This window comes from Microcoleus sp. CAWBG58, from assembly GCF_020883045.1.
Taxonomy (GTDB): Bacteria; Cyanobacteriota; Cyanobacteriia; order Cyanobacteriales; family Microcoleaceae; genus Microcoleus.
On record NZ_JAHRFA010000031.1, the window covers coordinates 1 to 57671 of the forward strand.

Sequence of the window (57671 nt, forward strand, 5' to 3'; positions counted from 1 at the left end):
GCAAAAAGTCTTCAAGATTAGCTATTTAATCTTCTACTTTTTGAGTTTTTGAGCAACTGCTTGCCTGAGCTTCAAAGGTGGCTACTTTTAGCTGCGCTCATTTTTTAGTCTAAACTACAGTTAATATACAGACCCTCCATGCGATCGCTATTATCAGTCTCCTTCAAACACCGCTCTTCATCTAATCCCAATTCCCGACACTGCCAGCGCAACCGCTCCAAATGCCCCGGTTGAATAAAATTAGATTTCTCCATAAACTGCATCATGTGCTTGGGCGATTTTACCACTCCCGAAAACAGAACCGGAACTGACACTAACGGCACTTCGTTTAACAACTGACGGCGGGCTTCTGTACTCAAAAACTGACTTGTTTCCAAGTCCAGCACGTCGTATTCCATGAAATAGTGAGGCAGAAAATCATAAAAAACAGTGTGTTTGGCATAAAGCCATTCGCCGTAAAGAATATAACGATTTCGCAGCACTTCTCCTAAAACTCCGCTGAGACTGAAAGCCCATTGTTTGAACAAGTTAAAATGTTTTTCTCGCGGGCCGCCGGTGAGATAGTGGCCGCGACTTTGCAGCAGCATTTGCCCGTCTGGCGCGAAGCTGATGCCTGTATTGGCGCCGTCTACCTTTTCTTCGATAATTAAAGGGCGATCGGCAATAGCGCTAAACGGCACGCTGTTGAGGTCTTCATCACCCGGCTGGAAACGCGAACCTTCGATGTGATAAGTTCTAGGATATTTAACAATTGCGACCATCGCTGTTACCTTTTTTATCTATCATAACAATTGTATTTGAGTTGTTAGTTGTATTTTTTTACGAACCGCGAAGACGCAAAGAGCGCGAAGTCAGATCGAAGAGAGGTTTGCGAATCATTTAGGAGTGCTATATAATAGATGTATCACAAAGGAGCGTATATTTTGAAAAGTCAAAGTTTCCAGAGCGTAACGTCAGCGATCGCTGGAATTCTATTAGTAGTCGCGCTACTCCTGGGCTTCAACTCTTTTGTTGTCATCAATCCAGGTGAAGCAGGGGTTGTTAGTATTTTAGGAAAAGCCACAGATGGAGCATTGTTAGAGGGATTTCACTTCAGACCCCCGCTGATATCCAAGGTTGATGTGTACGATGTCACAGTGCAAAAATTTGAAGTTCCCGCCCAGAGTGCTACTAAAGATCTTCAGGATTTAAATGCTAGTTTTGCGATCAATTTTCGCCTCGATCCAGCAAAAGTAGTCGATGTCAGAAGGACTCAAGGAACCTTGGAGAATATAGTTTCTAAAATTATTGCTCCGCAGACGCAAGAAGCATTTAAAACAGCGGCTGCCCTGAGAACCGCCGAACAATCTATTACTCAAAGAAGCGAACTGAAACGAGACTTTGATACTGCACTTAAAGAACGGCTATCAAAGTACGATGTAATTGTTCTTGACACGAGCGTTGTCAACATTCGATTTTCCACAGATTTTGCGAAAGCAGTTGAGGAAAAACAGGTAGCCGAACAGCGGGCGCAAAGGGCTGTTTATGTTGCTCAAGAAGCTGAACAACAAGCTCAAGCTGATATTAACCGCGCTCAAGGTAGGGCTGAAGCTCAAAGACTTTTGGCGGAAACTCTGAAGGCTCAAGGCGGCGATTTGGTGCTGCAAAAAGAGGCGATCGAAGCTTGGAGAAGCGGGGGCGCTCAGATGCCAAAGGTATTGGTTATGGGTAGCAATTCGAGTCGGGTTCCTTTCATTTTTAATATGAACGATATGCAGGAAGAACCCGATCGCCCAAAAGCGATCGACAATTAAAATAGCACTTACCCTCTGAACCCTTGTTTCTGGGAAAATGTTGGCTTTGCTAACCACAAATCTCGCCAGAAACCGGGTTTGCTCAGAAAGCCTGCCCAAGTCCTATGAGATTTGCCGGAGTATGCTACACTTCTGAAAGCCAAAATATAGCGACAGCTTAAAACCTTTCGCTATTAAACCAAAGTCCGCAATTAAGACGCAGACAGCACACTCATTTTAGGAAGCAAGGAGAAATTATGACCCGCGCTATTATGGAAACCGACAAAGGTACAATCAATTTAGAACTGTTCGATGCGGATGCGCCGAATACAGTGAAAAATTTTGTTGACTTGGCGGAAAAAGGTTTTTACGACGGACTATCGTTTCACAGAGTCATTCCTAACTTTATGATTCAAGGTGGCTGCCCCAAAGGCACTGGAACAGGCGGGCCCGGCTACAAAATCAAGTGTGAAATCAACTCGAACAAACATTTGGCAGGCACTTTATCGATGGCTCACGCAGGCCGCGATACTGGTGGAAGCCAATTCTTTATTTGCCATTCTCCCCAGTCTCATTTAGACGGAGTTCACACAACTTTTGGCAAAACTGAAGATATGTCTGTGGTGAATGCGATCCGCCAAGGCGACAAGATTATTTCGCTCAAAATCGAGCATTAATTTTCAGTAATGAGTGACGTTTGTAGTAAGGACTTTAGTCCTTATTGCAAACATAAATTACTCATAATTGTGTTTTACAACTCCTCAATACAGTTCATACTTGAGCAAAGTACAGGGAATCGAGCCATTGAAAACCGGAATTCGCTTCGATGTTCTGAGTCCCACCTGTTTGCCCAACTCCTTATTCCCAGTCAAAATAAACGCATTCCAACCTTTAAAACGCTGTTTGAAAATATCGCCCAACATCTTGTACAAATCTCCCAATTCGCTAGCATCTCCCAGGCGTTCTCCGTAGGGAGGATTGCAAATCAAAATACCTCTATCTGTCGGTGCTTCCAACTCGGATAACTCGGTACGAGCAAACTTGATTTTACCGGAAATACCTGCTTGTTGGGCGTTGGTGCGAGCTTGATCTAACATATCAGAATCGCGATCGCACCCGGCGATGATTTCTTTAAGTTCCGGCAATTCGCTGTTTTCAGCTTCGGCCCACAATTTATCCCACAAAGGTTCGTCAAAATCCGGCCACGTCATAAATCCAAACTTTTCTCGAAACAATCCAGGGGCAATGTTCAAGCCCTTTAAAGTCGCTTCCAGGGGCAAAGTTCCGGAACCGCACATCGGATCTAAAAATGGTAAATCTGGCGTCCATTCTGCCATCTCTAACAGGGCCGCAGCGAGGGTTTCTTTGAGCGGAGCCAGCCCCATTGCGGGGCGGTATCCCCGGCGGTGCAAACTGCCGCCGGAACTGTCTAAGCTCAAGATAGCGCGATCGCGATGGATGTGCAGGTTAATGAGTAAGTCGGGATTTTCGACATCAACATTAGAACGTTTGTTAAATTGCAGGCGCTGTTGGTCGGCGATCGCATTTTTGACCTGCAATGCTGTAAAGTGAGTGTGGTTCAACTTATCGTTGCCGCCGGTACAGTTCACGGCTAAGGTATTGTGAGGCTCTAGGTATTCGTCCCAAGGAATTTTCTGGACTTCGCGGTAGAGCTTATCTGAGTCGTAACACCGGAATTCGGCTATGGGAACTAGCACTCGAAAAATTGTTCTCGACCACAGATTCACGCGGTACAATAAAGCGCGATCGCCCGCGAAGTAAACTCCTGTAAAATCAGGCTTGATATCTTGCGCCCCTAAACTTTCTAATTCTTGGGCGGCAATGGTTTCTAAACCGCGCGCAACTGTAGCAAAATATTGATTCATTGATGATTACGAAGGAAGTTCGGCAGCGGATTTTGTAACGGATGTAACGGATGTAACGGATGTAACGGATGTAGCAGGGAAGAAACAGCTATGTCTGTATTCGTGACTTCTGGATCGTGAAGACAGGTGGTTGGGGATTGAGAATGGGTTTTTGTCGATCGCCCAAATTAGATAGTAGCTCGTTTTAATCCTAAGTCTCACAAACAACACTCTACCTTAAGGTAGATGTCTCTGTTCAAAAAGACTGATATTTTTACAACCTATTCTCAAGAGTGGATTGTCGGTTTAGCAGTACGTGCGCAAGGGCGATCGGGCTAGCCCGCGACCGCTAAATGTCTGAAATCAATAGCTAGACAGGGTTTATGCTTAATTCTCAACTGGGTTAGCAAGGGTTCTGAATTGCGATCGCCGACTACTTATTGAAAAGTATTACTAATTACTTGCGTGATTTATTGACTTCGTGCTAGGCTTCTACTCGAAGCTGAAAATGCAAGCCCTAACGTCAAAGTCTGGGAATCTTTCAGCGAAATGGGTTTCATATAACGATCGGAGGCAATTATGTCAAAGGTAATCAACGGATCTGCTCTCAAACTGTCCCGCGCTAGCAAAATCCAAGTAGAAGTCAAGGAAATTGCCAAGCACGCCACAGCTAAAAACATCTCTTCTGCACTTAATGTTGATGCCGATGGCAGCGATGTTACCAACGAGTAATAGCAGGTTTTTCGGTTAGACTTCGCATCCCCAAGCAAGAAGTAGTAGATTTTACTGTTGTCTGTCGGGAAATGTGGACTAATTGAGGGCAAGCATAAAGCATTGTCCTCAATTATTTAATTGTTCAAAATTTATTGAGAAGTTTTATCAATAGAATTTATGCGATCGATCGCGAATCTACTCAAACCATACAATCTCGAAGATTTTCTCAATAACAACTGGACAAACAAAGCAGTTGTCATTCCCAGCGAAGGGAAAAAAGACTTTACACATTTATTTTCCTGGGAAAAACTCAACTACCTGCTCAACTTTCACGAATTAAAATATCCCGACATTCGCTTAGCAGTAGCAGGAAAAGTTCTCGACGCCAGCGAAAACGTCAATCTCATAAAACAGTGCCAGTCGGGAGCAACTTTAATCATCAATCAAGTTCACAAACTCATTCCAGAAATAGCTGAATTTGCGGCAGAAATAAAAGCAGATTTAGGTTATCCAAACCAAGTAAATGCCTATTGTTCTTGGCCAGAAAAACAGGGGTTTTCTTCCCACTACGACACCCACGAAGTTTTCATATTGCAAACTGACGGAATTAAGCAGTGGTATGTATTTGCCGACACAATTAAATACCCGCTGATTGACCAAAAATCCTCCGCATTTTCGCCGCCAGAAACTCCACCATATTTAACCTGCACTTTGCATCCCGGAGATGTGCTTTACATACCGCGCGGACATTGGCATTATGCAGTTGCTTCAGATGAACCGTCGCTGCATTTAACATTAGGAATTCACGGCAAAACCGGAATTGACGTTTTAGAATGGTTGTTGGGTGAATTGCGACAACAAGAAGAGTGGCGTCAAAGTTTACCGCTGCGAATAAAATCAGATTCCATTGATGTCAGTGTAAATAATTTAATCGCTGAATTGCACCGCTACGCAAACAGTAAAAAGCTTGGAGAAGAGTACAGCAGCTACCTTGACAGTTTAGCAAAACCTGTGGCGAAATACTCTCTGCCTTATCAAGCAGGGTTCAACATTTTTCCCTACGGGATTCAAACTAAGTTTAGGATTCCCAAATTTCTGCGGGTGAGAATTAGCGAATTACCTGAGGGGTGCGGATACAAAGTTGTTGTTGGAGGTAAAGAAGTATCTCTGAAAGGAGTAACGGAGAAATTTATGGACAATCTATTCAGTACAGAATTTTTTACAGGAGAAGATGTGATGGATTGGTTGCCAGATTATGATTGGGAAATTGATGTAGTGCCACTTTTGTCTAAGTTGGTAGTTGACGGAATTATTTTTGTTGGCTAAAACTAGAGAAGGGTACTAGGTGTAATTAATGGGTTGTTTAAAAAGTAATTTATGACACATAACGAGGTAGAAAATGCCGGAGAATTTTTTTTGCGCCGATGCTTCTAAATGCGTTGAAGAGGATATTATTGGGAGTGGTACTAATTACCAAACCTATATATTGATTGAATGTTGTTTGCCTTGGGAATCAGAAGCTTTTGATTCCAAACAAGTACCCCAGAATCTCAGGGATTTGGTGGAGGAAGTAGAGCATTCTCAGCAAAAAATTAGATTTTTGTTGATAAATAGCGACCAAACTAAATGTGCTGACAAGCGCAAAGTCTTGATTTATGACAACAAAAGTCAAGGACTTTTTGATGGTTACGAAAAGCACGAATTTAACGCGAGTAATATTGAGCAAGTAGCGGGAATTGTCAAAAGCTATTTAGCTGGAGAAGTGCCGGATTGCGAAGTTGAGAATAACCCAAGTAGAGATATTTTGGTTTGTACTCACGGGAGTCATGATAGATGTTGCGCGAGATATGGCAATCCTTTTTATGCCCAAGCAACAACTTTGGTTTCGGAGTTAGGATTAAGTGATATTCGTGTTTGGAAATCTAGTCATTTTGGCGGACATCGGATGGCGCCGACTGCGATCGATTTGCGTGATGGCAGATATTACGGAAATCTCGATCGCATTTCATTTCAGTCAATCTTAACACGGACTGGCGATATTGAATGTTTGAATCAGGTTTATCGGGGTTGGGGGATTTTGCCGAACCAAATTCAGGTTTTGGAACGAGAATTCATCATCCGCTACGGGTGGGATTGGTTCAACTACAAAGTCTCAGGCTGTATTGTAGAGAAAAATCCTGAAAATGATGATTTTGTGGCTGAATTAACTTTTGAAAACGTTGATGGTACTTATGTCTATCGGGCTGAGTTGGCTAAAGATGAAGCTAAAACAGTTAGGTTGAAAGGTTCCTGCGGTGCTAAAAAAGAATCAGAGTTTGTCAAATATTTGGTGAAGTCTTCTTACTTTTACTCGAAAAAAGATGACTCAAAGTTTGTGATTTATCCGGGAATTCCGCAGCCGACATTTGTCGAGATGAGGTGAGATTGAATCTAAATCTTAGGTTGGTAGTGAGGATTGAATGTTTCGCATTTATGAGGACTGAAGTCCTCACTACGAACCTCAATCAAGAAGGACTAAAGTCCTCACTACGAACCTTATATTATGACATAAATTACAATTCTAACTGCATGAATATGTGTGGGATTCCCAGGTATTCAAAGGGATTGTCTTTTTCGACAAATCCGAGATTTTTGTAAAATTTAACGGCGTTTATCCGAGACATCAGTCTCAGCATTGTAAGATTATTTTTCTTAGCTTGTGCGATCAGTCTTTCCATCAGTTTAGTGCCGATTCCCTGGTTTTGAAATTCAGGAAGTACAGCAATATAAGAGATGCTTCCCAATTCTGGGGATAATTCTCGGAGTCTGCCCGATCCGATAATTGTGCGATCGCCCGTTGCTGCTATAATATGACAAGCACCGTTCTCGTGACTGTCCCTTTCGCTGCCTCTTTCCATGCCCAGGGGCGATCGCAAAACCAACCACCGCTGGTAAAACATATCCTCTAATTCTTGTGCGCTTTTAACTAGACGTATATCTATATTTGACATTTTTTTAAATAAATTACTGTAGGTTCGTAGTGAGGACTTTAGTCCTTCTTATTATGGAAAGAACTAAACTCCTCACGACAAATATTCGTTAGGTTCGTAGTGAGGACTTTAGTCCTTCTTATTATGGAAAGGACTAAACTCCTCACTAAAAACATTGGTTAGGTTCGTAGTAAGGACTTTAGTCCTTCTTATTATTATGGAAAGGACTAAAGTCCTCACTACAAACATTCGTTAACTGCCGGAGTCAGGCGATAATAGCAAGTTACAAGCTATCAGTAACACTGGTGAAATTAAAAGCTTTCACCCGCACTCCGGGTACTACGTTGCCACCGTAACGTTTCGCCTCGCTAACTGCATCGACATCGCGCAACATATCAGGCAAAACCTGATTGAAACGGAAATTTTTAATCGGATAAACAATCTTACCATTTTCAATCCAGAAAGTACCGTCGCGAGTCATGCCGGTTACTTCCGATGTTTTCGGATTCACGTAGTTGACATACCAAGCTCGACTGACGAAAATTCCGCGCTCGGTTTGAGCGATTAAATCTGATATACTTTGGTTGGAACCTGTCATCGCGATCGGGTAATAAGCACCTTTCGCTTCTTTGCCTTTTTGTGCCGCCCAGTAGCGGGAATAAGATAGACTTTGAGGTACGCCATTTTTGATGATTTCCAAATAGCTATTACTCAATCCGTCACCGAAGAAATTATTCGATCGCAATAAAGGATGATTCGGATCGCGCTGTACCTGCACCATAGGGCTAAAAAGTTGTTCCCCAGCGCGGTTTCCAGCGGGTTTTCCGGCTGCATCGGCGATCGACATAAACGATCGCCCTTCATCCGCCGCCCGCGCATCCATCCCCCAAACAATCCACGGTAGCAAATCCGCAAACGCAGCGCCATCAAAGATTACAGGATACACGCCCGGAGCGATGGGGCGGGGATTGCGGGATGCGATCGCGCGATCGACAACTTGTGCTGCTAATGCCGATACTGGTAGTTCATTAATACCCCAAGCCGTGCTTTCCGTCCAGCTAGAACCGTCTCCGATCCGGGCAGTATAGCCGAAATTCGCCTCTGTAGAATGGTTGCAGGCGCGGAGTCCGGTTGACGAGGCGATCGCGTATAATGACGCCTCCGTGCTCAAAGTACCGGAAGCATCAGCACCTGCCTGAGATGCGATCGCGCAAGCTTGTCGCACCAATTCTGCGCGGGCTAGAGGCGATACAGAGGCCGTTGCTTCATCAAACGCGGGCGCGGGTAAATCGTAGGTTTGAGGGGGCAGCAAGGGCATCCATTCGGGGTCTGCGGGGGCAATTCGAGCTAGTTCTTGCGATCGTTTGACGGTTTGGGCGATCGTATCTTCATCAAATTCAGTAACAGATGCAGAAGCGCTTTTATTACCGAAATAGCTAGTAACGTTGAGGCTAAAAACAGTCTTGCTAATATTTTGGCTGATTTGATTTTCCGAGAATCGGGAAAGAGATTCTTCACCAGTATAGAGACTGACAAATACTTCCTCAGCTTCCGATTGTTTGACTGCTTTTTCTACCAAAGATAAAGCTCGATCCTCACTTAAAATTGCAGGCGATGTCGTTACTATCATAAATCTCTCTTGTCTCTCTCTGTGTTCTCTGCGCCCTCTGCGGTTAAATCATTCCGAATTAAACCCTTCCCCCAATTTGAATATCTCTCACCCGCACCGGCGAACAAGCATGAGTCATTTAAATCATCCATCTCTGAATTCTCTCTCTGTGTTCTCTGCGCCCTCTGCGGTTAAATCAATCCGAATTAAACCCTGCCCCCAATTTGAATATCCCTAACCCGCACCGGTACACAAGCGTGAGTCATTTGAGCAACCTGCATCGGTTCACCTTTGCCGCACATATTAGTACCGCATTGAACCCGTTCCGAAGCAGGCCCGATCGCATCTACTTGATTCCAGAAATCAGTGCTCATCGAATGATAAGTAACATCCTTCAACATTCCCACAACCTTACCCTTTTCCACCTTCCAGAAAGCATCGCCGCCGAATTGGAAATTGCGCCGCTGTTGGTCGATCGAAAAACTACCAACACCGTCAATTAAAATCCCATCTTCCGTATCAGCAATCATGTGATCCAAAGTAGCAGTATGACTGCCACCATCCGGGCCCGGTTCCAGTCCCAAATTAGGAATTCTCACCATCGGCACGCTAGACCAACTGTCAGCGCAGGCAGAACCGTTGCTGCTGCTACGTCCGAGGCGATAAGCCGTCTCTCTATCTGTCAGATAATCAACTAAAATCCCATCCTTGACAACGTACCAATCCTGGGATTTTACGCCCTCATCATCGTAACCCATTGTACCGCGGCCGGCCGGTTGAGTGCGATCGCACTTAAAGTTCACCCAAGGCGCAGCGTATTGCAGCTTATTCAACTTATCAGTAGTAGCAAAACTCGTGCCAGCAAAGTTAGACTCATATCCGTAAACTCTGTCTAATTCCGTGGGATGTCCGACGGATTCGTGGATTGTCAGAAACAAATTTGTCGGCTTGAGAATCAGGGATTTGCAAATACCAGCCGGAACCTTCGGTGCAGCAACTTTCTCAATCGCTTCCGCCGCAACTCTGTCTATTTGACTGAGCAAATCATCGGGCTTAATGTGTTCGTAACCGATATTTAGGGGCGGGCGTTCGTAACTGCGACTTTGGGCATCGCCGCCCGCAATTGCCGTACAGCCAAAACCCGGATAGCTGCGATAGATTGTTTGTTCAATTAGCGAACCTTCTGTGGACGCAAAAACCTTGTCTTCGCGGTTTGCCTGCAAAAAAGAATAAGCTTTTTTGATGCCTTGTGAATCGTGGGCTAGCAGTCGCTCGTTGATGGTTAATAAAAGTTCGGCTTTGTCAGCGACGGGTACAGAAAACGGGTCAATTGCGATCGGAGTAATGTAAGTATCGACATATTTTTCGACAGGTACTAAACGCACCGGTTCCTTTTGAGTCAAGCGGCTACCTTTAGCGATTTCAACAGCCAAAGCAACGATTCTGGCAACCTCTGCGGGTGTTTTGCTGTGACTGGCAGCAAAGCCCCAAGCACCGTCTAGCAACACTCGCACGCCAAAACCGGAACTTACATTATCGGAGATATTGCTTAAAGATCGATCGCGCGCGTACAAACTTTGTCGCCGGTAAGTGCAAAAACGCACGTCTCCGTATTCGCATCCAGATTTCCGAATCAAATCTACGGCTAAATTTGCCAACTCCTCAGCAGAAACTTTTGCGGTTAACAGTACCATAGTTATTCGTCATTCCTCGTTGGTTATCAATCATTATATAGCAATACTAAATGATTGATGAAGATTTGTAGGGGTAGTGCCCCCGTGCCTACCCCCTATCTATTGGGGCAACCAGGTTCTTAAATAACCCCCACAAGAATTATGAAAATGATTTAGGATTGCTATAGCAATCCTAAATCATTTTCTAGCTCGGGAGATTCTGAAATCCTTGCTATCAAATGAGTCTAGCAAGACGAGGGGTAGTCGTACCTTGAAAATCAGATAGGATTGCTATATAGCGTTACTATCTAAGTCTTTTCCTCACCAACACCGCAACACCCAGCATTAACAAGCCAAATACCAAGCCAAAAAGCAGACTCCACAGAATTGTCGCAGCAAAGGGATGCAGCGGGAGAGAAGAATCCAGTCGCCATTGAATCGGTGTCTCCTTCAGGAGAGGATAGGCGGCGGAGAAGATTTGGCCGCCCCCGATCGCAGTTCCGACAAAAAATATGATATTCTCAAGTTGGCGATCGCGCTTTTTCTCTTTTTCTTCAATTTGCTTGTCGAGCGTTATTTGAGCTTTATCGCGTTCTTTCTGTTCGGCTTCCTTTTGCTGGTATAATGCTATTTGTTCGCGATCGCGCTGACGTTCTCTCTCTTCCTTTTCGCGATCGAATTCCACCTGTTCAATTTCCACCATTCCCCGCAGAGTAGATATCGACTGCTGGAACAAATCTTGACTAGCAATCAGATAATTCAAATCAATTTCAATTTGCCGCTGATACTTACCCTCAGCCAAATCCAGAAACTTCTGCCAAAAATCCAGATTATCCCCTGGGATGGACAAACCTCTAATCTTTGTCAGCACATCACCATAATTTTCAGCATTAGTATCAATGGTATTTCTAAATTCCTGCAAATAGCGCACTTGGTGAGAACAAGCCAACATTTTAGTCCGAACTTCCGCCAGCAAATCCTTCAAATTCCGCAACTTAACTTGTCTATCTTGTTCCCTTTCGATTGCAGCGAATTTCGGCATCTCCTTCTCTAACTCGCCCACAATTTGCTGTGCTTTGCGATAGCTTTTCCGAGCTGCACCATACACAAATAAAATTTTAGCACGATAACACAGCAGATTTATCAAATAAAGATTAAACGCTGAGGTTATGAATTTCTGAGTTTCAGGATTCTCTTGCAACCATACTAGAATGTGACACCGTTGAGGCGCATCATCTTCACGGCTGTCATACTCAAAAATCGGACTCCCGAATAATATTCCTTCCCTACGAAACTCTGGTGATGCTTGTTGTTGATTGTTAACAAACGCTGTAACGCATTCGTCAGCTAGCTTGCGACGAGTATCAAAAACTGCTGGTGTGGCGTACAACAATAAAGTTTGTCCCAGCGACGATTTAATTGCCTTTGGTAACAAACAACCTTGGGCATTTAATTGATTTAAATCCGATACTTTAATTGTCGCATTATAATAAAATGCTAAATCTGCGGTGTAGATATCGTGAATTTGTAGGGCAGAGATTGAACCAAAAAGTTTTGGCAAATCTGGCTGAGTTATTCGTTGAAACTTCAGAGCTTTTCCACTATTAGCAATCAGCAATTTGCCATTATTAGGGTTTTCTTGTTCGCCTTCGGGATAATACTGTTTGTCTTTGTAGCAAATTAGCTTGTCTCTGAGGGATTTTAGTTCGTCGATGTTAAATTTTGTGCCAACATTATCTGCTAGGTTTTCCCACAGTGATTGAGCATTTTTGGCTACTGCATCGCAACCTTCATCACCATCATTCCGCAGGTGGAAAGGATAGAGGGTAATGTTGGGATTTTTAATTTTAGGTTGTTCCTGCATAATCAAACCTTGTGGAATATATCGACTAACATCATATCCAGTTAAATAAACCGAATTCCTGTAGCGGCGGGTTCGCCAACATAATCGCCCCAAACAAACAATCTCGAAAACCCGCCCCAACCCAACAAACAATCATCATGTACATTTAACATCATATCCAGTTAAATAAACCGAATTCCCGTAGGGGCGGGTTCGCCAACATAATCGCCTTAAACAAACAATCTCGAAAACCCGCCCCAACCCAACCAACAATAATTATGTACATTTAATATCATATCCAGTTAAATAAACCGAATTCCTGTAGGGGCGGGTTCGCCAACATAATCGCCCCAAACAAACAATCTCGAAAACCCGCCCCAACCCAACCAACAATAATTATGTACATTTCCGAATTAAATCCAAATTTCCTTCATGCAGGTTATTGGTGTGGTGGGGGCGGGTTTATTTAGATTGTTTATCATCGTTATATATTGTTGGTGAACCCGCCCCTACGGGATTTATGTTGGATTATCAACTGATTCCGTGCCCAAAGTATCCATTTCATCCGCCACAGAATCCCCAGACAAACCCAATCGAATCTGATTTTCCTTCAACGTCTCATAAAACTCCCTCACCACTTCCTCCGGCGCATCACTATCAGTCCCCCCCGCACCCATTTGATAAATCTCATTCTCCAAATTCTCTTCAATTTGAGACCGAGTTTCGCACCAATCCTTGATTCTTTCAGCAATCGCATTCACATTATCCATCGCACCAACATCAATCGCGGATAATTCTGCCACAAATTGCGGTTCGGATATTTTCAATAACTGACTAAAAGCCGCCACAATTTCTTCAGGTTTCGCATCATCGGGAAGTGACATTTTGAGACTCCTTAAATCTATTTTTTCAGTTGACAGCGGTAAAGTTTCGGTTTCGCCAATTAGCGTAAATGCAGCCCAAGCTATGGGACTCGGAAATCGAGCTTTTGTGGTTAGCATAGCACACCGCAAGGCCGCTGCTCGATCGCCTCCCCGTGCTAAATTTTGGTAGAATTCAGTCATTAGCAACTTGGCTGAAATCACTCCCATATTCCACAGCGAAACTATGATGCTGGGGACTCCGGCGAGGATGAAGCAGCGCGACAATCCGATGACTCCATCTCCCGTAATTTTACCGCGCCCGGTGCTGCACGCGCTCAATACTACGAGTTCCGAATCGAGTTTTAATTGCAGGATATCCACGGCATGAATTGCGCCGTCGTCGTCTCCCGATGGTGCTAAAATTATCGCGCCGGGAATGCCAGAACCTTGGAAATCGTCGAGGAGTCCGTGGGCGGATAAATGGACGATGCGGGTGTTGAGCATCCTGTCTAAAATGGCGACTTTTGTGGCATTATCTCCGCTAATTGCTTGGGTTCCTAATGTTGCGGCAATGGCTTCGGCGGCTTCTTTTGCCCTATCAAGTTGTTCGAGTTTGTAGGGCTTTTCTTTAAATTTTGGGGCAATGGTTGGATCGCCGACAATTAGGGCGGCTTGTCTCAATCCTCGGACTCGGTTTTGATGTTCGCGGGTGAGTTCTAATACTTGGATGGATGGGCTGGTGAGGATGGTATGGTATTCGATTAGGTAGCGGTTGTTGCTATCTTGCAGGGCGGCGAAGGGAAGTAAAAATAAGTCGTAGTGGGGGACGAAGATGATGGAGGAATTGGCATCGGTGGGGAGTAAGTCGATGATGGGTTCGATCAGGATTTGATGGAGGAGTTGCAGTAGGGGAAAGCGGCCTGTTTCGTCTCGTTTGTACTGGGATTCTAGCTGAATTTTGTTGCCTGCGTCGTCGATTTCTTCGGTGCCGATGGAGATGCGGGTTTGGAGGATGATTTGTTTGAGGGTTTGGTTTTGTTGGTTGAGGGGTTCGAGGTTGGCGGCACGATGGGTGATGTTGCCGTTTGGTTGGATTACCCAGATGTAAATGATGTCTGATTCAACAATTGAATATTCAACTATTGTGGAGTTTCTGTCGCGGGCGATTTCTTGGATTTTGGGAATTGATAATTTATTTGTTTGGTCATTTGCTGGTAAATCGTTTGTTAATAGGGTTTGTTGTAATAATTCGACGAAGGCACGGGTGCGAGACATTTCGGATATTTCTAGGGCTTCGTTAAATTGCGATCGGGCAACTAGGACTTGTTGCAGACCGCGATAGGTAGATAGTTGGGTTTCAAAAATTGATCTTTTATGTTCATTATTGACTAACTCAAAACGCATATTTTCCCAAACTTTTATGGCATCGCGAAGTTTTTCTTCTGCTTCTGGGAGTTTGTTATTTTTGAAAAGAATTCCACCTATATTGGTTAGGGAAGCGGCTTCTGTTTGGCGACGACCTATTTCGCGTGAAATCTTGAGAGACTCCTGATGACATTTAATTGCCTTTTGGTCTTGCCCTAGGGATTGGTAAGCTAAGCCCAAATTAGTGAGCGAATTAGCTTCTTGTTCGCGATATCCGATTTTATGTGAAATCTTAAAAGACTGCTGATGACATTTAATTGCGTTCTCATATTGCCCTAGGGAATTATAACAATTACCTAAAACGGCCAGGGAAGTGGCTTCTCCTTGGCGAAATCCGATTTCCCGCGAAATCTTGAAAGACTGCTGATTAAATTTGATCGATTTGTGATATTGCCCTAGGGAATGGTAAGAAAGGCCCAAACTATTGAGCGAATTAGCTTCTTGTTCGCGATATCCGATTTGATGTGAAATCTTGAAAGACTGCTGATGACACTTAATTGCTTTGTAATATTGCCCTAGTGAATGGTAAGAAATGCCCAAATTGCCAATAGAATTAGCTTCTTGTTTGCGATATCCGATTTGATGTGAAATCTTGAAAGACTGCTGATGACACTTAATTGCCTTGTGATATTCCCCTAGACAATCGTAAGCATTTCCCAAATTGCCAATAGAATTAGCTTCTTGTTCGCGATCTCCGGTTTCCCGTGAAATATTGAAAGACTGCTGATGAAATTTGATCGATTTGTGATATTGCCCTAGGGATTGGTAAGCATTGCCCAAATTGCCGAAGCAGGCGGCTTCTTTTTTGCGAAATTTAAGTTTCCCTGAAATCTGTAAAGACTGTTCATGACACTCGATCGCTTTGTGATATTGCCCTAGGGATTGGTAAGCATTGCCCAAACCGCAGAAGGAATCGACTTCACCTCCACGATCACCTATTTCGTTGTTAATATCTAAAGACTGTTCGTGACACTCGATCGCTTGCTGAAATTGGCCTAGGGAATCGTAAGCATTGCCCAAAAGGTGGAGGGAAACAGCTTCTACCCGGCGATCTCCGATTTCCCGATAGATAGTTAATGCCTGTTCCCAAGACTGCAAAGATTCTCGAAATTGACTGATATTATACTGCTGAATTCCTTGTTCTAATAGTCTGTATGCTTCCGCATCTTGGGGGTAGTCTATCATCCAACCCACTCTCTGTGCAAAACTCATCAACCGATTAGCGTTACTTAGTTCGCCTTGTTCTTCGAGATTAACTGCCTCTTCTAGCATTGCCGCCACCAAGCCATCATCCAGCAATTCCGGGTGAGTTTTCAATATCTGGGCTTCATCGCCGCTGGGACTATTTAGCAGTTGATTTATCAGGTTGAGATAGGCTTGTTGGCGATCTGAATTCATGGCGATTTGGGATTTGGGATGGTTCGCTCTATTAATTTATTATCGGTGAAACTCATCTGTTTGGGGCGGGGGATGCCAAGTTTTTTTCGCATGGATGCGCGGGGTGGCGAGAAACCGGGTTTTTTCGAGAATAGTTGGTTACAGTCGGAGATATTGCCAAAAACCCGGTTTCTGAGATTTTGGGTGTGGTGAGAAACCGGGTTTTTTCCGATGATATCGATACACAGTCTAAAAACTGCGAAAAACCTGGTTTCTTTGATTTATGTCGTAGTCTTGGATGTGCGGGGTGGCTAGAAACCGGGTTTTTTTCGAGAATCCTTCGTTACAGTCGGAGATTTGGCCAAAAACCCGGTTTCTGAGATTTTGGGTGGAGGCAGAAACCGGGTTTTTTGCGAGGATATCGATACACAGCCTAAATACTGCGAAAAACCCGGTTTCTTTGGTTTTTGTCGTAGTCTTGGACTTGTGGGGTGGCGAGAAACCGGGTTTTTTCCAGAATAGTCGATCGCAGTCGGAGATTTGGTCAAAAACCCGGTTTCTGAGATTTTGGGTGGAGGCAGAAACCGGGTTTTTTGCGAGGATATCGATACACCACCTAAAAACTACGAAAAACCCGGTTTCTTTGGTTTTTGTCGTAGTCTTGGACTTGTGGTGTGGCGAGAAACCGGGTTTTTTCCAGAATCCTTGGTTACAGTCGGAGATTTGGTCAAAAACCCGGTTTCTGAGATTTTGGGTGGAGGCAGAAACCGGGTTTTTTTCCAAAATGTCGATACACAGCCGAAAAACTGCGAAAAACCCGGTTTCTTTGGTTTTTGTCGCAGTCACTGCTTCGCACCTTCGCGGTTCGTTAAATATATATTCTTTGCTAATTCACGATCGCACTAACCGACTCATGCTGCAACAAACCAGTCAGCATCTTCACGGGCCGCCCGTCATAGGGCCACGCAAAAGCATGGCGGAAAGCAGCATCTTGACAGGCTTGTAACTGCCGAAAATCAATAATATCCAGAGTCAACAAATTCTCGTACTCAAAAGGCAGTCGCACGTTGTGCAATCCCGCGTTGTCGGTGCAAATGGCAATATCGACACCAGCCTCAAAACATCGATCGAATACAACCTTCAATTCCTGCATATCCTGCAAGGTTCCCGTTTTCAGATAGGTAGTAGGGCAAACCTCCAAGCATTGACCTCTACGCGCCACCTCTGGCAACAGTTCGGGATATTTTAACGGAATTTGAATCCCGTGACCGATTCGCATCAGATAGGGCAAAAGTTCGGGATAACAGCCTGATGTAGTTTCGTAGAGATGGCCGGTTGTCTTAATGCCGATCGACCTCGCATACTGGTACAATCCGACAAACTCGTCCAGGCGATCGCCAATAGCAGCATCACCGCCCGCAAGATCGATCGCACAAACATATTCTCCCATTTGTGCCGCCAAATCGACGATCGCCCGATTCACCTCATAGGGTAAGCGCGAGTGCATACACAAAATTTGGCTAGTTACAATCGGACAATCACTAATTTGACTTGCCTTACCCACAACCTGTACAATTTCTGCCATCAAATCAATGCGTTTCGACCGATCCAAATGCTCGGGAGTCCGCAAATAAGGAGTATAGCGCAACTCCAAATAAGCCAGATTTTCAAATACGTAAGCGCCCCGCATCAACCGATAGATAAAATAAGGCAAAGTCTCAACAGTTTGCACGCTTTCCACCAGCGTGTGCAGTTCCAAATACTCGTCGAGAGTATTGCGGGGACGAGTGTAAAACTCCTCAAAAGCCGAATATTGTTGAAAGCGATCGACCATTTGAGCATTATGGCGATCGAAATACCGCCACAAAATTCGAGGAACCACAGAACCGCCTAAATGTCGGTGCAACTCAGCGTGTAAAGTCATGGGATTTTAGATTTGAGATTTTGGATTGAAGAATTGAAAGGATTGAGGAATTGAAGGATTAAAAGATTGAAGGATTTGTAATTTAGTTCTGGGCGCATCGGTGCCCAGAAATCGGTCTTTCCCAAATACTAGCCAATAACCTCAAGCAGGTAAACTGTTCCAAATTTAAGCTGCACATTGGATTCCCATAAAAACCAATCACATTCTCTCCCATCTCCCCCTCTCCCCCTCTCCTCGGATCATCCTGAGAGTCTTTTCTTGAGAGCAATACAGCCTCACTTCTCTAAATTGTAACAAAAATTAATTTGACATCCGGGACGCATTCGTACATAATCGGAGTTTGTGTCAACCTGAACTGAACGCGAGAAACCCTTGGCTAACGTAGTTGTGATCGGCGCCCAGTGGGGCGATGAAGGAAAAGGCAAAATTACCGATTTGCTCAGCAAATCCGCAGATATCGTTGTCCGCTACCAAGGGGGCGTCAACGCCGGTCACACGGTGGTAGTCAACGATCAGACTTTCAAGCTGCACTTAATTCCGTCCGGGATTCTCTACCCTGAGACAAAGTGTATCATCGGCTGCGGAACGGTAATCGACCCTAAAGTTTTAATTGCAGAATTAGATCAGTTAGAAAAACTGAATGTTTCGACTGCCTCGCTGATGATTTCAGAGACTGCTCACGTCACGATGCCCTATCACAGATTAATTGATGTAGCATCGGAAGAGCAGCGCGGAAATTATAAAATCGGCACGACGGGACGCGGCATTGGCCCGACTTACGCCGACAAATCCGAACGCACGGGCATTCGGATGCTCGATTTAATGGACTTGGAAGGTTTGCAAGAACAACTGGAATGGACGATCGAGCATAAAAATGTCATTCTGGAAAAACTCTACAATTTGCCGCCTCTAAATCCGCAAGAGGTAATTGATGAATATCGAGTTTATGCCGATCGTTTGCGGCCGCACGTAGTAGACAGTTCCCTAAAGATTTATGAGGGACTTCACAAGCGGAAAAATATTCTGTTTGAAGGCGCCCAAGGCACTTTATTAGACTTAGATCACGGTACTTATCCTTACGTTACTTCCAGCAATCCGATCGCTGGCGGCGCTTGTGTGGGAACGGGTGTCGGGCCAACAGCGATCGATCGCGTAATTGGCGTCGCCAAAGCCTACACAACCCGCGTCGGAGAAGGCCCATTCCCTACCGAAATGGTCGATGGAATTGGCGCAGTTTTGGGCGAGAGAGGAGCAGAATTCGGCACCACCACCGGCCGGAAACGGCGCTGCGGCTGGTTCGACGCAGTAATCGGCCGCTACGCAGTCCGCATCAACGGCCTTGACTGTCTCGCTGTTACCAAACTAGATGTTTTGGATGAATTAGAAGAAATCAAAGTTTGCGTTGCTTACGAAATTGACGGCGAACGTTGCATCGATTTCCCCAAAAGTTCGCGGATATTTGCTCGCTGCAAACCCATTTATGAAACCCTTCCCGGTTGGAAGCAGTCCACCGAAGAGTGCCGCAATTTGGAAGATTTGCCGTCACAAGCTTTGGATTATCTGAAGTTTTTGGCAGATTTGATGGAAGTGCCGATCGCCATTGTATCTCTCGGAGCCGGCCGCGACCAAACTATTATCGTAGAAGACCCGATTCACGGCCCGAAACGCGGATTGTTGTCGGCCGACGGCACGGCTGTAGCAGCATCAGCTTAACGTTATCATAGAAGAAACGGAGGACATGGCAGTACCGTTTCCCTATCCCGATTAATTGTAGGGAAACGGCAGCGTCCATAGGTGTCAACAACCAGGTCAAACGCAGTCAGAGACTATTGTTTGACTATTAAATCTCGATCCCCCCTAGCCAATGAGGGCGGGCACGGGGGCACCGCCCCTACAAGGGGGGGACAGGAATCTTTTCAAAGTCCCCCTTCTTAAGGGGGATTTAGGGGGATCTAGACTTAGGTAAAAGCTAGAGATACCAAGGATTCTCGGCCTAAGTTGACACTTATGGACAGCGTTACGTCCTGATTGTGGCTAATATTAATTCTGATGCTACCGGATTTAATATTAAACAAGGAAGGTAACGAGTGTTTAGATGTTTAGTAGCAGGAGTAATCCCAATGCTAGATATTAGCTTCTATACCACAAATGGAACGGAATCGGAAACGGTAGATGTAGAAGAAACCTTTTACGAGTGGTTAGCAAAATCAGCATTTTCCAAAATAGGTGGTGCATCAATCGACACCGAGATTTACCTAGATGAAGAAAATGTAATTCTGCCTCTAGTAGAATTAAATCAAGAGATTCGCCAGCAGTTCAAGAAAATTTTTAGCGAAGCAATTATTAGTGAAAGCGATGTAGTTCTGACTAAGCTTGGTGATTCCCCTTCCAAAGAAGAGTATCAAGCAGGAACATATCGTCTCAGAAAAATGCTGGAATTGCTGAAGTGCGTGGAAAACGAAAATGATCAATACCTCCAGCGCATTTAATCTCGAGTTACGCAACTAGCCCAATTAGTAGGGTGCGTCAGTTGATAACACGTAAATTTTTCGTCATAAACTTAATACTGACGCACCCTACAAGCTTCTTCCTTCTTCCTTCTGCTATAAGTTCGATCGCACTACCACAATTCTGGTAAAATGTGAAAACAATCAACAGAAAGTCACAAAATGGAACTCGCAGTAGAATGTCAAAAGCGGGCAGAAGGCAGCAAACCTAACGCCCTCCGCCGCTCCGGATTGATTCCCGCCGTCCTCTACGGGCACAAAGGCTCTGAATCCATTTCCCTTACCGTCAAAGCCAAAACAGTTGAAACCCTGCTCAAAAAACACGCAGTCAACAACACCCTCATCGATCTCAGCATTCCTGAACTCTCTTGGAGCGGAAAAACATTGCTCAGAGAAGTTCAAGTTCATCCTTGGAAAGGTTTTCCTTACCACCTGAGCTTTTTCTCCGTAGCAACTCAAGACAACCTGGAAGTTGAAGTGTCTTTGCATTTCGTCGGCGAATCTGTGGGCGTCAAGTTAGAAGGCGGTATGTTAGAAACTGTGCTGACGCAAATCGCAGTTAAGTGCAAACCTGATAGCATTCCTGATGCAATTGAAGTAGATATTTCTAATTTGAAGGTAGGCGATGCGCTGCACATTCACGAATTAGTTTTACCTGCGGGAGCAGAAGCTCTGGGCGATCCAACTCAGGTGGTAGTTACCGTGCTGGGAACTAAAGCCAGCCCTGAAGAAGCAGCAGAAGAAGCAGCAGCCGCCGCAGCTTGATCGGTAATTGATAAGATTTGCTAACTAATAGTTGACATTGAGGCGATCGCTTTCTCCAAAAAGGGCGATCGTTTTTTGCAAAAAAGCAGTTATGGTTTTTGGGCGATCGCACTTTGCTATACTCAGCCTTGAATCTGCTGTCGCACCCATTGACGAAAATCTATCTCTGCGGCAACTTCATCAATGAAAGCTGCTTCTAGAAATTCGTATAAATCCGTTTTTTCAATAATCGGAAAAGTCGGAGATCGATCGCACTCGACATAAGCCCCATCGACTAATTGCAGAATCCGCCATACCCGCCCGTTAAACCGCCAAAACTCAGGCACTCCCATACTCGCATAGAGTGTATTTTTATTGAGATCCGTATGGGTAATATCCACTTCCACAACTAAATCCGGGGCAGGATCGACATTCAAATTAACCGGGCGATCGGCAACTAAGGCATAATTCTGGATATAGTACCCATTGTCGGGTTCGGCGCTCTTGAGTAAGTCTTCGCGATCGAGCGTAGTCGAGCCCATCGTCTTCATTTTCATGCCCATTTCAACCACAAGGACTCTAATAAAGAGTTCAATCAAGCGAGCAGAGCGTTCGTGTCCTTCGAGGGGCATGGTGATTTCTAATACTCCGTTATCGTAGGTAAAACGGGCGCGGGTGCGCTCCGCCAGCAAACTTTGAATTTGCTTAAAGGCTTGCCAATCGAGGTCGTGAAAGGTGAGGCGCTTTTCTCCGACAAGTTGAGGTGGTGGCTCTAACAACATCAAAATTACCGCAATTTAAGCCAAAGTTGACAGAACATTTACTGTTAATTATTGTAATATATTTCTTCAATAAGTCTTGTGGTGCAGGCATCCTGAGTGCGATCGCTAGCTGTTCAACCGTTGGCTGGCGCGTGCAAGGCAACTAGAGAGGCGGTTGAAACCGCCCATTTAGCAGCGACATTAAAAAAAAATCCCAGCCACCGGCTTCTTTCCAGCGCCGGAGTCAAAAAAATTAAGACTTAGGGGAACAAGCCTGCTACTGTTAGTGTCAAACGCAAGTATAATTATTTAACGTTTCGACTACCCTATTTAATTGCTGCCTCAGTCGCCACCGCCCCTATGCCATCAACAGTCAATACAGAATCAACAGCGGTTCAATTTAACCAACAGGGAGAAATATACTTATCCCAACGGAAATTAGCAGAAGCGATCGCCTCCTGCGAGCAAGCTTTAAAGATTGACCCCAATTTTGCACCGGCTTACAAAACTTTGGGCAATGTGCTGCAAGCTCAAGGCAGGATGGAAGAGGCGCGGCACTGGTACGCTAAAGCTATTGAAATTGCACCGAATTTTGCGGAAGTATACGCGAATTTGGGCAGCATTGGCGCGCAGCAGGAAAAATGGTCGGAGGCGATCGAGTTTTACCAAAAGGCGATCGCGCTTAAGCCTAATTTTGCCGGAGTATACCGGAATTTAGCCAAAGTATTCGGACAAATTGGCAAACCGGCAGAAGCTCAGGAATGCTGGTATCACGCATTTAGTTTGGAACCGGAAAAAGCATCCCCGGCAGAACATTTAAGTATGGGTGATGCTTTCTTTCGGCAAGAAAAGTTCCCGGAGGCGATCGGCTGTTACGATCGCGCCATAAAATTAAATCCTAATCTACCTCAAGCTTACCAAAACTTGGGCGAAGCCCTGAAAAAAGAAGGCAAGTTACAGGAAGCGACAGTATATTATCGTAAAGCTATTGAACTGAACGCAGCTAATGCTAGAAACGGCAGCGAGGGAGAGCAAACTTTGGCGGGTGCAACAGCGACAAACGGTGCAGCAGTTAAACAGCAACCCGCAGCAGCACCAGCCAAGCCGGTAGTCAAGCCGGCAGTACAGCAAGCAGTTAATTCTACAATTAATATAGAAGATCCAGAAGCATACAAAATATTGGCTGAAGGCTATTTTGCTCAGGGCAAATTGGAACAGGCAATTTCTGCTTGCAAAAAAGCTTTACAAATTAAGCCGGAAGCGCCACTTTACAAAATGCTCGGCAACGCCCTGCAAGCCGGTGGCAAAATTGATGAAGCTAAAAGTTGCTATGTCAAAGCAATCGAAATTAACCCGAATTTTGCAGAAGCCTACGCTAATTACGGCAGCATTTGCGCGCAGCAAGAACAGTGGCAGCAAGCGGTTTCTGCCTACGAAAAGGCGATCGCCCTGAAACCGGATTTTGCTGGTGCTTTGCGAAATTTTGGGAAACTTTTGGCGCAGTTAGGCAAGTCGGAGGCGGCAGCAGAAGCCTGGTATCGAGCATTTGCGATCGACCCGAAGTCGGGCACTGCTGAGGAACACGAGAATTTAGCCAAAACTTTGATCGAGCAAGGTAAGGTTGAGCAAGGAATTGAATGTTATCGGCGCGCAGTTGAGTTAAACCCAAATGCTGGCGCAGCTTATCACGAATTGGGCGAACTTCTGAAGGGTCAAGAACAGTGGGAAGCGGCAGTAGATGCTTACACCAATGCAATTAAAATCAATCCCGAACTTTCTTGGTCTCACAACAATTTAGCTGAGTCTCTAGTTAAATTGGAACGGTGGGAAGAAGCGATAAATGCTTACCGTTCGGCGATCGAATTAAATCCAGATTTTAGCTGGTCTCACAACAATTTAGCAGATGTGCTGCTGAAGTTGGAACGCTGGGAAGAAGCTGTAGAGGCTTACAGCAAAGCAACAGTATTAAATCCAGATTTCAGTTGGTCGCACAACTATTTAGCAGACGCGCTCATTAAACTGGAAAGGTGGGAAGAGGCTATTTCGGCTTACCAAAAGTCGATCGAACTAAATCCCGATCATTTCTGGGCCCACAACAATTTAGCCGAAGCGCTGGTGAATTTGGAACGCTGGGATGAGGCGGTAGTTGCGTACCGGCGCGCTAACGAACTGAATCCGAGTTTCTTCTGGTCGCATAGCAAATTGGGCGACGCGCTGCTAGAAATGGAAAGGTGGGACGAGGCGATCGCAGTTTACCGCCGTGCAGCCGAGTTAAATCGGGATTTTCCGTGGACTTATTACAACATGGGGACGGCTTTTGAGAAGCTGGAACGGTGGGATGAGTCGATCGTTGCTTACCGCTGTGCTGTCGAAATTCAGCCGGATTTGCCGTGGATTTCGCAAAAGTTGGCTGATGCTTTGAGAATGCGATCGCAGTCGGACTTGCAGGATGCGATGCGTTTGTACCAGCGCGCGATTCAGGAAAATGCTGACGATTTGCAGTTGTATCACAAGGCGCTGGAGATTGCACCTAATGATGCTGACCTTTATGTGGGTTTGGCTGATGCTTTGGTGCGGCATGGTTGGGTTGATGGGGCGATCGTATTTTATCAGATGGCTTTGCAGGTTCGGCCTGATGACGAGGCTATTTCTGGGCTGTTAGATGAAGTATTAAAAAAAAAGGGGGTAGTTAAGGGGGGGACAAAAACGGGTCGCCCTGTTAACGGACATTCGCGAAGTGCGATCGAAGATACACCCGGAGTAGCTGCGGAGTACCACGAATTAGGAGAGTCTCTACAACAAGAAGGTAAATTTACTGAAGCTATTTCCGCCTACCGCAAAGCAATTGCAATTAATCCCAATTACTTTGGAACTCACCACAATTTAGGTGATGTCCTGAAATGGATGGGTAAAATTGATGAGTCTATTAAGAGTTATCAGAAATCAACAGAAGTGAATCCAAATTTTGTGTGGTCGCACCACAACTTAGCAGATTTATTTCAACAAGAAGGTCGGCTAGATGAAGCTGTTGCTGCTTATCGGAAAGCGATCGCTCTCGATCCTGAATTTGGTTGGTCGTACCACAATTTAGCAAAAACTTTAGCTAAACAAAACAAGCTTTCCGAAGCTCTAGAAGCTTATCAAACCGCTAGCAAACTCGATCCGAAACTTTTTGGTTTGGATTATCAAAACCTACGAGATTCGCTATTCCTCGGTCAAGATCCAGCTTACACAAAGTGGCGCGCCAAGCACAGTCCCAGAGAATCTGATTTGCGGAAGATGGCGGAAACACTAGAAATCTTTAGCTACAAACCGCTGATTAGCATTGTCATGCCCGCGTACAACACGCCAGAGAATTATCTCAGGGAAGCTCTAGACTCGGTTCTCAATCAAATATATCCCTACTGGGAACTGTGCATTGCTGATGACTTATCAACTGCGCCCCATGTCAAACGGATTTTGCAAGAGTACGCAGCTAAAGATAGTCGCATAAAAGTAGTTTATCGAACCAAAAACGGTCACATTTCTCACTGTTCCAATTCAGCTTTGGAATTGGCGACGGGTGAATTTATATCTCTATTAGACCACGACGATACGCTGCCACCCGAGGCTTTGTATGAAGTGGTGCTGCTGCTGAACCGCCACCCGGAAGCAGACATGATTTATTCGGATGAAGATAAAATCTACGAAGACAAAGAACTAATAAATCCTTTCTTCAAGGCAGAATGGAGCCCGGATTCATTTTTGTCTCGGATGTACACCTGCCATCTGGGAACTTACAGAAAAAACTTAATTGATGAAATCGGCGGTTTTAGACCGGGTTTTGAGGGAGCTCAAGATTACGATTTGGTTCTGAGGTTTACCGAAAAAACTGACAAAATCTTTCACATCCCTAAAATTCTTTACCACTGGAGAATGCACGCAGGTTCGGCTGCTGGCGGTGTAGACGCTAAACCCTATGCCTATGATGCAGGGCAAAAAGCTTTACAAGAGGCGATCGAACGTAGGGGCGAACCAGGTAAAATTGAAGGCGTTCCCTACTTTTTGGGACACTTTATTGCACGGTATACAATCGCTGATTACAAGCGGGTGAGCATCATTATTCCCACACGGGATTTAGGCGATGTCTTGGACAATTGCTTGGAGTCTATCTTCAGTAAGAGCGTCTACCCCAACTACGAAGTTATCGTCATCGACAACGGCAGTCAAGAGAAACACACGGCGGAAATTCTGACTAAATGGACAGCTAAGGAATCAGCGAGGTTTAAAAGTTACCGCCTCGATATTCCGTTCAATTTCTCCAAGATTAATAACTACGCTGCTAGCAAAGCGGAAGGAGATTACTTGCTGTTTTTGAATAACGATACAGAGGTAATTACTCCCGATTGGATTGACGGGATGGTGGAACAAGCTCAAAGAAGCTCGATCGGGGCTGTGGGCAATTTGCTGATATATTCGGATAACAAGATTCAACACGCGGGAGTGGTGATGGGACTTGGTGGCGGTGTGGCTGGTCACAGTTACTATCATATGCCGCGATCGATTCCTGGCTATTTTGGAAATGTGGTAGGCATGAACAATGTTTCAGCGGTAACTGCTGCTTGTTTGATGTGCCGCCGCGAAGTATTTGAGAGCATTGGAGGATTTGACGAAGAGCTGACTGTGGCTTACAATGATGTGGATTTGTGTTTGAAAATGCTAGAGAAAGGGTATCGAAATATTTACCTGCCTCATGTAGTTCTCTATCACCACGAATCTAAAAGCCGGGGTTACGAGGACTCACCTGAAAAGAAAGCTCGGCTGAATAAGGAGTCGAAGCTGATTGAAAGCAGGTGGCAAAAGTATATTGACAATGACCCTTACTACAGCCCCCATTTAACTAGAGCGTGTCAAGACAGCGGTATTAGATTGGAGGACGAAAATTGGCGGCCGACAAATTAGGAACATCCCTGGGAGGGGTAGATGGGTAGGCACGGGCCACTACCCCTACAAATCAATAACCTGTAGGGGCGGTGGATGGTGCGTGCCCGCCCTGGATACGGGGGGAATCGCAAGGCCTGTAGGGGCGGTACCCCCGTGCCCGCCCTAGATACCGGGGGAATCGCAAGGCCTGTAGGGGCGGGTTCACCGATAGCTTCAAGGGATAACCAAAAACTAAAAAACCCGCCCCCACCCCCATGCGATAACCCTGAAGATTGACATTAGTACAATCTACCGATCGACTAAACTAAAAAAATTAAATCTACGGTACAAAATTATGAATAGCTCATTACAAGTGAACGAAGAAACGGCTTCTAATTATTTTCACAAAGGCAACCTCCTAAAACAGTCTGACAAACTACAGGAAGCCGCCGCCGCCTACCAGCGTTGTACTGAAATTAACCCAGATTTTTCCTGGTATCACCACAATTTGGGTGAAGTTTTGGTGAAATTGGGGCAGTGGGATGCGGCGGAGAAAAGTTACCGCAGGGCTTGCGAACTTAACCCGAATTCGGCTTGGTCTTCGCACAATTTCGGGGAGGTTTTGCAACATCAGGGCAATATCAATGAGGCTGTGGCTGCCTATCGGAAAGCTGTGGAACTCTATCCAGATTTTTACGAATTTCATAACAGTTTAGGTCAAGCTTTGTGCTTGCAAGGTCAACTGGATGAATCTGTAAGTTGTTTGCGTCAGGCGATCGAACTTGACTCAGAATCGGCTTTGCCTTACCAAAATTTGTGGGAGGCTTTGGCAAGACAAGGACGGGTTGATGAAGGGATGGATTGCTTGCGAAGGGCGATCGAACTCAATCCGGGTGAGGGAGATTTGTACCTGAAGTTGGCAGAGGCTTTGCAGGGTAAGAACGAATTAGCCGAAGCCGTGGGTTATTACCGAAAGGCGATTCAGTTGAAGCCTGATTTTCACTGGCTTTACTATAAGTTGGGTACGGCTTTTTCGGCACAGGGTCAATGGGAGGAGGCGATCGCGGCTTACTCGAAGGCTGCTGAGTTGGAACCGGGTTCGGCGATCGTCCATCACTATTTGGGGCATACTTTGTCGATCGTGCAGCGGTGGGATGAGGCGATCGAATCTTATCGGAGAGCGATCGAGCTTGTACCGGATGCGGCAGTGATTTACCAGCATTTGGGCGATGCTTTGGCGAAACTCCAAAAGTGGGAGCAGGCTGTGGGAGCTTATCGCAAGTCAGTTGAGTGCGATCCCAATTCCCTGGAAGCTCAGGATCATTTGGGGTTTGCTTTGTATCAGTTGGGGCGGTATGATGAGGCGATTTCTGCCTATCGCAGAGCTTTGGAAATTGCTCCTAATTCGGATGTGGTGAACTGTCATTTAGGGGATGCAATGCTCGCACTGCAAGCCTGGGATGAAGCAATATCACTGTATCGGCGATCGATAGAACTTCGCACCCAGCCACCCGAAACATACCAAAACCTAGGTGAAGCTTTAGCACAAAAGCAAAACTGGCGAGAAGCAGCCGCTAGCTATCAACAAGCGCTTCAACTACATCATGAAGCAAATTACCTGTACCGAGAATTAGGGGAATTTTTAATCCAACAAAATCAACCTGAAGGAGCTGTTGGATTTTTCAGAATGTCCCTCCAACCAAAACAAAAATCTCCCAACTACCCTTGGCTAGCCTTGAGTAAAGTAATCGAAGCATATAAGAAGACACGAAATAGCTTTTCAAAAACTATATCTGCTCCACTTACTGTTCAAGAAAAAGTTAGCATCCAAAATATATTAAGTCCCACAGTAAATAAAGATTCCGACTTAAACACTAGCGATGTCCGCCTCATTGCCTACTATCTTCCGCAATTCCATAGCATCCCAGAAAACGATCTTTGGTGGGGAAAAGGCTTTACAGAATGGACTAACGTTACTAAAGCTCAACCTCTATTTGAAGGACACTATCAACCTCACTTGCCCGCTGATTTGGGATTTTATGACCTCCGGTTGCCAGAAGTCCGGGAAGCCCAAGCTCAGCTAGCTAAAAAATACGGCATTTATGGATTTTGTTATTACTATTATTGGTTTGGAGGCAAGCGGTTGCTGCATCTCCCAATTGATGAAATCCTATCAAGTAAAAAGCCAGATTTCCCCTTCTGTATTTGTTGGGCTAATGAAAATTGGACAAGGCGCTGGGATGGAGCTGACCATGAAGTTTTAATGGCTCAAGAGCATTCCCTAGAAAGCAATCAAGCTTTTGCCGAAAGCATTGTTCACATTTTGTTAGACGATCGCTACATTCGCATCAATGGAGCGCCACTATTAATAATTTATCGCAGCGACATTCTCACCAATCCCCTCCGCACCACCGAAGAATGGAGAAAAATATTTAGGCTGCGAGGCGTCGGAGAAGTCCACCTCAGCCTCGCTGCGACTTTTAATTCAAGCTTTGTAGACCCCAAAACATTAGGTTTTGATTCTGCTGTGCAGTTTCCCCCCCACGCAATTACTGCAATGGAAGTCCCAGCACCAGCAGCGGCAGTACCAAATTTGTCTGCCAAATTTTATGACTACAGAGATACAGTTCTTAGAAACACAGCTAATAATTTACCCCCGCACAAACTATTTCCAGCCGTGATGACTTCGTGGGACAATACTGCTAGGAGAAAAACAGCAGCCCATGCTTTCATCGATTCGCACCCAGATGCTTATGAAATTTGGCTGCGCGGTTCTATAGAAAAGGTAAAGCAAAGATACTCAGGAGATGAAAGGCTAGTCTTTATCAATGCCTGGAATGAATGGGCTGAGGGTGCTCATTTAGAGCCAGATCAAAAACATGGACACGGTTATTTGAGCGCAACTTATAAAGCTCTTCACGGCACCCACAGTTGGAGGACAAGTCTGGAGTTGCTGCGACATCTTCCTGGCAAAAGTATGGAGTGCATCCATCAACTATTGGATGAGTTAGAGAAGAGAACGATCGGCAAAAATCGTTCATTACAAGCTCTGTGCCAAATTTTGCAGGAATCAGTGGTAGTTTCTGAAGTCACCTACTGCCACAACGAATCTGATTTGTGGTGGAATTTGGAATCGCCATCACGAGATACTTTGAATGATACTGCTTTGACTATCAAAGGCTGGGTTTTACCTAAAAGTTCTCCGGCGGTGACTGTGGAGGTTTTATTGCATGGCAGATCGATCGTGCAAATCCCTGTTGATATGGAGCGGCAGGATGTGGCTCAAGTCCATTCTTGGCCAGGTGCCGATCGCTGCGGCTTTTTGGCTGAATTAGAAGTTGCGAAGTTGCCATCAGAAGTTGATTTAAACATCCAAGCCATTTTGAAAGATGGAAATTATTTGCCGCTAGCTAAACTCCATTTAGAATCGGCTTTTAATTATCTCCAAACACAGGAGATGTTTGACGAAATAAATGGCTCTCTCGATCCTCAACTTGATGCACTCACAACAATCATTAATTTACTCAGACTTTTTGATGAGGAAAATATGAGCCTCCATCAAGAAGTATTGCTGGATCAGTTGGCAAAGAAAATAGAAGCTAAAGAGCAGTTAATTGAAGATATAACTAATTTCCTGAATCCCATACCGAAACACAATCCTTGAGTGTTACATTGGTGGTGATTGACAGCTTTTTGAGTTAGTAAAAAGTCATGGAAAAATCTGAGAATTGAATCCTATGGATGAAAGTGCATTAGTTTCTGTCATTATTCCATGCTACAAGCACGAAAAGTATATTGAGCGCTGCTTGGACTCGGTAGCATCTCAGATATACAAAAATATAGAAGTAGTGATTATCGATGATTGCTCTCCCGACGGCTCCGCTAAGGAAATAGAACGATTAATTCAAAGGAAGAATTGGCAGTCAAGATTTCCCTCTTCGACTCAATTTCACTGCTTTGCCAAAAATCAGGGAGCTCATGCTGCTATCAATTATGGCATTAGCAAAGCTCAGGGAGACATTATAGCTATATTGAATTCAGACGATATGTACCACCCACATCGTCTAAAACTCATAGTCAATGAAATGGACCAAGGCGGTCATGATTTTGTCTTTAGTAGGGTGCAATATGTGGATGGTAGGGATAATATCGTTACTGATTCTCACCCAACGGCAGAAGTTTACTCAGGATTTCAAAAAAATATCAAATGCCATCAATTCCCTTCCGTAGGATTTGCTTTACTGGCGGCTAATGTAGCTATTTCTACAGGAAACTTTGCTTTTACGCGATCGCTTTTTAATCGTGTTGGTGAGTTTGGCACTCATCCCTATTGCCATGACTGGGATTTTATATTGCGTTCTCTAGTACACACTGAACCGTTTTATTTAGAACAAGACCTCTATTACTATCGCTTTCACGGAAAAAACACTTTCGAGTCTTTGGGCCCGACTATCAGTCAGCAAGAATTAGCTAGCTTGCTCGTAAACTTTTTTTCACAAGTCCAATATGACTGGACTCCTAATCCCATTGCTCCTTCTCCCTTGAACTGGCCTGGTTTTTTTGAGTTATTCATGGATGCTTTGCCTCATTTAAAGCCTTTCAAGAAGTTTTTTTGACACAATTAAAAGCTTGGCAAAACCTCGTCACTAAAATTAAAAACCCCTACCTGGACTCTTAAAAATGCCCTACGTCATTAACAATCAAGGACACTGTGTTGTATGTGATAGCCATGTCACCTTCTTATCTGAGAATGATTGGCTGAGAGACCACTACCTTTGTAATAATTGCAGTTCTCTTCCCCGAGAGAGAGCTTTAATGTATTGCATAGAAAAATTTTATCCCAATTGGCGGGAATTAAATATACATGAATCTTCACCCGCCAATAGAGGAGCCAGTTTAAAACTAAAAAACAACTGCAAAAATTACATCGGTACGCAGTATTTTTCAAATTTTCCTTTCGGTCAGATGCACCCCTTGGGATGGAGAAATGAAGATTTAGAAAATCAGACTTTTCATGATGAAAGTTTTGATTTAGTTGTTACACAAGATGTCATGGAACACATTTTCGATCCAGGTCTGGCGTTTTCAGAAATAGCCAGAACTTTAAAAAAAGGAGGGGCACATATATTCACAGTCCCTATAGTTAATAAGGAGCAAGCTTCTAAATTAAATGCCAAAAAAGATGAAAATGGCAATGTTATTATTTTAGGAAACCATGACTATCATGGCAATCCCGTAGACAATCAAGGGTCACTGGTGACGATGTATTGGGGGTATGATATCTGTGACTTTATCCTCAAACACAGCGGCTTGTACACAACTACTGTTTATATTGATAATTTATTTCTGGGTATTAGAGCTGAATTAATAGAGGTATTAATAAGTAGAAAATTATAAAAACCGCCGAAATTGGCTAACAGTAATTTCGACGTTCGGTTTAGACAAAAAATATCTACGTTCTCGAATGCCTGTAAATATAATTATCCAGTTTGAAGTTATCTGATTTTTGAAGAATGGCATCTCCGCGCTCCACTATTACAATGGATTGATAAATGACAATATTCTTGATGATATCTTTTGAAGTCCCTGCTGCCTCCACGAGTTCAAAGATTAATTTACTTAAAGGAGTTGATTCGGAATAGTATTTTTCTAATCCACGCCAGTGCCACCATGCCCAATCTTCAATGATATAAAAACCGCCAGGACGAACCAAGGGAAATAACGTTTCAAAACTAATTTTTGTGAATTCATAATAATGAGAGGCATCATCCATCACTAAATCAAGAGGCTGCTGCTTGAATTCATGTTGCATAATTTCATTTATCCGCCCTGAGTCTGCTTGGTTTGTATTCCAATATGTATTGAGTCGATTGTGTAACCCTCTATCCTTGACATACTTTTGAAAATATGGACTGTCTGTGCGGGGCTGCAAATCGATCGCAATATGCTTGTTTGGTTGCAAAATTTCAAACCAAAATGCTACGCTTCCCCCTTCCCACATTCCCAACTCGACTACATTATTAGGATTAAACTCTTGATGACTCGAGAAGAATCTTTGGTACTGGTCAATTAAATCTTTTGGCTTGTAAAGTACAAAACACTCTTCTCCTAATTCCCAATTATTATTCTTGCTCTGCTCTAATCTAAAAACCAAATCGTTGCATATCACCCGATCTTTTTGCCAAATTAATTTTTCAATTCCTGACAAAGCTATGGAGGTATTACTGGAACGATATTGAATCTTTGGTTCTAAACTGGCATCAATATGTAGAACTTCTTGACGGAAGGGAAATACAGAAGCAAATTCTGCTTCTGTTGTATCGACTTGAGAGCATAAACTGTCATCAACAGGTTTTTGCATAACAATCACGGCTTGATTCAACTTAGCTGGATCGTCAACAAAATCGCAAAATGTCAGATATTTAGTCCACTCCCGCTTGACATACCCAGGTGAAATCACGGCTTCACCATAAAAAGACGCAGGGAGTGCAGAACCACCACCCGTCGCACTATATAGAAATTTGCCATTATCATAGTCAGCAAAAGCAGCATCAGTATCCATAAATGACTTTGCTAACGCGTTATACCAGGCAAATTCATGGTTCTGACCTCTCAAAGATCTACACAGCTCAATAAATCGGCGAGCGTGGGTGGTTACTATAAGAATACCACCAGGTTTGAGAACTCTTGAGAACTCTTCTACCCATTTTATGTGTACTGATTCAGACAAATGAGAGAAAACAGAGTAGGCATAAACTACATCGAAACTATTGTCAGCAAAATTGGTGGGTGGCTCTGGTGTACCTACGCTATAGTTACCCTGAGAAACTTTCTTGAGACAGATGTCAATCATTTCAGAATTAACATCAATGCCGTACAGATTATCTGGAACAATATCTTTTAGAAAAAACCGAATCATCCGGCCCCAGCCGCACCCAAAATCGAGAATCTTACTGTCTGTGGTGAGTGGTTGTCCCAAGTTAGCCACATACCGCTTAATCTCAGAATAAAAATTAAATCCTTCACCTAGAGCGTGCTTGCCCGATGAGCCAACTGTATTGCGTTGAATTTCATCAGGCGGAAATCCCGGAAGTTCGATACCATCTGCAAAGCGATTGTCTACACTCTTAATAATCACCTCGAACCATTCTCGATCGCTCAACCGAGAAGCATATTCCAAAATTGAGTCATTGGAGGTTTTGTAAGTAATACTTGGTTGATTTTTCACGTCATTAGGCTTAATTTTATCCCCTTCTGTTGCTGTTTTAATTTGCTTTAGTCGAGCCTGGGATTTTGCTAAATCTGCCTTAACCTGCTCTAGGAATGGAAGTTTTTTTTGAAATTTCACAATTGCGATCGGCAAACGACTTCGATCTGAAAACACAGCTTGGAGATGCAACTCAACTTGTGTAGACATTTCACTCACTGTTAATTGTGCGAAAAAACCAGAGGTGTCAGCATTGGATGCTTCGATATAAGTTTTAGCAACATCCGGACGTGGATTATCGACAACAATCATGTGTATTAATCTACCACTGTAGATTACTTCGATTGAGACTACCTGAGCCTTTTTGCCGAGTATCCAGCCCGCGAACCAAACTTCATATTTATCTGTTTTGTATGAAGTATCTGGAGTTTCGAGACTAAACCCCCATAACAACTCTGGTTCGTTTGCAGACAAATTCACGACTTCTTGAATTTCAATTAAAGTGTGTCCAGTCATAATCCTTGATTTTCCTTTGGTTGGTTATTTTTGGTTTGAGAAACTTGCTCTCAACTGTTTCAGGTATCAATCTTCATTTTAAAAGCAATGAAGAAATTTAAGGGCGTAAATCTGTCGAATGAAACAGGACTTCGTTACATATTGAGGATTGGCCCCCTTGCCCACTACCCAAACTGCTGCACTTGTTTAACTTCGGTTTTTGACACGAATTAGAACTCAATCGTGACTGCGATTCTTTCAATGATTGTTCGTACATTTCTATAAAATTTGATAGTCCTTTCCGTTGATATCTCAAGTGTAATGCTTCTTTATACAGTTTCATATCTGCACTGTTGAAAGCAACTATTTTGTCAATCAGAGATTGGTTTTTCAAAGTATCCATTACCTTATCTTGGTAATTATCATAAGAATTACGATTTGAACTCAAGACTTTCAGCGGAGGCCAACCCAAGTTATTTTTAATATCGTTTAAGTCATCTCTGAAAAATTCTTGAATGCCTACAAAGTAAAAATCAGTTAATTTCATTCCTTTAGCATAATAGTTAGAAAGCACGTTACCTGGAGCGTTTTCAGAAAATTCTGCCAAATTTACTTTATTTTCCACAACATATCGATGCTGTTCACTGAAAAAATTATCCTTAAAACTAAACCAAAAATAATATGCAGATATCAATAAAAGAATTGGGTTCCTCAGCCAAATAACCATTTTGGCATTCTTGTAATATTCCCTATACTTTTTAGCCGGAAAATGACCATGAATCACTCTAATTTCTTCTGTGAGCTGACCTTTTTGTAGCAGTGTCTTTATTGGTAAATTCTCATAATCATACAAAATTTGATTTGGCGGATAAATTTGCGGTAGAACCATATACCCAAATGTCGATCCTGCTGTTTTAGGAATATGGACTGAAATCAATTCTACGCTTGATGGTACTGATAAGTTGCTCACGTTTTAATCTGCTGTATTTGCTTAATTGTGAAAGTTGTTTTAAGACTTGACTGCTAAAGCTTTTGCGTTTGTCACCAAACGCATTAACTGTTTCCACTCTGCTAAATTAGTCAGCCCCAGAGTGTCTAAATTGTGACCTTTGTCTTCTGATAATTTAGCAAAGCTCTCTAACCAGTTAATGACTGTATCTGTGGGTGAAAAAGGCGAACATTTCAAGGATTGTTTTAAGCTGTCTTGCATCTTTGTCATAGCGCCAGTATGGTAAGCATACCAGGCATCCCACACTAAGAGTCGGTACTGGCTGTTGCTGTCTCCGTTTGTGTTAATCGGTATAGCTTGCTGAAACTCCAATCGTTCTATCTTAAACTGGATTTGGTGCATTTGATAGTAAGACTTTTCTAGTTGTCTCTGCGTGTTTTTAAGTTGAGAAACCTTGCTGTCGAAATCTATTTGTAGATTCTGGATTTGAGACTCATAGTGTTCTAATAATGCATCTTTTTGATGTTGTTGAGACTGGGATTGTTCCAGTTCCTGTTGAGTGCGATTCAACTGAGACTCGTACTCTTCCAATAATGCATCTTTTTGATGTTGTTGAGACTGGGATTGTTCCAGTTCCTGTTGAGTGCGATTCAACTGAGACTCGTACTCTTCCAATAATGCATCTTTTTGATGTTGTTGAGACTGGGATTGTTCCAGTTCCTGTTGAGTGCGATTCAACTGAGACTCGTACTCTTCCAATAATGCATCTTTTTGATGTTGTTGAGATTGGGATTGTTCAAGTTCTTCTTGAATTTTGTGATGTTGGGACTGCGATCGCTTAAATTTTCTCTGAGTTTCATGGTGTTGACTTTGAGCTATTTCAAGTTCGGCCCTTGTCTCCAATAACTGAGACACGCATATTCCTAATGATGACTCTGTATCTTGTAACTGATATTGTGATTGTTGTAAGAGAGTCTCGGTCTCGTTCAGTTGGCACTGAGTCTGTTGATTTTCTTTATGGCTCTTTTGCAGTTGAGATTTAGATTGTTCTAATTCAACTTGAGCTTGGTAGAATTGAGCTTGAAATTGTTCTAATAAATTTTCAGTTTGATGCTGTTGAGATTTGGATTGTTTTAATTCTCCTTGAGTTATGTGCAACTGAGCTTGAAATTGTTCTAATAAATCGTGAGTCTGTTCCAGTTGAGACTGGGATTCTTCTAACAAACTCTCTGTTTTTTGCAGTTGAGACTGAGATTCTTCTAACAAACTCTCTGTTTTTTGCAGTTGAGACTGAGACTCTTCTAATGAACCCTGAGTCTGGTGCAGTTGAGATTGGAATTGCTCTAATACATCTTCTGTTTTTTGCAGTTGAGACTGGGATTGCTCTAATAAATGTTCTGTTGGTTTCAGTTGAGACTGGGATTGCTCTAATAAATGTTCTGTTTGTTGGAGTTGAGAGTCTGATTGTTCTAATAAACCTTCTGTTTGTTGCAGTTGAGATTGGAAGTGTGCGAGTAAACCCTCGGTTTGTTCCTGTTGAGATTGGAAATGTACGAGCAAACCCTCGGTTTGTTGCAGTTGAGATTGCGATTGTTCTAATAAACTCTCGGTTTGTTGCAATTGAGATTGCGATTGTTCTAATGAACTCTCAGCTTGTTGCATTTGAGATTGCAATGGCTTCAGTTGAAAGTCTAGTTCTTGATTTTCTTTTTCTAACTTGCGGACATTTACCCAGTCTTGAAAAGGCCAAAATCTGTAAACAGATGGTTCGATCAGTTCGCGCCAAGAAAAATCCGGTGTTTCCTGCTGTTTCCATGCTCTAGCATCGAGTTCCTGGTACATTTCTATAGTTTCAGGAAAATAATGATCGAGCAAGGTAGGTCTATAACGATCCTCTGCTTGAGAACGCAGCAAGGAGGGGTCGTAAATGGTTGATGCCGGAGCAGTCAAATTAGTATGAAATTTTTGATTTATTGCCTGAATATATAATTCTTTGTTTTTGACGATAGTCGAAAGATTAACCAACAGACAGCGACTGGAAAAGCGGTTATTAAAATTTATAATTTTTTGGTTGTAGTGAAGCCAGATTTTTACCGCCAATTCAGGCTGACTTTGAAATAAAGGGTCGTGTCGCCGATAGAGAGAATCAACAACTTCCCAAGGTGAACGATAAAGAAGTAAAAAATTAGCTTCTGGCAGCATTTCTGCCCAGAAATCTAAAAAAAGAGTCGTCCGCGGTTCCTTCCATCCCCAAATAGCACTTAGTGAGTTTTGGGAAACAATTTTTTTTGCTTCTTCTACAAAACGATCTTCAACTTCTATGTTTTCCTGCAATGTCCAACCATCTGGATCGATTCCTTGCGATTGCAGCACAGAGCGGTGAAACTGCCAAAAGTCAAAACTTTCAAAATACCCCTTGCGATTCCCCTCATCTGGATATAACATTACCTTGCGACCAATATGCAAACCAGCACTTTGTAGCAAGGATGCTACCAAGGAACTCCCGGAGCGGTGCATGCTGACGATCGCTAAAATGTCCGATTTTTCTGTACTACCATTATTCATATGTTGTCTCAACTCCTATTCTGCAAGCTTTATTTCTGAAATTCCACGTACTGTTTAACAAATTAACGAAGATAACTGTAAGCAATATTAATGATTATATATCGTTTTTGCGAGCTATTATTTGACACCTATCATTGTTTATATTGTTCCTTCTATTTTCAGTAACTATTAGCCATAGATATGACCGCTGTTTTTCCCAGGTATCCCGTGCCATAAAAAAATCTAATCAAATAGATCTTTTTAACTTTGCTTGGATCTGGAGGGCAGAAAAAATATTTCCACAACTTACATCTAAGAGAATGAGCTTACAACTATTTTAGTGTCTAAGCTCAAGTTTAAATTCGGTCGATGTCTCATAGATTCTCAGAAGCATACCACAAATGAAAGTGATTTTTTTCCGATCGCCCCCACTAAACTCAAAACCACCGCATTTCCAAGCATATCAGACTTCCGACCTCCGATAATGTTCCCACACGCACCAGATATTCTAGATTAGACGGTCGATCGCCCCCAAGTTGTAACCCATCGAGCTAACCATAAATATTTCGCCCTGTGCTATTGACTCAAAGCCCAGCTTGTGCGTTAGACTGAAGCGCTGGACTCGGCACACAAAAAACCAACTTAAACCCGATCGCCCCAGTTCACTCCGATCGCCGCTTAAAAATAATTGTCTCTTCAGCTTGCTTAAATTCTATATCAAACAAGTCAAACACCACCTCTCTGCCCAAAAGTATTTCCTGGCAAAAATCTGTTTGCGCCCAAGCTACAGGAGCCGTAAAAATATGACCATCCAACTGCATTTCAATATCTCGTAACAGATATTCAATACTGCCGCCAACTCCCTCAGCTTTACTGATAATCTCTCCAGTAGTTCTACTCAAACCCAAATCTTCACCAAGCTGCTTAGTAATTAAGCTGAGTTCGGCTCCAGAATCCACCAGCATTTCGACTCTTGCGGAGTTTTGAGCTTTTAGATGGAGTTCATATCTTGGCTGCCAATCATGAGCCTTTAATGCCCTCATTCTAACAGGATAAAACCTGACTGGTTGAACAAACTCGCTTTCATATATACGACCGATTACATAACTTAAATTAGGCACATCAGCCGGAATTGCATCCTTCATCTTTCGATAATCGCGATCGTGACTAATCACTCCTTTGTTAGTATAAGCTATCCATTCACCCCGATATTTTTTTAACTCCGGTCGATGAGCTTTATACCAATCATTGGCTGTAGGATACTCTGGTTCCATAATTAAATCACTTTCTTGTATTTTAGAAAATCATCTATCGTTGGGTTAATGATATCTGCCGCTACAAAATTTTATTAAACATAATTTACTTTTGTCGCGATCGAGCTTTTGTATCCCATTCTACTACATAGCGTAAGCTTTGCCCGATCGCCCCCACTAAACTCAAGCCCTCGCATTTCCAACTAGATCGGATTTCAGAGTCTGAGGATGTTCCCGCCAAACCATTGGTATCATAGATGGTCGCTCGCCCGCTCGCCCGCTTGCCGTCGAGCTGACCATAAATATTTACAAAAAAAATAGACTCAGCCGATCGCCCTCAAGCGATCGACTTTCCCGGCGCGATCGGGTAAACTAGAAAGGTCGATCGGACTCTATCTGAGTGCCATTGACTCAATGCCCAACTTCTGCATCAGACTGAAGCGGTGGACTCGGCACACAAAAATTAAATTAAAGTCGATCGAAATTGAGCAATTTCTTAAGGAGAGGATAACTGTGGATCTTACAGCGCTCATGCAAGTACGGAGAGATATAGCTTTTAAATATCTAACTGGGAACGGAATAGAAGTGGGAGCTCTTCATGCTCCCCTGGAAGTTCCAGATAATGTAAAGGTTTATTACGTCGATCGAATGTCGGTTAGCGATCTGAGAAAACAATACCCTGAATTAAATGGAATCAATCTCATAGAGGCAGACATTGTAGATAATGGGGAAACTCTCTCATCCATCGCTAATAATTCTTGGGATTTTGTCATTGCCAATCACATGATAGAACACTGTCAAAACCCGATCGGCGCTCTGGAAAACTTTTTGAGAGTTGTCAAACCCGGAGGAATCGTGTACATGGGCGTACCGGACAAGCGCTATATCTTTGATGTCGATCGCCCCATGACTTCCCTCGACCATTTAATTCGAGATTACAAAGAAGGGCCCGAATGGTCTAAGGTATCTCATTACGAAGAGTACGTGAGACTGGTAGAGAAATTTCCTCAAGAACAGGTCTTCGCGCGCCAGCAAGCTTTAATTAACATAGATTACAGCATCCATTTTCACGTCTGGACATCAGAGACTTTCTCTGAGTTGCTCTTCTACTGTCAAAAACATCTAGGCTTGGGTTTTACTATAGAATTATTCCAACAAAATTCCATAGAAATTGTTATGGTTCTCAGGAAAATAGCAAATTGAAATTCCACTTAACATTTGAAGAAGGCTCTTCAGGTTCAGGGGATATCCAGTCTTAGCTAATTTTTATAGTGTTAGCACGGCTCAAAAAAATACCTAATAAAATAAGGCCCTCATTAAATCTTATGGCTATCTTAGAAGAAGACGATAACTTAATATTGGCGATCGATCACTCCTGGTCTAATGACTGCGGACTCGGAGTCCAAGGATGGATTTTAGGCAAGAAGGAAGGGGCACTTGAAGGAGTAGAAATTTGTGTAGGAGATAGTTGTGTGCCAATTATATCCTGGCATTCACGTCCAGATGTTGTAGGAGCTTATCCTCAATATAATCACAATCATAACTGCGGTTTTATAGCATACCTGCCCAGAGTCGCCCAACATCAAATCACCTTTAAAGCCAAAACAAAAAGCGAAATACATCATAAAATAGTCGGATTTACCGGATCTAAGCCTGGAGTTTATGATTCAGCTACTTTTACAAATGATGATAGAGGTCTGTTTGTTGATTTTATCAAGCAGGTGAATGATGGTCATTTACGAGTTTTAGAAATAGGTTCGCGGATAGTCAGTCCCGGAAGTGCTAGCAAAAGGTCTTTGTTTTCTGGTGCATCCTCATACACTGGATTTGACTATTATCCAGATGCCAACACAGATGTGGTAGGGGACGCTCACAAACTATCTCAATATTTTGGTAATCAGCGGTTTGATGCTATTTTTTCCTTGTCTGTTTTTGAACACTTAGCCATGCCCTGGGTAGTGGCAATGGAAATTAATAAGTTACTGGAGGTAGGTGGAATCACCTTTCAGAGCACGCATTTTTCCTGGCCTCTCCACGAAAGCCCCTGGGACTTCTGGCGTTTTTCAGACGAAGGTCTTAAGGTTTTATTTTCCCCTGCTTTGGGATTTGAGGCGATCGGATCGAGCCTTTATGTTCCTTTGCGAATGCATTTAGATACTTTTATTCCAGGTCAAGAGACGTTGGTAACTCAGCTAGGATTTGGTGGTGTTGCCATCCTTGCCAGAAAAGTGGCTGAGGTGAATCCTGATAAATTTAGATGGGATGTCACCTTAGAAGACGTTGTTACATCAGAAAGCCACTACCCAAAGCCAAAAGCTTAACTTTTGGCTTTGTCCTACTCCGTAACAACAGCGATAATTTCACCTAATTTGTTCTGAGCATCCGAAAAATTTGGGTTTAAATATATGGCTCGGCGATAACACACCATCGCCCGCTCCTGTTTCCCTTGCTCTAACAGAGTATTACCAAGATGAAAGTATTGCTCTGCCGTTGTTTCCGGATCTAAAATCGCAGCCGCATAACAACACTCAACAGCCTCATCTGCTTTGCCAATTTGGGAAAAGACTTTAGCTAAGTTTCGGTAAACGCCAGGGAAATTCGGTTGAATCGCGATCGCCTTTTGGTAAGCTGCGATCGCCTCTTGCCACTGTTGCTGTTGTGCGTGAATAGTCCCCAGATTGGCCAAAGCTTGAACAAAATCAGGTTGAATTTCCAGAGCGCGAAGGTAGTAACTCTTGGCATCATCCAGTTTACCCTGAGCTTGGAAAACATTACCCAAGGTCTTGTATGCCGGGGCAAATTTGGGTTGAATCTTTAGTGATTGGTGACAAACTGCGATCGCATCTTCTAACTTTCCTTGAGCGAAATACAACTCTGCCAGTTGATTTAACGGAACCGCTGCACTCTCAATCTCTTGCAGTTGAATCTGAGCTTCCATTAACTGAGACCTAGTTTGTTCTAGTTCTTCCTGATTCTTGTGGCATTGAACCTGCCAGAGTTCTAGTTCTTCTTTTATTAATTGCAATTCGTTTTTAACTTGTTGCATTTGAGTTGCAAATTGCTCAAATTCCCCTGGATTTTGGTGCAGTTTTGTTTCAGATCCCTCTAATTTCATTTGCATCTGGTACAGCTTAGATTGCAAGTGCCACTGTTTCGTTAAAATTTTTGCTATTCGAGATTGAGAGATGATTGTATCAACTGACTTCCTCAGCTTGGGGACAAAACGCTGTATCGTTAAATCTTCAGCTTCATTGCGATCTCTAGCTTCTAGAACTGACAAAGCTTTTTGCCAAGGAAAAAAAGCATCCCCCCGGATAACTTTTTCTTTCATTTCCTGTTTCGACCTCGTATAATAATGATTTATCCGCAGCTTTTGCACTGACAGTCTTTCTGATATAGAACCTTCTAACGGTTCTTTATTTTCGGTAACAGAACAACCTTCATTATTAATGGGGATGAAAAAATGCGGACAGCTTGGGCGCAGTATTTGTTCGGGGCGAACAATACTTTTTACATACCTATTGACTTCAAAATTATCTGTGGAGCGTTTAGTGAAATTTTCAATTTGTAAGCCTTCCGGTCTAGTTTCATGACCTGAAGAGCCAAAAGTTAACGTATTGACTCCCACGGCTGGTACAGAATCAAACTCTTCTAATAGTTCTGTTAACTTTTCCTTTTCTGTGGGAAACAAAAACTCATCCAAATCTAGAAAAGCTATCCACTCAGATTCTTGTTTGTATTCTTTCAGACAATGCTCGTAGGCGGAAGCTTGTTGTTGAGGGGTAAATGGCCAATCGTGCAAAACTACTTCACCAGATTGAACGTATGGTTCAACAATGTCTACAGTATTATCTGTGCTGTTATTGTTGTATAAATAAAACCTTTCAACACCAACTAATTTATGAAACTCCAGCCACTCTATCAAGTAGGGAGCCTCATCTTTCATAATTGCACACACGCTCAGTTTGCACTTTTCTCTGATGCTGTCTTTTGAAGTCGAATAGATAATTTCTTGCAGCCTAACGAATCCAATATTGACGCGAGTATCATCTGCTAAAACGGCTTGGAGGTGTATTTCGCATTCCGGCGACATTCCCGTTACTTCCCATTCAGTTGCATAACCGCTATTTTCTGCTAGCGGTACTCCCGTATAAATTGCGGCTACATCTGGACGCTGTTGACTTACAGGAATTTCGCGGATCACTTCACCGTCGCAAATCAAATCAACCTTAACAGCCCGGGACTTTTTTCCTAATATCCAACCGCCAATCAAAATATTACTGGGATTTACCTTAGTTCCGATCGACGGAGACTCTATATTAAATCCCCACAGCAACTCCGGATCTTCAGGAGATATTAACGCTACCTCCTGAATGTTCAAAATTTTCACCGGTTTTTGAGACCCTATTGCTGTCAGATCGTTAGGATTGTGTCGCAGCAGTGGCTCGCTATTCCAAGGATCGAATGGAATCATTTTCTGCTTTAGCAAGTTAGGCCGGAAGAAAAATTTGCATTGTTCGTTCAGCATCGCCGCTGCAAACGAGAATGTGCTATTGGAAATTGCCAAAACATCGCATTGGCTTAAAATGTAGAAATCAGGATAGAAAGCTGCTTCTGGCATTTCTACACCCAAATCTTTGATTGTTATCGGATGGTATTCAGCAAAATCTCCGATAACTGTTTCGATTTCATCGCTAGCGATAAATAAAACTGGTTCGTCCAGAGTTTCCCACAAACCATCCAGCCATTCCTTGTACCATCCAGTCGGAGCAACGGTTAGATACGGCACGACTGTGTGAACGCTTCTGTAATCACCGCGCCGCAAATGCAATCCAACCACTGTTTTACCTTTGAAACGCAAGCTGTCGAGAGCTTTTATCACCTTCACTTCGACTTCTGGCACAGGCTTGAACAAAGACTGAAAATATTCTTTATGTGGGGCGTGATATTGAGTGTGAAATTGAAAATAGCCGTTGAAATCTACATTTTTAAGCGGTTCGGGTGCATTAAGAATTGCCGACTCCGAAAGTTTGTAAGGCTGCGGTTGCTCTCCCACTACAGTTAATGGCTGGGAAATAGGAGCGTCATTGTGACCGAACAGATACTGACCTATCCAAGCTGGCGTTTCTACCCTGAGATTGTGTTCCCTTGCATACATTCTCAAAAACGCATACAGAAATATTTGATTTCCCAACCTACCCATATTCTCCATGCCGAGTACGGATGAGGTGATCGCTGTTTTTTTCACATAGATTGCATCTCCCCAAGATGGATGAATTGGCGTTGTGGTTGCTACACGATAAAAACCGTGTTTTTCCAGAAACTCGTCCAACTTTTCAATTAACGCGCAGCCTTCATACAGTTCTTCATAATTAACTTCAGTGTTAATTAAATCAACACATTTCAACCAATTGGTTGCCCCTTGCAAAGCCAAAAGTTCTGCACCTTGGATATCTATATTTAAGATATTAAAGTCTGAGGGATTGAGTTCCTGTTCTTGCAGTAGAGTATCGAGTGTTTTCGACTCTACTGTTATTTGATGAGTTTCCGTGATGTGGGGATAAATCTCTTGATGATGCTTCAATTGCAGAATAGAACTGCTTTGATCGAAGGAAGTAACGTGCAAATCTATAGTGCCATTTCGATCGGCGATCGCACAGTTCACGGCTTCAACGTTCGGATAGACAGCTATATTAGCTTGCAAGCGTTCAAATACCGATGGATTAGCCTCTACGAACAGCACCTTTTGCGCGCCCATTTTTTGATATGCGCTGATTTCTGTGCCTTCGTGAGCTCCAACATGAATCACGCCGCGCGGTACGATTGAATACTGACTACAAAGTTCCTGTATGTTCAACTTTCCATCGGTTGCTTCACCCAAAACATTGGAGCGGAATCGCTCATTGACAGCCAAGAAGTTACTAAACTCAAAGTTTTCATCTTCTGGCAAAAAGGTGGGTTTGTATTCTAAGCGATCGGGCAAAATTTTAAAAATTGAATATCGGAATTTCTGCAAATACTCAAATGCTTCTTTTAACTTTGTTTTTGAATCTAGATAGGTTCCACCATATTCAAATTGCAGATAATCTATTCTGCCTGTTTCTAGAAAATGTTTAGATCCATAGAGAACATCTAATTCAGATCCCCCAACATCGATTTTGAGAAAATTAATTCTTTTAATGCCATGACGCTGACAGTAATTGTCGATTGTTGTTGTCAAAACAGTAATTTCTTTAGGCGGATTGAGCCACCCTTGTTTTTCAACATCGACTCGGCGGTAAAAAGTGCTTAGTAGTGGATTAGATTCGTAATAATAAAATGTCTTAACTTCTTCCTTATGACCTACACCTAGATTATTGAAAATTACTTTTTTATCTAAGTTTTGAATCAGGGTTTTGTAGACGTGAGGAATTGGTTCAAACAGGTGGATTTCTACGTCATGTCCTTGGCTCAAAACTTCCGCTGTCCAATCCCCAGCATTAGCACCTACATCAAAAACAACATAGCCTTTATTAATTATATTTTGAATAACTTGAACTTCGCCATCAAGTTCCATTTCTTTGAGGGGCGCTGGTATCAGTGATTGAGTTGGTTTTTCTGGTTCAAATTTGGCGTATATGTCTCCCCATAATTGGTGTTCATTAGATGAAAGAATAGATTCAAATAACCGAGAACCAGAAACCCATTCGGTTAGTGCAAGATGGCTGTCTTCACCTTTTGCTAAGTTAAACTGTTTATATCCTAATGTCTCCAAGTGAGCGATGGATTTCTTTGCATCGTCTATGAATTCTATTGTAAATTCAAAGGATAGACAAGGTATGGGTTGAGATAGTCCTTTTAAAACTAGATATTCCAATCCTTCAACATCAATTTTGCAAAACTGCGGGCATCCAAACAATTGAATCATTTCATCTAAAGTAGAAATTTCTACTGTTATTTCTCTATCCCAATTAACGCCAGCAAATCGTCCCGTTTTCCATTGATCAGAGAAAGTAGATAAAACATTTAAATCACTAGAAATAGAAAGCTGCATCTCTCCTGGATGCTCCGCTAAACCTTTGTTTATAATCGTAATTTGAGGATTATTTCCATATTTTTGATTCAAAACTTCCACACAATTTGGTTGCGGTTCAAAACAGATTACTTTCGCACCAATACCTATGAAAAAATCTGCTTTTTGCCCGATATTAGCTCCGACATCAAATATAATCTGTCCGGCTTCTACAAAATTACGAATTAAATCTATAACCATTTCTTTGCTAGTTCTTTAGTTAATTAACTTATCAATTAAACGTGGAATCCTGGGAAGCGAACAGACTCACTAAACTCGCTTTCATATATGCGACCAATGACATAACCCAATTTAGGTGTATCAGCCAGAATCCCGTCCTTCAATTTTCGATAATCCCGATCGCACCAATCACCCCTCAGTTAGTATAAGCGATCCACTGGCCCCGATATTTTTTTAATTCACGGCGATTAGCCTTATACCACTCCTTAGCCGTTGCATATTCTGCCGCCATATTTTCACCCCATAATTTTCCCTCAAACCATCCTCGCCTCCACCATCATCCGTACCACATCGGGCATCTTATACTTCGCCTCCCAGCCCAACTTTTGCTTCGCCTTTCCCGGATTTCCCATTCCCAGAGCAATCTCCGTCGGTCTGTAGAGACTCGCATCAGTTACCAAATGTTCCTGCCAGTCCAAACCAGCAGAAACAAAAGCTGTCCGCACAAACTCTTCCAAAGGATAACTTGCACCAGTAGCAATTACATAATCATCCGGTTCAGACTGCTGCAACATCAAATACATGGCCTCCACATACTCCGGTGCCCAGCCCCAATCCCGCTGCACCGAAATATTTCCCAAGTGGAGTTTTTCGGAACTACCCGCAGCAATTCGGCACACCACAGATACAATCTTTTGGGTGACAAACCTCTCCGGGCGCAGCGGGGATTCGTGATTGAACAGAATACCAGAACACGCAAACAAATTGTACGCTTCCCGATAATTTGCTACTTCCCAAAATGCCGTAGCCTTCGCTACTGCGTAAGGACTTCTGGGGCGAAAGGGCGTGTTTTCATCGGCAGGATTGCCTCCGGTATCCCCAAAACATTCGCTGGAACTTGCATTGTAAAGTTTAATTTTGCCGCCTGTAAACCGAATTGCTTCTAACAAATTTAATGTACCTGTGGCAATACTTTCGAGGGTTTCTACGGGTTGTTCAAAAGACAGAGCCACGGAACTTTGACCCGCTAGATTGTACACTTCGTCGGGTGCAATTTTTGCTAATACTTGCAAGACGCTGCGAAAATCGTTGAGAGACATGGATTCTAGTTTTACTCTGTCCCGGATTCCCAAACGGGCAAGGTTTCCGAAACTAGACATTTGGGCGTCCCTAGAGGTGCCACAAACTTCATAACCTCGATCGAGCAACAGTTTAGCTAAATAAGCTCCATCTTGACCTGATATACCACAAATTAGCGCTTTTTTCATATAAATTTTTACAATCAAACTCTAGCTTAACGGTTGCTATTTTTCCCGTTATTTAACTTTTACCGTCAGAATTTTTATTGTTTTTAGTATTTGGGATTTTTGCAGGACTTACTAGGGCGAGTTTAAGCGTTTACAGCAAACAAATTTTAGGACTTACGCCGGGACTAAAGAAACCGGGTTTTTTACCTATATTAAGGGTTTGAACCAAATATTTTGGTAAAAAAAACCGGTTTCTGCCCACCCGTGCGATATCGCGAAATCTGGCTTATAGCCTAGGCCAGATCCCCCTAAATCCCCCTTAGGTCGGGGGACTTTGAGAAGAGTCCAGTTCCCCCCTTGGGAAGGGGGGTTAGGGGGGATCTGGGCCTAAGCATCAGACAGTAGACCGATATTACTGTACTGGTTATTTTTACCAGAAAGAATTGGTTGAAAGCCGGAACCCGGAGCGGGAGAAATTAAAATCAGACTATTCATTACTCCAATCCTCTTCCTTATAGGTAGAGGTCGCTCTCAAACTGTCAACTGTCAACTGTCAACTGTCAACTGTTGAACTTCTGCCTTCAGATACTAGGCTTCCCACCGCTGGGCGACCAATTCAGCCAAGTCAACCACCCGCTGACTGTAGCCCCATTCATTGTCGTACCAAGCCAAAACCTTTACCATATCGCCATCCATCACCAGCGTCAAGCTGGAATCCAGAATCGAAGAGGCATCATTTCCTCGATAGTCGCAAGAAACTAAAGGCAAATCGTTATACTCCAAAATCCCTTTCATGGAGCCAGCAGCAGCTTCCTTAAACACTTGATTTACTTGCTCGGTAAAAGTCTTTTTCTCTACCTGAGCCACAAAATCAACTACCGACACATTGGGAGTCGGCACGCGCATGGCAATACCATTTAACTTACCCTTTAATTCTGGAATCACCAAAGCTACAGCTTGAGCAGCACCAGTAGAAGTAGGCACAATATTCATTGCAGCCGCCCGCGCCCGCCGCAAGTCGCGGTGGCTGGCATCCAGCAAGCGTTGGTCGCCAGTATAGCTGTGAGTAGTGGTCATCATGCCTTTGATGATGCCAAAATTTTCGTGCAGCACCTTGAGTACAGGAGCCAGACAGTTAGTCGTACAGCTAGCATTGCTGATGACAGTGTAATCACTGTGCTTGTAGTTGTGGTGGTTGACTCCCATTACATAGGTGCCAACTTCTGGGCCTTTGCCGGGAGCAGTAATTAGCACTTTTTTTGCACCGGCAGTGATATGCTTCGATGCACCGGCCTGGTCAATAAAGACGCCAGTTGATTCAATAATTAGATCGACACCCCAATCTTTCCAAGGCAAGTTTAGGGGATTGCGATCGCTCACGCATTTAACTGTCTTGCCGTTGAGAGTGATGGAATTTTCATCGGCGCTGATGTCCACGCCTTTTAATGTTCCCATCATGGAATCGTATCTCAGCAAGTGAGCATTACTTCTGGGATCGGAAGTGTCATTAATAGCTACCAACTCTAGCTGGCTGTTTTCACGGCCCAGCCAGCAGCGCGCAAAACTGCGCCCAATACGCCCAAAACCATTGATCGCGACTCGAATCACCTTAGTACCTCCTAACGATGGCAGCCCTTAGCTCAGGCTGAATTTTTGACAAAATTTAAGAATTGACTTATGAGACAAGATCATATCGCAAAGGCTGATCCTTTCTAACTTTTCGTCTGTATTGAAAAAATCTGAAATTTTTGAGAAGGCAGAAATCGCAAGCCATAAGGCCTCCGGCTTTCAGTCCCTGGTTGCTGGTAAATTCGATCGCCCTTTACTGGTAAAGCTGATGGGCCGCAATATAACTCCCGACAACTTCCGGTACTAAGTCGCTCAGATCCCGATGTTCGGCCCAGCAGCGGCGGATGTGGCTCGACGAAATCTCGATCGCGCCCATGGACAGCACCTCCCAACAAATTTCCACATCTAGCAGAGCCATCTGTTCGGCAACTTTACAGCAAACAGCATTTGTCTCAACCTGCATCCTGTCGCCGGCATCAATGGACACATCCCTCAAACTATCGCCCCACTCAGATGCTGCCCCTATGTCCCCGCTTTCTGCTGTCTGTGCACCTCCCTGACTCGGACGCGGGCCCACCAACCAGTGGCACAACCGCCCGATTTCCGCCGAGCGGTGCCATTTGGGAAGAGTTCTGAAAGCATCGCTACCAATAATCCAGTACCACCGATCGCCTGGATACATTTTTTGCAAATACAGCAAAGTGTCGATCGCAAAAGAACTGCCCGAAGGATTTGCCTCCAGCGGCGCTAGTAGGAAGTCTGGGCGATCGCCCAGCGCCAGAGCGAGCATGGAGCGCCGCCGCTCAAAACTTGCCAAATCCGATCGCCACTTGTGAGGAGGAGCGCGATCGGGTACCCAAATCACTCGATCGAGATTAAACTGACTCGCAGCCGCCTGGGCTACCAACAAGTGACCCCTGTGCACCGGGTCAAAAGTACCCCCAAAAATCGCTATTTTCCCCATATTTCCCAAAAATTAGGATTAATTAGGATTAATACAGACAGACATCGCCCAAATTTCATGTTTGTGCGCTTTTACCACTAAGTTCAGTCACTGTTTGACGGTTGCGATCGAATGTATAATTTATATATATCTTTCTCACAAAGATTCGCGGACGTTGTTGGGCTTGGGCCCTCTTGGTTTAAGGGGTTATATAAGCTGTCAGTCATACCTCATCTTTTTGAGAAAGGCTATAACTCATTCTCAGATAGGTGAGGTATGACTGTGATTGAAATTATTTGCCTGTATCTTAATGTAATTTATATAAGACTGTAAGAGGGCCCAAGCCCAACAACGTACCTTTATTAAGTGAGAAAGATGTATACAGATATGTGAGAAAATACTGTGGTGGCGATCGAGTCAATCTCTGACTTTCAGGAAAAAATGACCGTACCAGCAGATAAATGAGTAAAAAATGAGCGAACTTTTGTCATACGTGGTAGTGTTTGTAAATCCTGATGGGTTTTACCCTCAATCTTCGTACAAAGGTTGTGGGGCTTTTGCTGCCGTATCCCAGCACAGCAGGCGGGTAGAAATAGAAAGAATGCAGGAGATATGCAACCGCCCAAAATTAGTCAGTTAGCCCCGACCCCAGACCCCATTCTCTCTGACCTGCAATTTTCGAGCTGTGACTGTTCCGGAAAACTACTCGGTACTAAGTCATATAGGATACAAGACAAACATCTCTACAAGTCCCACAAATCTAGGGACGCGCAGAGAATTTTGTACAAAATCTCTAGCGAACTGTATCCTGAAAAAACAATTCTTGATATGATATCGCGTGTTATTGGCGTGGTGTGGTGTGTGAGGAGCGAAGATGCCGAGTTCTGTTGATTTCAGCGGGAGACCATTTCATTTCATCGGCATTGGTGGAATTGGGATGTCAGCCCTTGCCTACATTCTAGCGAAACGCAAGTTGCCTGTGTACGGCTCCGATATTAAATCGAGTCACATAACCGAGCGCTTGCAAGAAATGGGAGCTCATATTTTTTGGCGTCAAGACGCCAGCAATTTTGAAATATTTCAAACGGCCCTCAACGGTAGCAGTCCCGATCGCGGGGCAGCCGAAAAGGCCGTATCCTCGGCAGTCGCTGGCACGGTAGGGACTTCCGTGGCGACAGCCGAATCTCTCAAATTGAACGGCAAGGGTTCTGGCCCCCAAGCAATTGTGGGATTGCCTCAAGTAGTATGTTCGACGGCAATTCACCCGGCAAATGCCGAATATCGAGCTGCCCTAGATTTGGAATGTCCGATTTTTCATCGATCGGATGTGTTGGCAGCGTTAATTCAAGATTACCAAAGCATAGCCGTAGCAGGGACTCACGGCAAAACTACCACTAGCAGCTTAATCGGCTTTATGCTGATGGCTGCGGGTCTGGATCCGACGATCGTGGTAGGAGGCGAGGTAAATGCTTGGGAAGGCAATGCCCGTTTAGGGGAAGGCCCCTACTTAGTCGCCGAGGCTGATGAATCCGACGGTTCCCTCGTCAAGCTTGCAGCCAAAATTGGCATAGTGACGAATGTGGAACTGGATCATCCAGACCATTACGATACCCTCGAACAGGTAATAGACACATTTAAAGTGTTTGCCCAAAACTGTCAAACGTTGGTGGGCTGCATAGACGACCAAATCGTCAAAGACTGTCTTGCACCGAATGTCAGCTACAGCTTGAATCCGGACAGCGGTGCTGACTACACGGTTTCGGAGGTGGAATACGGCGCCGCCAGCACCAAGGCTGGGATTTGGGAGCAAGGAGCTTTCCTGGGGGAAATGGAGTTGAAGTTGCTCGGCACACACAATCTTAGCAATGCACTAGCTGCGGTAGCAGTGGGTCGATTGTTGGGGTTGGAGTTTTCGGCGATCGCCAAAGCGATTGCTGGCTTTGAAGGGGCTCGCCGCCGTTTTGAAGTGCGGGGTTTTCACAATGACATCCTGTTTGTGGACGACTACGCCCACCACCCCAGCGAAATTCGGGTTACCTTGGCCGCTGCTCGCTTACGCATCGAAGGTAACGAAAAGAATTCCAAATCCCGAAGAGTAGTTGCTATTTTTCAACCGCACCGTTACAGCCGAACTCTGACATTTTTGCCAGAATTTGCTCAATCTTTTGGGGATGCAGATTTGGTTGTGGCTTGCGATATTTATAGTGCTGGGGAACCGAATTTAGGAGAGATTAGCGGGCAGCAGGTTGCTGATTTGATTGCTAAAGAAGGCCGAGAGGTTGAGTTTCAATCTTCCCTGGAGTCGGTAAGTAAGTTTTTAACCGAAAATCTGCAACCGGGGGATTTGGCTCTGTTTTTGGGTGCTGGCAATCTGAATCAGATTATTCCAGAGGTGATGGCTTTTTATCAACAAGCCGATCGCCCGGATTAGCTCTCGCCCGCCCCAAGTCGATCGACATGATGGCGGTGCAGGTTGTACCGACACTGCTGTCTGGCGACTCTCTCAAAACAGTCGCATAAGTTACGCAAACAGAATTTGCTACCACCTCTTCAAGCGAATGTATTTTTAAGGATTTTCAAGATGGTGACTATATCGAATGACTCCTGTGTGAAGGAAAATCGGCGAGTGTATTCTCCTATTTCTTTGCGGGGAACTGACTGTAAAATTAATTCTCAAGTTTCTTTGGCGGGCTTGACTTCTTTCCGAGTCGGCGGCCCGGCTGAGTGGTACGTCGCTCCCCGCAGTCTGGAGGCTTTGCAAGCGAGTTTTACCTGGGCGCACGATGAAGGGATACCGGTGACTCTCCTAGGCGCGGGTTCTAATTTGTTGGTGAGCGATCGGGGTTTGTCCGGTTTGGTCGTCGCCACTCGCTACCTGAAACAGGTAAACTTTAATGCAGAAACAGGTCAAGTTACAGCCGGGGCGGGGGAGTCAATCCCCCGCCTCGCTTGGTTGGCGGCTAAGCGGGGCTGGAAAGGCCTGGAATGGGCAGTTGGCATACCGGGCACTGTGGGAGGGGCTGTGGTGATGAATGCAGGCGCTCACAGGGGCTGTGCTGCTGATATTCTAGTCAACGCTCGCCTGCTATCCCCTAATGGTAAGGTGGAAATTCTCACACCAGAAGGTTTAGGCTATCGTTACCGGACTTCAGTGTTGCAAGGGGGCGATCGACTGGTAACAGAAGCGACTTTCCAGTTGCAGCCGGGATTCGATCGATCGCAAGTCATGGCAGAAACCAATAACAATTTCAGCCAGCGGCGGACGAGTCAACCCTACCACCTGCCTAGCTGCGGCTCAGTTTTCCGCAACCCCAGCCCCAAGGCGGCAGGCTGGTTAATCGAACAAGCGGGACTCAAGGGATATCAGATCGGCGGCGCACAAGTAGCTCAGCGTCATGCTAATTTTATTCTTAACTGCGGGTCAGCAACGGCTAACGATATTTTTCAAGTGATCCGCCACGTTCAACAGCAAGTCGAGCAGCGGTGGTCGCTGTTGTTGGAGCCAGAAGTTAGAATACTGGGAGAGTTTCCCTCCTAAGGCATCATTAGAAGTAACGCGGAAACGGCACACTGCCACCCCACACACCATCACAAACGACTTATGACAAAATCAGGACAAGGATTTGGCTTCGGCTTGGGCAAAATGAAAGAACTGACTGAAGCTTTCAAAAAAGCTCAGCAGGTTCAAGAAGGAGCTAAAAAGCTCCAAGAAGAGTTGGATGTAATGGAAATTGAGGGAACTGCCGGCGGCGGCTTGGTTAAGGTTTTTCTCAGCGGCAACCAAGAACCCCGCCGCGTCGAAATCTCACCGGATGCCCTCGGTGAAGGTGCTGATGTGGTTTCTGAACTCGTCACGGTGGCGATGCAGGATGCCTACACTAAGTCTACGGCAACGATGCGGGAGAAAATGGAAGAACTGACCGGCGGACTTAATCTCCCCGGTTTCTAAGCGCTCAGTCAGCAGTCAGCAGTCATCAGCCATCAGTTGACTGTTGACTTTTGACTGATTAAACTTTCTGGAAAACCCCTATAGTAAGGTGCGTCGCCCTACGATCGTTCATGGAACTTGCAGGTTGTCGAAGGCGACGTACCCTACAAATTAGCAATGTTGACTGTTGACTGACTAATAACAAATAACAAATAACAAATAACAAATAACAAATAACAAATAACTAATGACTAAATTATTGTTTGTCTGCCTTGGCAACATCTGCCGATCGCCCTCAGCAGAAAATATTATGAATCACTTAATTAAACAAGCTGGTTTGAGCGATCGCATCACCTGCGATTCAGCCGGAACTGGCGGCTATCACATTGGCAGCCCCCCTGACAACCGCATGGCGTTGGCGGCGAGAAAGCGCAAGATTGAATTGTTAGGCGAAGCCCGCCAATTTAACAGGAAAGATTTTGAAAATTTTGATTTGATTTTGGCGATGGATCGCGACAATTATCGCAATATTCTTGCTGTTGATACTGCGGGAAAATATAAAGATAAAGTGCGCTTGATGTGCGAATTTTGCCGATCGCACGACTTGAAGGAAGTTCCAGATCCTTACTACGGTGGGCCGGAGGGATTCGATCGGGTAATTGATTTACTGTTAGATGCCTGCGAGGGTTTGTTGGAGTATGTGAAGAAGTAGTCGGTGATTATTAGTTATTAGTTATTGGTTATTGGTCAATACTTCGGACAGTTTTTCAACGACTCTGTAAGCGTTACAGCGTAAGCCCTGGCATTTTTAATGTTTTTTTGAAAGTCAGGGCTAGACTCAAACATTGAAAAAATACTCATCCCTATAGCCATCAAGGGTTTGAGATACTCGATTAGATCTAAAAATGTCCGAAGTATTGATTGGTTATTGGTCGATCAAAATAACCTCTGCCCAATGCCCAATGCCCAATGCCCAATGCCCAATCCCCAATGCCCAATTACCAATTACCGACCAAATGGTGTTCCATCGCAAAGCGAACCAGTTCTGCCCGGTTGTTGCTTTCAGTTTTTCTGAACAAGCTGCTGACGTGCTTTTCGATGGTGCGAGGACTGAGGTGGAGCCGATCGCCGATTTGAACATTAGAAAGACCTTCTGTCACCAAATCTAGCACTTCCTGCTCTCGTTGCGTCAAATTCGGAGCATCGCCAGTGCCATATACCCGCGCGAACGAGCTATCCCGTAGGGAATCGCGCGTTTCTGGTTTTTGAGTTAAAAAATCAGTTTGAGGCTGGTCATTGGCGGTGATACCTGCCTCTGTTGGCATCGGTTCGGGTTCCGAGGTACGAGACGGTGCCTGAGCAATTAGAGCGTAGCGTTCGAGCAAAGAGCGAATTACCGCCCCCAATTCCGGGAGTTCAAAAGGCTTAGCCAGATAATTGTCGCACCCCATCTGATAGCCCCGAATCCGTTCCTGCGTGCTCGTGCGTTCCGTCAAAAAAATCACCGGTAGCAATCGGAAGGCGGGACGAGTCCGAACTCGACGCACGAATTCGTAGCCATCCATCTCGGGCATTGTAATGTCGGTAACAATCAAATGTGGCTGAAATTCCTCTACCAAGCCTAAAGCATCTTTGCCGTTCTCAGCAGCGATTACAGAGTATCCCGTAATTTCCAGATAATCGGTAATCGACAAGCGCGTCGCGAAATCGTCGTCAGCAACCAGAATCGTCAAGGGCATGGGCGGACATTAAAAATTAAACATTAAAAATCAAAAGTGAAATTAATCACTTTTAATTTTTAATTCTACTGTTTAATTCTGTTGTTGACACTCCCCGAATATCAAGGTACGGGGATTTTTAAGACATTTCTGTCAAAATATCCCTATTGTTAGGGTTCCTTTCGCTGACTGCGTTTACACGATTAAGTGCGTAGTCATGTCTCCTCAAAATGTTTTGGGCGTAGACTTTCCCACCGGGAGGGGGTAGGTTTTTAAATCTTGTCTGATGTGTTTATTTTACCATATTCATTTGTGAAGATGGATTTGTTATTTTACTGAACAATGGCGAAAAGCCGGCCACTCAAGAAGGGGTTTTAGACCCATCTCTCTGATAAGTTGCAGTTAAAGTACCAGGTTGCGCTAATGTTCCCTGCAAAGCTACGCCGCGCCCGTTGGCTGCCAAATGCCGCAGAGTTTTGTAAATTGTCTCGATTTGCTCTGGTCTTCCGGCTTTTTTTGCTATTTCTGATACAGACAGAGGTGTTGGAGCGTCTTTGATAACTTGCAGCACCAGTTGCTGCAAATCCAACACAGCAGCGGCCGCTTTTTTACCGGCTTCAACCCCTGGCTGGTGATAGGCATTGACATTTACCAAGGAACCGTAAAAACCTACGGCTCTTTCGTAGAGGGCGATTAATGCTCCTACTGTCCGAGGGTTGACTTGGGGAATTGTGACGGTGATTGAATCTCGATGATTTTCGTACAAAGCTTGTCGAGTTCCCTGCAACAAACCAGATAAATAATCTCCCGAGGTGACGCCCGGTTCTACTTCTGGAGAAATTCCTTGCCTGTCTTCCAAAACTTCGATAAATGTTAGGAAGAAATTCGGCACGCCTTCTCGGAGTTGCTGGACGTAGGCGTGTTGGTCGGTACTGCCTTTGTTGCCGTAGACTGAGATTCCTTGATAAACTGTGTTGCCGTCTAAATCTTTTTCTTTGCCGATCGATTCCATGACTAATTGCTGCAAATAGCGGCTGAACAATAGCAGGGAATCTTTGTAAGGCAAAACTACCATGTCTTTCTCGCCGCGTCCGTTGCAGGCAAAATACCAGGAGAGGGCTAAAAGGGCAGCGGGATTGTTTTTAATGTCGGGAATTCTGGTAGCTTCGTCCATGACTTTAGCGCCATCGAGCATCGCCCGAATGTCGATACCTTGCAAAGCTGCTGGTAAAAGTCCGACTGCTGAGAGTTCCGAAGTGCGTCCTCCCACCCAGTCTGACATGGGGAAGCTGGCAATCCAGCCTTCGGATTTGGCTAATTTGTCTAGTTTGCTGTCTGTGCCGGTGATGGCAATTGCCTGTTTGGCGAAGTCGAGTTTTTGGGCGGCGAAGGCTTTTTGAACTTCGATCATGCCGTTGCGGGGCTCGGGGGTGCCGCCGGATTTGGAGATAGTAATTACTAAGGTGCTGCTGAGTTTGTCTTTGATTTTGTTGAGGATGCGATCGATCCCAGCCGGATCTGTGTTGTCGATAAAATGAATTGCTAGGGGCCCAATATCTGGGGATAACGCTTCGGCGACGAATTGAGGGCCGAGGGCAGAACCGCCAATGCCGATCGAGATAATATCGGTAAATTGCGG

Annotated in this window: 40 protein-coding genes (1 of these 40 running past the window's edge); 18 read left to right on the plus strand and 22 right to left on the minus strand. The window is 44.1% G+C overall.

Translation table 11 applies throughout. The annotated features are described in order from the left end of the window. Window positions 1–104 precede the first annotated feature (104 nt). Window positions 105–761, minus strand: a complete 657-nt coding sequence (locus tag QZ918_RS15670; protein WP_293336541.1) for an RNA ligase family protein — start codon at window positions 759–761, stop codon at window positions 105–107. Between the two features lie 162 nt (window positions 762–923). On the opposite strand from QZ918_RS15670, the gene QZ918_RS15675 reads away from it, so the two are divergent. Together QZ918_RS15675 and QZ918_RS15680 are read left to right on the plus strand one after the other, a co-directional pair. After that, window positions 924–1793, plus strand: a complete 870-nt coding sequence (locus QZ918_RS15675; RefSeq protein WP_293148756.1) for a prohibitin family protein — start codon at window positions 924–926, stop codon at window positions 1791–1793. A 236-nt stretch (window positions 1794–2029) separates the two neighbouring features. After that, entirely contained in the window at window positions 2030–2449 is a 420-nt protein-coding gene (locus tag QZ918_RS15680) for a peptidylprolyl isomerase (protein ID WP_293148754.1), read from the plus strand. 84 nt (window positions 2450–2533) lie between these two features. On the opposite strand, the gene QZ918_RS15685 is transcribed toward QZ918_RS15680, so the two are convergent. Then, window positions 2534–3658: a THUMP domain-containing class I SAM-dependent RNA methyltransferase gene (locus tag QZ918_RS15685; protein WP_293336543.1), complete on the minus strand. Its 1125-nt coding sequence runs from the start codon at window positions 3656–3658 to the stop codon at window positions 2534–2536. Window positions 3659–4216: 558 nt separating this feature from the next. Here QZ918_RS15685 and QZ918_RS15690 point away from each other — a divergent pair. The 3 genes from QZ918_RS15690 to QZ918_RS15700 all read left to right on the plus strand — a co-directional run bounded on the left by QZ918_RS15690 (window position 4217) and on the right by QZ918_RS15700 (window position 6773). Further along, entirely contained in the window at window positions 4217–4369 is a 153-nt protein-coding gene (locus tag QZ918_RS15690) for a hypothetical protein (protein ID WP_293336545.1), read from the plus strand. A gap of 159 nt (window positions 4370–4528) precedes the next feature. Next, entirely contained in the window at window positions 4529–5677 is a 1149-nt protein-coding gene (locus tag QZ918_RS15695; protein WP_293336547.1) for a cupin domain-containing protein, read from the plus strand. Between the two features lie 73 nt (window positions 5678–5750). Beyond that, window positions 5751–6773 (plus strand): ferredoxin family protein, encoded by a 1023-nt coding sequence (locus QZ918_RS15700; protein WP_293336549.1) that lies wholly within the window; start codon window positions 5751–5753, stop codon window positions 6771–6773. A 130-nt stretch (window positions 6774–6903) separates the two neighbouring features. Here QZ918_RS15700 and QZ918_RS15705 read toward each other — a convergent pair whose 3' ends face one another. From QZ918_RS15705 to QZ918_RS15735, 7 genes are all read right to left on the minus strand, one after another. Beyond that, window positions 6904–7341 (minus strand): GNAT family N-acetyltransferase, encoded by a 438-nt coding sequence (locus tag QZ918_RS15705; protein WP_293336551.1) that lies wholly within the window; start codon window positions 7339–7341, stop codon window positions 6904–6906. 262 nt (window positions 7342–7603) lie between these two features. Next, on the minus strand, window positions 7604–8950 hold the full coding sequence (locus QZ918_RS15710; RefSeq protein WP_293336553.1) for a TldD/PmbA family protein: 1347 nt from the start codon (window positions 8948–8950) through the stop codon (window positions 7604–7606). Between the two features lie 185 nt (window positions 8951–9135). Continuing rightward, window positions 9136–10623: a TldD/PmbA family protein gene (locus QZ918_RS15715; protein WP_293336555.1), complete on the minus strand. Its 1488-nt coding sequence runs from the start codon at window positions 10621–10623 to the stop codon at window positions 9136–9138. Between the two features lie 283 nt (window positions 10624–10906). Further along, a complete protein-coding gene (locus QZ918_RS15720; RefSeq protein WP_293336557.1) occupies window positions 10907–12466 on the minus strand; it encodes a hypothetical protein in 1560 nt (519 codons plus the stop codon). A gap of 497 nt (window positions 12467–12963) precedes the next feature. Then, entirely contained in the window at window positions 12964–16131 is a 3168-nt protein-coding gene (locus tag QZ918_RS15725) for a CHAT domain-containing tetratricopeptide repeat protein (RefSeq protein WP_293336559.1), read from the minus strand. A 228-nt stretch (window positions 16132–16359) separates the two neighbouring features. Continuing rightward, the gene (locus tag QZ918_RS15730; RefSeq protein WP_293336561.1) at window positions 16360–16956 is read right to left on the minus strand and encodes a hypothetical protein; all 597 of its coding nucleotides are present in this window, start codon (window positions 16954–16956) and stop codon (window positions 16360–16362) included. A 40-nt stretch (window positions 16957–16996) separates the two neighbouring features. Continuing rightward, window positions 16997–18034, minus strand: coding sequence for an adenosine deaminase (locus QZ918_RS15735; RefSeq protein WP_293336563.1), 1038 nt, complete (start codon window positions 18032–18034; stop codon window positions 16997–16999). Between the two features lie 372 nt (window positions 18035–18406). Here QZ918_RS15735 and QZ918_RS15740 point away from each other — a divergent pair, with 372 nt between their 5' ends. The 3 genes from QZ918_RS15740 to QZ918_RS15750 all read left to right on the plus strand — a co-directional run bounded on the left by QZ918_RS15740 (window position 18407) and on the right by QZ918_RS15750 (window position 21306). Beyond that, window positions 18407–19747 carry an adenylosuccinate synthase gene (locus tag QZ918_RS15740; RefSeq protein ID WP_293336565.1) on the plus strand — a complete coding sequence of 447 codons (1341 nt, stop codon included), beginning with the start codon at window positions 18407–18409 and terminating at the stop codon, window positions 19745–19747. A gap of 407 nt (window positions 19748–20154) precedes the next feature. Next, window positions 20155–20523: a hypothetical protein gene (locus QZ918_RS15745; RefSeq protein WP_293336567.1), complete on the plus strand. Its 369-nt coding sequence runs from the start codon at window positions 20155–20157 to the stop codon at window positions 20521–20523. A 180-nt stretch (window positions 20524–20703) separates the two neighbouring features. Then, entirely contained in the window at window positions 20704–21306 is a 603-nt protein-coding gene (locus QZ918_RS15750) for a 50S ribosomal protein L25/general stress protein Ctc (RefSeq protein WP_293154169.1), read from the plus strand. A gap of 24 nt (window positions 21307–21330) precedes the next feature. On the opposite strand, the gene QZ918_RS15755 is transcribed toward QZ918_RS15750, so the two are convergent. Then, window positions 21331–21456, minus strand: coding sequence for a hypothetical protein (locus QZ918_RS15755; protein ID WP_293154172.1), 126 nt, complete (start codon window positions 21454–21456; stop codon window positions 21331–21333). Then, window positions 21429–22067: a Uma2 family endonuclease gene (locus QZ918_RS15760; RefSeq protein ID WP_293336569.1), complete on the minus strand. Its 639-nt coding sequence runs from the start codon at window positions 22065–22067 to the stop codon at window positions 21429–21431. The genes QZ918_RS15755 and QZ918_RS15760 overlap by 28 nt, the downstream gene beginning before the upstream one ends. A 339-nt stretch (window positions 22068–22406) precedes the next feature. On the opposite strand from QZ918_RS15760, the gene QZ918_RS15765 reads away from it, so the two are divergent. The 4 genes from QZ918_RS15765 to QZ918_RS15780 all read left to right on the plus strand — a co-directional run bounded on the left by QZ918_RS15765 (window position 22407) and on the right by QZ918_RS15780 (window position 32345). Then, window positions 22407–26987, plus strand: coding sequence for a tetratricopeptide repeat protein (locus QZ918_RS15765; RefSeq protein WP_293336571.1), 4581 nt, complete (start codon window positions 22407–22409; stop codon window positions 26985–26987). A 316-nt stretch (window positions 26988–27303) separates the two neighbouring features. Continuing rightward, the gene (locus QZ918_RS15770; protein ID WP_293336573.1) at window positions 27304–30612 is read left to right on the plus strand and encodes a glycoside hydrolase family 99-like domain-containing protein; all 3309 of its coding nucleotides are present in this window, start codon (window positions 27304–27306) and stop codon (window positions 30610–30612) included. Between the two features lie 73 nt (window positions 30613–30685). After that, a complete protein-coding gene (locus QZ918_RS15775; RefSeq protein ID WP_293336575.1) occupies window positions 30686–31564 on the plus strand; it encodes a glycosyltransferase family 2 protein in 879 nt (292 codons plus the stop codon). A 199-nt stretch (window positions 31565–31763) separates the two neighbouring features. Continuing rightward, window positions 31764–32345: a class I SAM-dependent methyltransferase gene (locus QZ918_RS15780; protein WP_293336577.1), complete on the plus strand. Its 582-nt coding sequence runs from the start codon at window positions 31764–31766 to the stop codon at window positions 32343–32345. 55 nt (window positions 32346–32400) lie between these two features. Here the strand turns inward: QZ918_RS15780 and QZ918_RS15785 are convergent, their stop codons facing one another. The 4 genes from QZ918_RS15785 to QZ918_RS15800 all read right to left on the minus strand — a co-directional run bounded on the left by QZ918_RS15785 (window position 32401) and on the right by QZ918_RS15800 (window position 39417). Then, window positions 32401–34671, minus strand: a complete 2271-nt coding sequence (locus QZ918_RS15785; protein WP_293336579.1) for a methyltransferase domain-containing protein — start codon at window positions 34669–34671, stop codon at window positions 32401–32403. A gap of 97 nt (window positions 34672–34768) precedes the next feature. Then, a complete protein-coding gene (locus QZ918_RS15790; protein WP_293336581.1) occupies window positions 34769–35620 on the minus strand; it encodes a sulfotransferase domain-containing protein in 852 nt (283 codons plus the stop codon). A 39-nt stretch (window positions 35621–35659) separates the two neighbouring features. Beyond that, entirely contained in the window at window positions 35660–38164 is a 2505-nt protein-coding gene (locus tag QZ918_RS15795) for a sulfotransferase (protein WP_293336583.1), read from the minus strand. A 641-nt stretch (window positions 38165–38805) separates the two neighbouring features. Further along, complete coding sequence (locus QZ918_RS15800) at window positions 38806–39417, minus strand: DUF5678 domain-containing protein (protein ID WP_293336585.1); 612 nt, start codon at window positions 39415–39417, stop codon at window positions 38806–38808. Between the two features lie 492 nt (window positions 39418–39909). Here QZ918_RS15800 and QZ918_RS15805 point away from each other — a divergent pair, with 492 nt between their 5' ends. Both QZ918_RS15805 and QZ918_RS15810 read left to right on the plus strand, forming a co-directional pair. Beyond that, on the plus strand, window positions 39910–40599 hold the full coding sequence (locus QZ918_RS15805) for a methyltransferase domain-containing protein (protein ID WP_293336587.1): 690 nt from the start codon (window positions 39910–39912) through the stop codon (window positions 40597–40599). A gap of 122 nt (window positions 40600–40721) precedes the next feature. Then, window positions 40722–41717, plus strand: a complete 996-nt coding sequence (locus tag QZ918_RS15810) for a methyltransferase domain-containing protein (protein WP_293336589.1) — start codon at window positions 40722–40724, stop codon at window positions 41715–41717. A gap of 14 nt (window positions 41718–41731) precedes the next feature. Here QZ918_RS15810 and QZ918_RS15815 read toward each other — a convergent pair whose 3' ends face one another. The 4 genes from QZ918_RS15815 to nadD all read right to left on the minus strand — a co-directional run bounded on the left by QZ918_RS15815 (window position 41732) and on the right by nadD (window position 50407). After that, window positions 41732–46648: an FkbM family methyltransferase gene (locus QZ918_RS15815; RefSeq protein WP_293336591.1), complete on the minus strand. Its 4917-nt coding sequence runs from the start codon at window positions 46646–46648 to the stop codon at window positions 41732–41734. A gap of 293 nt (window positions 46649–46941) precedes the next feature. Next, on the minus strand, window positions 46942–47895 hold the full coding sequence (locus tag QZ918_RS15820) for a GDP-mannose 4,6-dehydratase (protein WP_293336593.1): 954 nt from the start codon (window positions 47893–47895) through the stop codon (window positions 46942–46944). 567 nt (window positions 47896–48462) lie between these two features. Beyond that, on the minus strand, window positions 48463–49482 hold the full coding sequence (locus tag QZ918_RS15825) for a type I glyceraldehyde-3-phosphate dehydrogenase (RefSeq protein ID WP_293154218.1): 1020 nt from the start codon (window positions 49480–49482) through the stop codon (window positions 48463–48465). A gap of 214 nt (window positions 49483–49696) precedes the next feature. Further along, entirely contained in the window at window positions 49697–50407 is a 711-nt protein-coding gene (gene nadD / locus QZ918_RS15830) for a nicotinate (nicotinamide) nucleotide adenylyltransferase (protein WP_293336595.1), read from the minus strand. Between the two features lie 853 nt (window positions 50408–51260). Here nadD and murC point away from each other — a divergent pair. Continuing rightward, on the plus strand, window positions 51261–52817 hold the full coding sequence (gene murC, locus QZ918_RS15835; protein WP_293336597.1) for a UDP-N-acetylmuramate--L-alanine ligase: 1557 nt from the start codon (window positions 51261–51263) through the stop codon (window positions 52815–52817). On the opposite strand, the gene QZ918_RS15840 is transcribed toward murC, so the two are convergent. After that, the gene (locus QZ918_RS15840; RefSeq protein WP_293154224.1) at window positions 52768–52932 is read right to left on the minus strand and encodes a hypothetical protein; all 165 of its coding nucleotides are present in this window, start codon (window positions 52930–52932) and stop codon (window positions 52768–52770) included. The genes murC and QZ918_RS15840 overlap by 50 nt on opposite strands. 35 nt (window positions 52933–52967) lie before the next feature. On the opposite strand from QZ918_RS15840, the gene murB reads away from it, so the two are divergent. The 3 genes from murB (at window position 52968) to QZ918_RS15855 (ending at window position 55026) form a co-directional block, all read left to right on the plus strand. After that, entirely contained in the window at window positions 52968–53924 is a 957-nt protein-coding gene (gene murB / locus QZ918_RS15845; RefSeq protein WP_293154226.1) for a UDP-N-acetylmuramate dehydrogenase, read from the plus strand. 63 nt (window positions 53925–53987) lie between these two features. Beyond that, window positions 53988–54335 (plus strand): YbaB/EbfC family nucleoid-associated protein, encoded by a 348-nt coding sequence (locus QZ918_RS15850; protein ID WP_194063602.1) that lies wholly within the window; start codon window positions 53988–53990, stop codon window positions 54333–54335. 226 nt (window positions 54336–54561) lie between these two features. Further along, window positions 54562–55026, plus strand: a complete 465-nt coding sequence (locus QZ918_RS15855) for a low molecular weight protein-tyrosine-phosphatase (protein ID WP_293336599.1) — start codon at window positions 54562–54564, stop codon at window positions 55024–55026. A 286-nt stretch (window positions 55027–55312) separates the two neighbouring features. Here the strand turns inward: QZ918_RS15855 and QZ918_RS15860 are convergent, their stop codons facing one another. Both QZ918_RS15860 and QZ918_RS15865 read right to left on the minus strand, forming a co-directional pair. Then, entirely contained in the window at window positions 55313–56053 is a 741-nt protein-coding gene (locus tag QZ918_RS15860; RefSeq protein WP_293336601.1) for a response regulator transcription factor, read from the minus strand. Window positions 56054–56393: 340 nt separating this feature from the next. After that, window positions 56394–57671 carry the 3' portion of a glucose-6-phosphate isomerase gene (locus QZ918_RS15865; RefSeq protein ID WP_293336603.1) on the minus strand. Its footprint extends 333 nt past the window's final position, so only the last 1278 of its 1611 coding nucleotides appear in the window; the start codon falls outside the window, past its right edge — the gene reads right to left on this strand; it ends in the stop codon at window positions 56394–56396.

Bases quoted from the DNA above. Each gene is read 5' to 3' on its own strand.
- QZ918_RS15670 (WP_293336541.1), bottom strand. From the start codon at position 761: ATGGTCGCAATTGTTAAATATCCTAGAACTTATCACATCGAAGGTTCG.
- QZ918_RS15680 (WP_293148754.1), top strand. From the start codon at position 2,030: ATGACCCGCGCTATTATGGAAACCGACAAAGGTACAATCAATTTAGAA.
- QZ918_RS15685 (WP_293336543.1), bottom strand. From the start codon at position 3,658: ATGAATCAATATTTTGCTACAGTTGCGCGCGGTTTAGAAACCATTGCC.
- QZ918_RS15690 (WP_293336545.1), top strand. From the start codon at position 4,217: ATGTCAAAGGTAATCAACGGATCTGCTCTCAAACTGTCCCGCGCTAGC.
- QZ918_RS15695 (WP_293336547.1), top strand. From the start codon at position 4,529: ATGCGATCGATCGCGAATCTACTCAAACCATACAATCTCGAAGATTTT.
- QZ918_RS15700 (WP_293336549.1), top strand. From the start codon at position 5,751: ATGCCGGAGAATTTTTTTTGCGCCGATGCTTCTAAATGCGTTGAAGAG.
- QZ918_RS15705 (WP_293336551.1), bottom strand. From the start codon at position 7,341: ATGTCAAATATAGATATACGTCTAGTTAAAAGCGCACAAGAATTAGAG.
- QZ918_RS15710 (WP_293336553.1), bottom strand. From the start codon at position 8,950: ATGATAGTAACGACATCGCCTGCAATTTTAAGTGAGGATCGAGCTTTA.
- QZ918_RS15715 (WP_293336555.1), bottom strand. From the start codon at position 10,623: ATGGTACTGTTAACCGCAAAAGTTTCTGCTGAGGAGTTGGCAAATTTA.
- QZ918_RS15720 (WP_293336557.1), bottom strand. From the start codon at position 12,466: ATGCAGGAACAACCTAAAATTAAAAATCCCAACATTACCCTCTATCCT.
- QZ918_RS15725 (WP_293336559.1), bottom strand. From the start codon at position 16,131: ATGAATTCAGATCGCCAACAAGCCTATCTCAACCTGATAAATCAACTG.
- QZ918_RS15735 (WP_293336563.1), bottom strand. From the start codon at position 18,034: ATGACTTTACACGCTGAGTTGCACCGACATTTAGGCGGTTCTGTGGTT.
- QZ918_RS15745 (WP_293336567.1), top strand. From the start codon at position 20,155: ATGCTAGATATTAGCTTCTATACCACAAATGGAACGGAATCGGAAACG.
- QZ918_RS15750 (WP_293154169.1), top strand. From the start codon at position 20,704: ATGGAACTCGCAGTAGAATGTCAAAAGCGGGCAGAAGGCAGCAAACCT.
- QZ918_RS15755 (WP_293154172.1), bottom strand. From the start codon at position 21,456: ATGGGTGCGACAGCAGATTCAAGGCTGAGTATAGCAAAGTGCGATCGC.
- QZ918_RS15760 (WP_293336569.1), bottom strand. From the start codon at position 22,067: ATGTTGTTAGAGCCACCACCTCAACTTGTCGGAGAAAAGCGCCTCACC.
- QZ918_RS15765 (WP_293336571.1), top strand. From the start codon at position 22,407: ATGCCATCAACAGTCAATACAGAATCAACAGCGGTTCAATTTAACCAA.
- QZ918_RS15770 (WP_293336573.1), top strand. From the start codon at position 27,304: ATGAATAGCTCATTACAAGTGAACGAAGAAACGGCTTCTAATTATTTT.
- QZ918_RS15775 (WP_293336575.1), top strand. From the start codon at position 30,686: ATGGATGAAAGTGCATTAGTTTCTGTCATTATTCCATGCTACAAGCAC.
- QZ918_RS15780 (WP_293336577.1), top strand. From the start codon at position 31,764: ATGTATTGCATAGAAAAATTTTATCCCAATTGGCGGGAATTAAATATA.
- QZ918_RS15785 (WP_293336579.1), bottom strand. From the start codon at position 34,671: ATGACTGGACACACTTTAATTGAAATTCAAGAAGTCGTGAATTTGTCT.
- QZ918_RS15795 (WP_293336583.1), bottom strand. From the start codon at position 38,164: ATGAATAATGGTAGTACAGAAAAATCGGACATTTTAGCGATCGTCAGC.
- QZ918_RS15800 (WP_293336585.1), bottom strand. From the start codon at position 39,417: ATGGAACCAGAGTATCCTACAGCCAATGATTGGTATAAAGCTCATCGA.
- QZ918_RS15810 (WP_293336589.1), top strand. From the start codon at position 40,722: ATGGCTATCTTAGAAGAAGACGATAACTTAATATTGGCGATCGATCAC.
- QZ918_RS15815 (WP_293336591.1), bottom strand. From the start codon at position 46,648: ATGGTTATAGATTTAATTCGTAATTTTGTAGAAGCCGGACAGATTATA.
- QZ918_RS15820 (WP_293336593.1), bottom strand. From the start codon at position 47,895: ATGAAAAAAGCGCTAATTTGTGGTATATCAGGTCAAGATGGAGCTTAT.
- nadD (WP_293336595.1), bottom strand. From the start codon at position 50,407: ATGGGGAAAATAGCGATTTTTGGGGGTACTTTTGACCCGGTGCACAGG.
- murC (WP_293336597.1), top strand. From the start codon at position 51,261: ATGCCGAGTTCTGTTGATTTCAGCGGGAGACCATTTCATTTCATCGGC.
- murB (WP_293154226.1), top strand. From the start codon at position 52,968: ATGGTGACTATATCGAATGACTCCTGTGTGAAGGAAAATCGGCGAGTG.
- QZ918_RS15850 (WP_194063602.1), top strand. From the start codon at position 53,988: ATGACAAAATCAGGACAAGGATTTGGCTTCGGCTTGGGCAAAATGAAA.
- QZ918_RS15855 (WP_293336599.1), top strand. From the start codon at position 54,562: ATGACTAAATTATTGTTTGTCTGCCTTGGCAACATCTGCCGATCGCCC.
- QZ918_RS15860 (WP_293336601.1), bottom strand. From the start codon at position 56,053: ATGCCCTTGACGATTCTGGTTGCTGACGACGATTTCGCGACGCGCTTG.